48 protein-coding genes (1 of these 48 running past the window's edge) are annotated in these 57671 nt (G+C 40.6%); 37 read left to right on the top strand and 11 right to left on the bottom strand.

The window, feature by feature from the left end; translation table 11 throughout:
- Positions 1 to 844: deoxyribonuclease IV (gene nfo / locus M998_RS18475; RefSeq protein WP_068444721.1), on the bottom strand; the 844-nt coding region annotated here is incomplete at its 3' end.
- 98 nt (positions 845 to 942) lie between these two features.
- Positions 943 to 2022 (bottom strand): YeiH family protein, encoded by a 1080-nt coding sequence (locus M998_RS18480; protein ID WP_068444717.1) that lies wholly within the window; start codon positions 2020 to 2022, stop codon positions 943 to 945.
- A gap of 193 nt (positions 2023 to 2215) precedes the next feature.
- On the opposite strand from M998_RS18480, the gene yieE reads away from it, so the two are divergent.
- The 5 genes from yieE (at position 2216) to dld (ending at position 11212) form a co-directional block, all read left to right on the top strand.
- Positions 2216 to 3079, top strand: coding sequence for a DNA-binding transcriptional regulator YeiE (yieE, locus tag M998_RS18485; protein ID WP_068910219.1), 864 nt, complete (start codon positions 2216 to 2218; stop codon positions 3077 to 3079).
- A 342-nt stretch (positions 3080 to 3421) separates the two neighbouring features.
- Complete coding sequence (locus tag M998_RS18490; protein WP_068444711.1) at positions 3422 to 4912, top strand: amino acid permease; 1491 nt, start codon at positions 3422 to 3424, stop codon at positions 4910 to 4912.
- Between the two features lie 418 nt (positions 4913 to 5330).
- The gene (locus tag M998_RS18495; protein ID WP_068910221.1) at positions 5331 to 7310 is read left to right on the top strand and encodes a ligand-gated channel protein; all 1980 of its coding nucleotides are present in this window, start codon (positions 5331 to 5333) and stop codon (positions 7308 to 7310) included.
- Between the two features lie 593 nt (positions 7311 to 7903).
- A complete protein-coding gene (locus M998_RS18505) occupies positions 7904 to 9286 on the top strand; it encodes an APC family permease (protein WP_068910224.1) in 1383 nt (460 codons plus the stop codon).
- Between the two features lie 183 nt (positions 9287 to 9469).
- Positions 9470 to 11212, top strand: a complete 1743-nt coding sequence (gene dld / locus M998_RS18510) for a D-lactate dehydrogenase (RefSeq protein WP_068910225.1) — start codon at positions 9470 to 9472, stop codon at positions 11210 to 11212.
- Between the two features lie 72 nt (positions 11213 to 11284).
- Here dld and sbcB read toward each other — a convergent pair whose 3' ends face one another.
- The gene (sbcB, locus tag M998_RS18515) at positions 11285 to 12712 is read right to left on the bottom strand and encodes an exodeoxyribonuclease I (RefSeq protein WP_068444696.1); all 1428 of its coding nucleotides are present in this window, start codon (positions 12710 to 12712) and stop codon (positions 11285 to 11287) included.
- Between the two features lie 375 nt (positions 12713 to 13087).
- Here sbcB and M998_RS18520 point away from each other — a divergent pair, with 375 nt between their 5' ends.
- Both M998_RS18520 and tmaR read left to right on the top strand, forming a co-directional pair.
- Positions 13088 to 14344 carry an MFS transporter gene (locus M998_RS18520; protein ID WP_068444693.1) on the top strand — a complete coding sequence of 419 codons (1257 nt, stop codon included), beginning with the start codon at positions 13088 to 13090 and terminating at the stop codon, positions 14342 to 14344.
- 165 nt (positions 14345 to 14509) lie between these two features.
- Positions 14510 to 14842: a PTS system regulator TmaR gene (gene tmaR, locus M998_RS18525; RefSeq protein WP_068444690.1), complete on the top strand. Its 333-nt coding sequence runs from the start codon at positions 14510 to 14512 to the stop codon at positions 14840 to 14842.
- 62 nt (positions 14843 to 14904) lie between these two features.
- On the opposite strand, the gene M998_RS18530 is transcribed toward tmaR, so the two are convergent.
- Entirely contained in the window at positions 14905 to 15594 is a 690-nt protein-coding gene (locus tag M998_RS18530) for a helix-turn-helix domain-containing protein (RefSeq protein ID WP_068910227.1), read from the bottom strand.
- A 208-nt stretch (positions 15595 to 15802) separates the two neighbouring features.
- Between M998_RS18530 and M998_RS18535 the strand changes: the two genes are divergently transcribed.
- The 3 genes from M998_RS18535 to M998_RS18545 are packed head-to-tail and all read left to right on the top strand — an operon-like array spanning position 15803 to position 19506.
- Positions 15803 to 18133 (top strand): molybdopterin-containing oxidoreductase family protein, encoded by a 2331-nt coding sequence (locus M998_RS18535; protein WP_068444685.1) that lies wholly within the window; start codon positions 15803 to 15805, stop codon positions 18131 to 18133.
- Between the two features lie 3 nt (positions 18134 to 18136).
- Entirely contained in the window at positions 18137 to 18685 is a 549-nt protein-coding gene (locus M998_RS18540) for a 4Fe-4S dicluster domain-containing protein (protein ID WP_197713322.1), read from the top strand.
- A 2-nt stretch (positions 18686 to 18687) separates the two neighbouring features.
- Entirely contained in the window at positions 18688 to 19506 is an 819-nt protein-coding gene (locus M998_RS18545) for a dimethyl sulfoxide reductase anchor subunit family protein (protein ID WP_068910229.1), read from the top strand.
- Positions 19507 to 20277: 771 nt separating this feature from the next.
- On the opposite strand, the gene M998_RS18550 is transcribed toward M998_RS18545, so the two are convergent.
- Positions 20278 to 20571: a putative quinol monooxygenase gene (locus M998_RS18550; protein ID WP_068444677.1), complete on the bottom strand. Its 294-nt coding sequence runs from the start codon at positions 20569 to 20571 to the stop codon at positions 20278 to 20280.
- 202 nt (positions 20572 to 20773) lie between these two features.
- Complete coding sequence (gene rne / locus M998_RS18555) at positions 20774 to 24055, bottom strand: ribonuclease E (RefSeq protein WP_068910231.1); 3282 nt, start codon at positions 24053 to 24055, stop codon at positions 20774 to 20776.
- Between the two features lie 686 nt (positions 24056 to 24741).
- Between rne and rluC the strand changes: the two genes are divergently transcribed.
- Positions 24742 to 25701: a 23S rRNA pseudouridine(955/2504/2580) synthase RluC gene (rluC, locus tag M998_RS18560; protein ID WP_068444671.1), complete on the top strand. Its 960-nt coding sequence runs from the start codon at positions 24742 to 24744 to the stop codon at positions 25699 to 25701.
- Between the two features lie 39 nt (positions 25702 to 25740).
- Here rluC and M998_RS18565 read toward each other — a convergent pair whose 3' ends face one another.
- A complete protein-coding gene (locus M998_RS18565; RefSeq protein ID WP_068444669.1) occupies positions 25741 to 26325 on the bottom strand; it encodes a Maf family protein in 585 nt (194 codons plus the stop codon).
- A 142-nt stretch (positions 26326 to 26467) separates the two neighbouring features.
- Here M998_RS18565 and yceD point away from each other — a divergent pair, with 142 nt between their 5' ends.
- The 22 genes from yceD (at position 26468) to umoD (ending at position 47672) form a co-directional block, all read left to right on the top strand.
- Complete coding sequence (gene yceD / locus M998_RS18570; RefSeq protein WP_068444666.1) at positions 26468 to 26992, top strand: 23S rRNA accumulation protein YceD; 525 nt, start codon at positions 26468 to 26470, stop codon at positions 26990 to 26992.
- 12 nt (positions 26993 to 27004) lie between these two features.
- The gene (gene rpmF / locus M998_RS18575; protein ID WP_068444665.1) at positions 27005 to 27175 is read left to right on the top strand and encodes a 50S ribosomal protein L32; all 171 of its coding nucleotides are present in this window, start codon (positions 27005 to 27007) and stop codon (positions 27173 to 27175) included.
- A gap of 23 nt (positions 27176 to 27198) precedes the next feature.
- A complete protein-coding gene (gene plsX, locus M998_RS18580) occupies positions 27199 to 28239 on the top strand; it encodes a phosphate acyltransferase PlsX (RefSeq protein ID WP_073890219.1) in 1041 nt (346 codons plus the stop codon).
- A gap of 9 nt (positions 28240 to 28248) precedes the next feature.
- Positions 28249 to 29199 carry a beta-ketoacyl-ACP synthase III gene (locus M998_RS18585; RefSeq protein ID WP_068446525.1) on the top strand — a complete coding sequence of 317 codons (951 nt, stop codon included), beginning with the start codon at positions 28249 to 28251 and terminating at the stop codon, positions 29197 to 29199.
- 18 nt (positions 29200 to 29217) lie between these two features.
- Positions 29218 to 30150, top strand: coding sequence for an ACP S-malonyltransferase (fabD, locus tag M998_RS18590; protein WP_068910233.1), 933 nt, complete (start codon positions 29218 to 29220; stop codon positions 30148 to 30150).
- A 7-nt stretch (positions 30151 to 30157) separates the two neighbouring features.
- Positions 30158 to 30892 carry a 3-oxoacyl-ACP reductase FabG gene (gene fabG / locus M998_RS18595; RefSeq protein WP_068444661.1) on the top strand — a complete coding sequence of 245 codons (735 nt, stop codon included), beginning with the start codon at positions 30158 to 30160 and terminating at the stop codon, positions 30890 to 30892.
- Positions 30893 to 31047: 155 nt separating this feature from the next.
- Positions 31048 to 31284, top strand: coding sequence for an acyl carrier protein (acpP, locus tag M998_RS18600; protein WP_068444659.1), 237 nt, complete (start codon positions 31048 to 31050; stop codon positions 31282 to 31284).
- 77 nt (positions 31285 to 31361) lie between these two features.
- Entirely contained in the window at positions 31362 to 32612 is a 1251-nt protein-coding gene (fabF, locus tag M998_RS18605) for a beta-ketoacyl-ACP synthase II (protein WP_068444657.1), read from the top strand.
- 149 nt (positions 32613 to 32761) lie between these two features.
- Positions 32762 to 33592 (top strand): aminodeoxychorismate lyase, encoded by an 831-nt coding sequence (pabC, locus tag M998_RS18610; protein WP_068444656.1) that lies wholly within the window; start codon positions 32762 to 32764, stop codon positions 33590 to 33592.
- A gap of 34 nt (positions 33593 to 33626) precedes the next feature.
- Positions 33627 to 34649, top strand: coding sequence for an endolytic transglycosylase MltG (gene mltG, locus M998_RS18615; protein WP_068444653.1), 1023 nt, complete (start codon positions 33627 to 33629; stop codon positions 34647 to 34649).
- An 8-nt stretch (positions 34650 to 34657) separates the two neighbouring features.
- Positions 34658 to 35284 carry a dTMP kinase gene (gene tmk, locus M998_RS18620; RefSeq protein ID WP_068444651.1) on the top strand — a complete coding sequence of 209 codons (627 nt, stop codon included), beginning with the start codon at positions 34658 to 34660 and terminating at the stop codon, positions 35282 to 35284.
- Positions 35285 to 35296: 12 nt separating this feature from the next.
- Complete coding sequence (gene holB, locus M998_RS18625; protein ID WP_068910235.1) at positions 35297 to 36289, top strand: DNA polymerase III subunit delta'; 993 nt, start codon at positions 35297 to 35299, stop codon at positions 36287 to 36289.
- Positions 36290 to 36302: 13 nt separating this feature from the next.
- Positions 36303 to 37091 carry a metal-dependent hydrolase gene (locus M998_RS18630; RefSeq protein ID WP_068910237.1) on the top strand — a complete coding sequence of 263 codons (789 nt, stop codon included), beginning with the start codon at positions 36303 to 36305 and terminating at the stop codon, positions 37089 to 37091.
- A gap of 51 nt (positions 37092 to 37142) precedes the next feature.
- A complete protein-coding gene (gene hinT / locus M998_RS18635; protein WP_068910239.1) occupies positions 37143 to 37493 on the top strand; it encodes a purine nucleoside phosphoramidase in 351 nt (116 codons plus the stop codon).
- A 23-nt stretch (positions 37494 to 37516) separates the two neighbouring features.
- Positions 37517 to 37918, top strand: coding sequence for a YcfL family putative periplasmic lipoprotein (locus tag M998_RS18640; protein ID WP_231906730.1), 402 nt, complete (start codon positions 37517 to 37519; stop codon positions 37916 to 37918).
- A gap of 2 nt (positions 37919 to 37920) precedes the next feature.
- The gene (gene lpoB, locus M998_RS18645) at positions 37921 to 38499 is read left to right on the top strand and encodes a penicillin-binding protein activator LpoB (protein WP_068444638.1); all 579 of its coding nucleotides are present in this window, start codon (positions 37921 to 37923) and stop codon (positions 38497 to 38499) included.
- Positions 38492 to 39364, top strand: a complete 873-nt coding sequence (locus tag M998_RS18650; RefSeq protein WP_068910241.1) for a phosphotransferase — start codon at positions 38492 to 38494, stop codon at positions 39362 to 39364. Before lpoB ends, M998_RS18650 begins: the two co-directional genes overlap by 8 nt.
- A 63-nt stretch (positions 39365 to 39427) precedes the next feature.
- The gene (gene nagZ / locus M998_RS18655) at positions 39428 to 40450 is read left to right on the top strand and encodes a beta-N-acetylhexosaminidase (protein ID WP_068444631.1); all 1023 of its coding nucleotides are present in this window, start codon (positions 39428 to 39430) and stop codon (positions 40448 to 40450) included.
- A gap of 1288 nt (positions 40451 to 41738) precedes the next feature.
- Positions 41739 to 43091 carry an OprD family outer membrane porin gene (locus M998_RS18660; RefSeq protein WP_068444628.1) on the top strand — a complete coding sequence of 451 codons (1353 nt, stop codon included), beginning with the start codon at positions 41739 to 41741 and terminating at the stop codon, positions 43089 to 43091.
- Between the two features lie 112 nt (positions 43092 to 43203).
- The gene (locus tag M998_RS18665) at positions 43204 to 44823 is read left to right on the top strand and encodes a bifunctional metallophosphatase/5'-nucleotidase (RefSeq protein WP_068444624.1); all 1620 of its coding nucleotides are present in this window, start codon (positions 43204 to 43206) and stop codon (positions 44821 to 44823) included.
- Positions 44824 to 45220: 397 nt separating this feature from the next.
- A complete protein-coding gene (locus M998_RS18670; RefSeq protein WP_068444621.1) occupies positions 45221 to 46525 on the top strand; it encodes an NAD(P)/FAD-dependent oxidoreductase in 1305 nt (434 codons plus the stop codon).
- A 547-nt stretch (positions 46526 to 47072) separates the two neighbouring features.
- Positions 47073 to 47672 (top strand): UmoD family flagellar biogenesis regulator, encoded by a 600-nt coding sequence (umoD, locus tag M998_RS18675; RefSeq protein WP_068444619.1) that lies wholly within the window; start codon positions 47073 to 47075, stop codon positions 47670 to 47672.
- A 99-nt stretch (positions 47673 to 47771) separates the two neighbouring features.
- Here the strand turns inward: umoD and mfd are convergent, their stop codons facing one another.
- The gene (gene mfd / locus M998_RS18680) at positions 47772 to 51215 is read right to left on the bottom strand and encodes a transcription-repair coupling factor (RefSeq protein ID WP_068910252.1); all 3444 of its coding nucleotides are present in this window, start codon (positions 51213 to 51215) and stop codon (positions 47772 to 47774) included.
- A gap of 206 nt (positions 51216 to 51421) precedes the next feature.
- Between mfd and lolC the strand changes: the two genes are divergently transcribed.
- From lolC to lolE, 3 genes are read left to right on the top strand one after another with little or no spacing between them, the layout of a single operon-like run.
- A complete protein-coding gene (lolC, locus tag M998_RS18685) occupies positions 51422 to 52624 on the top strand; it encodes a lipoprotein-releasing ABC transporter permease subunit LolC (RefSeq protein ID WP_068910242.1) in 1203 nt (400 codons plus the stop codon).
- Positions 52617 to 53318 (top strand): lipoprotein-releasing ABC transporter ATP-binding protein LolD, encoded by a 702-nt coding sequence (gene lolD, locus M998_RS18690; protein ID WP_068444615.1) that lies wholly within the window; start codon positions 52617 to 52619, stop codon positions 53316 to 53318. The genes lolC and lolD overlap by 8 nt, the downstream gene beginning before the upstream one ends.
- A complete protein-coding gene (lolE, locus tag M998_RS18695) occupies positions 53318 to 54565 on the top strand; it encodes a lipoprotein-releasing ABC transporter permease subunit LolE (protein WP_068910243.1) in 1248 nt (415 codons plus the stop codon). Before lolD ends, lolE begins: the two co-directional genes overlap by 1 nt.
- A gap of 55 nt (positions 54566 to 54620) precedes the next feature.
- Here the strand turns inward: lolE and M998_RS18700 are convergent, their stop codons facing one another.
- The gene (locus tag M998_RS18700) at positions 54621 to 55184 is read right to left on the bottom strand and encodes a class IV adenylate cyclase (protein WP_068910245.1); all 564 of its coding nucleotides are present in this window, start codon (positions 55182 to 55184) and stop codon (positions 54621 to 54623) included.
- A gap of 87 nt (positions 55185 to 55271) precedes the next feature.
- Positions 55272 to 55769 (bottom strand): TIGR00645 family protein, encoded by a 498-nt coding sequence (locus M998_RS18705; protein ID WP_068910247.1) that lies wholly within the window; start codon positions 55767 to 55769, stop codon positions 55272 to 55274.
- A gap of 346 nt (positions 55770 to 56115) precedes the next feature.
- On the opposite strand from M998_RS18705, the gene cobB reads away from it, so the two are divergent.
- The gene (cobB, locus tag M998_RS18710) at positions 56116 to 56964 is read left to right on the top strand and encodes a Sir2 family NAD+-dependent deacetylase (RefSeq protein WP_068446519.1); all 849 of its coding nucleotides are present in this window, start codon (positions 56116 to 56118) and stop codon (positions 56962 to 56964) included.
- 44 nt (positions 56965 to 57008) lie between these two features.
- On the opposite strand, the gene M998_RS18715 is transcribed toward cobB, so the two are convergent.
- A protein-coding gene (locus tag M998_RS18715; RefSeq protein WP_068910248.1) for an SDR family NAD(P)-dependent oxidoreductase crosses the window boundary here: on the bottom strand, positions 57009 to 57671 show its 3' portion. Its footprint extends 48 nt past the window's final position; the window shows 663 of its 711 coding nt (coding positions 49-711); the start codon falls outside the window, past its right edge — the gene reads right to left on this strand; it ends in the stop codon at positions 57009 to 57011.

A 57671-nucleotide genomic window follows, 5' to 3' on the forward strand; every position in this document is an offset into this window, starting at 1 on the left:
AATCTGTTTGTTGAGATTTCAGCCATGCGATTTCTTGAGGCCAAATATCGGGATTGACTGTTTCTAAAATAAGCGGGATCCCATCAAAACGAGGGTCTTTCATAATATAGCTAAAGGGTGCATAACCAATATTACCTTCACCTAGGCTATGATGGCGGTCTACGCGGCTCGCAAATTCACTTTTTGCATCATTAAGATGCATGCCTTTGAGAAATTCAAAACCGACTATTTCCGAAAATTGTTTGAACGTGTTTTCGCAGGTTTCTTCTGTTCGTAGGTCATATCCCGCTGCAAATGCATGGCAAGTATCGATACAGACTCCAACACGACTTTGGTCTTTTACCCCTTCGATAATTTTGGCTAAATGGACAAAATCAAAGCCTAAATTAGTTCCTTGACCCGCGGTATTTTCAATAACCGCAATAACCCCTTCAGTTTCATCTAACGCGATATTGATGGATTCGGCAATACGTGCTAAGCAGTCATCAATGTCGATTTTTTTTAAATGACTTCCCGGATGGAAATTTAATAAATCGATGCCGAGTTGTTCGCAACGTTGCATTTCATCAATAAAAGCCACCCGAGATTTTTCTAATGCTTCCGTTTCAGGGTGACCTAAATTAATTAAGTAACTGTCATGAGGCAAAATTTGATGCTTGCCATAGCCATATTGGACACAGTTTTGCTTAAATTTTTTAATCACTTCTTCTGAAAGTGGGGCGGCTTTCCATTGACGCTGATTTTTGGTGAATAATGCAAAGGCCGTTGCATTAATTTCATGGGCGCGAATAACGGCTTGGTCAACGCCACCAGCGGCACTGACATGTGCTCCAACATATTTCATTATTGACTCCTTTTTTGTGGAGTATGACATTAATAAAGCAATAAATGAAATCAACAAAAAAGCCGCTTAGAAAAGCGGCTAAGAAGGGAAGTGTAAGCTTAAAAAATAGATTGAATAATAATGTTGATAAGTAAACCACCAACGATCAACCAAATAAATAAAATTAATGCCATTAATAGCGGTTTGATCCCCGCTTGACGTATTGCACTCACATGCGTTGTGAGACCAAGGGCAACCATTGCCATCGCCAATAAAATAGTATCTAGCGTAATGATTTGCTGAACTAATTCTTGTGGTAATAAATTAAATGAATTAAATGCAGCAACCAGAATAAAAATCACCGCAAACCATGGGATGGTTATTTTACTTTTTTGTGCTTGTGAACCGCTATTTTTAGCCGCTTTACGACTCAAAAAAGCGGACAGAATAATTAAGAAAGGAGCCAACATCATTACGCGAAGCATTTTAGCAATAACGGATGCGTTTTCAGCTTCTGGCCCAATGGTATGACCTGCGGCAACAACTTGAGCAACCTCATGTACCGTTGAGCCAATATAAATACCAAATGTTTCTTGGGTCATTGGGAACCAACCAAAGTGCATATTTAGTTGGTATAACCATGGGTAGACAAAGATACAGATTGTTCCAAATATCACTACGGTGGATACCGCGACAGCGACTTTACTGGCTGAAGCTTTAAGGACAGGCTCCGTCGCCATGACTGCAGCAGCACCGCAAATACTACTACCCGCACCAATTAAAAGGGTTGTTTCATCGTCTAATCCAAATACTTTTTTCCCTAACCAATAAGCCAGTAGAAAAGTCGAGGTTAGGGTTAGGGCATCAATCAATAATCCAGTTGCACCGACATCCGTGATTTGCTGAAAAGTAAGACGAAACCCATATAAAATGATACCGGCACGTAAAAAATAGTGTTTAGCAAATTTAATACCGGTATCACAGGACTGGCTAGCGACAGGATAGACCGTATTACCCACTAAAATACCTAATAAAATGGCTAGGGTTAATGCGCCAAGGCCAACATCCATAAACCAAGGCAGTTCTCCAAGGTAGATAGCAATTGCGGTTAATATACCCGCTAAAATTATACCCGGTACCAATTTTAATATTGGGGATAAGTTATGTTTTGTGGCTGACATAGTGTTTGTTTTATCCATGATAGTACTCTTCATTACAGCTTAGATGAATTTGGAATAAGCATATAACATAATGAGTAATAATTTAAATTGATTGTTTGCGTATAATCTATCTAAAAAACAGGTTAATAAGTTTCTACTGGTATATTGCTAATAAATCATTAATATTAACAATATTATTACAAATACTATAAGTCATGCTGGGGCTACTTTTATGCGAATAACACTTAGGCAACTTGAGGTTTTTACAGAAGTATTAAAAAGTGGCTCCACGACACAAGCATCACAACTACTCGCGCTTTCTCAATCAGCAGTCAGTGCCTCGTTAACGGATTTAGAGGGACAGTTGGGTGTTCAATTATTTGACAGAGTGGGTAAACGACTCGTTACCAATGAGCATGGTAGGCTTTTATACCCGAAAGCATTGGCTTTACTTGAGCAAGGTTTCGAAGTCGAACAACTTTTTAAGAAAGAGATGGGGGCAGTGCGTCTCGCCGCGAGTACCACGATAGGTAATTATATGTTACCTGAAATTTTGGCGGGCTATCGTAATGACCATCCCGATATTCCTCTTGAGCTCTTTATTGGAAACACCGAAGAAGTTATCAAAGCGGTTATGGAGTTTCGAGCCGATGTCGGTTTAATTGAAGGGGTGTGTCATAGCCCTGAATTAATCTCAAAACCGTGGCTAAAAGATGAATTAGTGATCTTTGCTGCACCAAGTAATCCTTTGGCAGAGAAAAATGTTTCATTAAAAGACTTGAGAGATGCGCCTTGGATTTTACGTGAAAGAGGATCAGGGACGCGAGATGTTTTAGATCAACTATTATTTGCACATCTTCCGGGTTTCCTCATTTTAATGGAATTAGGTAATTCAGAAGCGATTAAACATGCAGTCCGTTTTGGAATGGGAATTAGTTGCCTATCAAGACGCGTTATTGCCGAGCAACTCGATAATGGCTCGCTAGTTGAATTAAAAGTTAGTGAGCTTCAACTAGAAAGAACACTTTATTTGATTTATCACCGACAAAAGCATCTTTCAAATGCAATTACGAATTTGTTGGCCTATTGCAACTGATATCCGTCATATACTCATATCCGTCATACTTCGGGCTGTGGCGTTGTTGCCCACACTGCGCTACCCAAATCACATACTTTATGTATGCTCATCGGGATAGCTTCGTTTGGCGCCTAGCCACAACTCGAATTATTTAGAATATGTTTGAGGTGTAATTTATTCTGCCTAAAGCTCAATAGAATTTAAGTGGTAATGTGAAGCGTGAAGGCGATAACGTGTTTTACTTATAATAGTTGGTGGATTATGAAGGTATCTTATAACAGCAAAGAGTTGCTTAGTTCTAGCAGGATGTTTTGCTAGAATTCCGGCGATATTGGCTGGATAATAAAATACAGGGTACAGATGTCAGAACAACAATCCAATACTAGCACTCACGAGCGTCCTCAAAGACTACGCCGTGAATTAAAAGCCCGCCACCTTGCAATGATTGCTATCGGCGGCTCTATCGGGACAGGCCTATTCGTTGCATCAGGTGCAACGGTAGCGCAAGCAGGTCCCGGTGGTGCACTACTTTCTTATGCGATTATAGGCTTAATGGTCTACTTCTTAATGACCAGTTTGGGTGAACTTGCGGCGTATATGCCAGTGTCAGGTTCATTTGCTACCTATGGCGCTAAATACGTTGATGAAGGCTTCGGTTTTGCACTGGGTTGGAACTATTGGTACAACTGGGCAGTCACGATTGCCGTTGACCTCGTTGCGGCGCAACTCGTCATGACCTACTGGTTTCCGGATACACCAGGCTGGATTTGGAGCGCCATCTTCCTTGTTATCATCTTCTTACTTAACTTTATTTCAGTTAAAGGTTTTGGTGAGGCTGAATATTGGTTCTCCTTAATTAAAGTTGTCACTGTCGTGGTATTTATTGGCGTTGGTGTCCTAATGATCTTTGGCATCATGAATGGTGCGCCAAATGCAGGATGGCATAATTGGGAAATTGGTGACGCACCATTCGCCGGTGGTTTTGCCTCGATGATTGGGGTGGCAATGATTGTAGGATTCTCATTCCAAGGTACTGAGTTAATTGGTATTGCTGCGGGTGAATCACAAGATCCTGCTAAAAATATCCCAAAAGCAGTACGTAAAGTATTCTGGCGTATTCTTTTATTTTATATCTTTGCAATCTTAATCATTAGCTTGATTATTCCTTACACTGATCCCAGCCTACTGCGTAACGATGTCAAAGATATTAGTGTAAGTCCATTTACGCTAGTTTTTGAAAATGCAGGTCTATTATCTGCGGCCGCAGTGATGAACGCGGTTATCCTGACAGCGGTATTATCTGCGGGTAATTCCGGAATGTACGCATCAACACGCATGTTGTATACCCTTGCTCGTGAAGGTAAAGCGCCGCGTATTTTTGCACGATTATCGAAAGGCGGCGTACCGCGCTATGCGTTGGTCGCAACCACGGTGATTGCGGGGCTATGCTTCTTAAGTTCTATGTTTGGCAACCAAACGGTCTATTTATGGTTACTGAACACCTCGGGAATGACAGGTTTTATTGCTTGGTTAGGGATCGCGATTAGCCATTATCGTTTCCGTAAAGGTTATATGGCTCAAGGTAGAGATCTTAATGACTTGCCCTATCGCTCTGGTTTCTTCCCAATCGGCCCAATCTTTGCTTTTGTTTTATGTTTAATCATTACGCTTGGGCAAAACTATCAAGCATTCTTAGAAGATAAGATTGATTGGGTTGGGGTAACCGCAACCTATATCGGGATCCCTTTATTCTTAGCCATTTGGTTTGGTTATAAAATAGTTAGAAAAACTTCGATTATCCGATACAAAGAAATGGATTTTCCTTCTTACTCTGAGAGTCTGAATAAATAAAGGCTTTAATCGCTAAGTTTTATCAGAATTGAAAATTAATCGAATAATAATGAAAAACAGCGCTTTGCAATAAGGCGCTGTTTTTTTATGCAGAAAATAACCAAAAAAACCTCAATCTCCCTCCAAACATATGAATTTTGATGTGGCTCACATAATTACATTCCCTCAAGCCATTATTAAACCAATAATCGTATTGATAAGTATTCTTATTTGCTTTATTGTTATCGAATGTAAATGAGAGTCAGTTACCCATAGAAAATAGCATCTTTTTAATTGAATGGTTTTTTACCATGACTTTCTTTTGGGTATTTAACTACTTGAATAATAAAAATAATAGTTTTACTCGGCTCTTAGCGCCGAATGTCGAGCATAAATCAATTCATACATATAGAACAAAAAATCGTTTGGAGAGTTGGGAATGGTTGTTTTTAATAAAAGAAAAATCGCAGTTAGCATTATCGCCGCTATCGCTGCCGTACCTGCATTTGCTGATGACAGCAAAGATAAAATTTATGTAACAACGGCTTCGGGTTATCAGCAAAAAATTGAAGATGCGCCTGCTTCTATTTCGGTGGTGACGCGTGAACAACTTGAAACGAAAGCGTATCGTGATGTAACCGATGCATTGAAAGATGTCCCCGGCGTATTAGTCACTGGTGGAGGGAGTAGCTCAGATATCAGCATTCGTGGTATGGATGCGAAATACACCATGATCTTAATTGATGGTAAGCGTGTTGATACTCGCAGTACTCGACCAAACAGTGATGGCTCAGGTATCGAACAAGGATGGTTGCCACCATTACCCGCCATTGAACGTATTGAAGTGGTTCGTGGGCCAATGTCGTCATTATACGGCTCAGATGCAATGGGTGGCGTAATTAATATCATTACTCGCCGTGTGCAGCAAGAGTGGACAACGAGTTTACGTGCAGATACCACGATTACTGAGCGCAGAAACTCAGGCAATACAGGACAGGGCAGTTTCTATACATCAGGTCCACTAATTGATGGTTTGCTGGGTGTTAAATTACAAGGTCAGTATTCACACCGTGGTGAAGATAAAATTATTGATGGCTTTAACCGTCAAATTACAGCGAGTGGCGGTGGGACATTATCTTGGACACCTGATGAGAAAAATACTTTCGATTTAGATTTTAAAAAAGACAATCAGCATCGTGATTCACGTGAAGGGTATACTTCTGAACCCGCTGATGGTAGCGGCTTTAGTAAATATGATTTAACGCACACTGCATTGACACATACAGGTATTTATGACGTTGCTTCAACTGATACATATATTCAATATGATGAATCCAAAAATCCTGGGCGTAAGATGAAAGCGGAGGATTTAGTCTTCCGCAATCAAAGTGTTTTTCTATTAGGTGATCATAGTTTAAGTATTGGTGGGCAGTATCGTAAAGAAAAATTAGAAGCAGGTGATAATAAATTTGCATTAAGCAAGTTGGATCGTTATAGCTGGGCACTATTTGCGGAAGATGAGTGGTTAATGACAAGTGATTTTGCATTAACTGGCGGTTTGCGTATGGATAAAGATGAAAACTACGGTACTCATTGGACACCTCGTTTATACGGTGTTTGGCATGCAGATGAACAATGGACGATTAAAGGTGGAGTATCCACAGGATATAAAGCACCTGATTTACGCCAATCCTCAGCTGAATGGGGGCAATCAACCGGTGGCCGCGCGGGTAATGCCGTTATTTATGGTAATCCAGATCTAAAACCAGAAAAGAGTATTACTGAAGAAATTGGTGTAATTTGGAATAATCAAGACAATATAACTGCAGGAATAACTATTTATAACACTGATTTTAAAGATAAGATCACAGAAGTTAGACGTTGCGACAATAGTAATCCAAATATAAGAGACTGTACTGTACCTATAGATGGCGAAGGTGATAAGCCAAATAAACCATACAACTTTATTAGTGAGCGCGCTAATGTCGATAAAGCGAGTATGAGAGGTGTTGAGCTAACATTTAATTGGGGTATTTTAGACAATTTAGATTTTGCGGCTAACTATACCTATACCGATACAGAACAGAAAAGTGGTGTGAATAAAGGAAAGCCATTAAATAAACAGCCTAAACATATGGCAAATACGACATTAACTTGGGATACAACGGAGGATTTACAAACATGGACGCGTATGAATTTCCGTGGCAAAACTTCTGATTTCCAAGGACGTGGCGAAAAAATGAATAATGGTACGCCATCTTATGCATTATTTGATTTAGGTGCAAGTTATCGCTTAAATAAAAATGCTAACTTAATTGGTGGTGTTTACAACGTTCTCGACCGCCGTATTGATTCAGGAAATTACGGTGCAGAATTAGAAGGCCGTCGCTACAATATCGGTGTTAACTACAACTTTTAATTAAATCGATTGATTATTGTTGATATAAACCCTTTGGCTTAAATCCCAAAGGGTTTTTTATTGATTGAGTAAAAATATAAACAATTAAATTTTAGCAGGGAAAAAGAGAGAAAAAGTCAGGTTATTAGCACTAAGTGCAAAATCGTAAAAACGATCAAAACTTCTCATCAAAATGAGGGCAATTTAGTGACAATTTGACTTGCTATTTCCAGACTTGACGTGCAAAATGCGCGGACTAAAAAATGACTGATGCTCAATAAAAAATAGCATCGGTTTTTTTGCTTTTAGGGTGGTTTCATTCTTGTGGGGCCGGAAAATCGTCCGGATAGATAAATTTAATATTTACGTGTAGCTAAAATTTAATGCTACCGATTTGAGGAATGCTTTTATGGGTTACTTTTTCGCATTCGCGGCTGGGCCAACTGGTCGACGCTGCCGTATCGACGACTACGGGGCAATTACTGCTTTCGCTCGCTTACCATTTCACCTTTCTTCGTTTTTTTCTGCCTATAGGCAGATGCAAAGTCTTCCCAGTAACGGTCGGTTGAGTCGAATTAGTCAGACTCAGTCGATAGTTATGGGGAGGCTTAGACATGCCGAATAATTCAATTCCTTTATCCATCGGTCATAACCAAACTGGCGCGAATAACCGTGTGCAACTTGCTAAAACGCTGACGTTAATGCAAGTCGTGATGATTGGTATCGCCTATATCCAGCCAATGACCATATTTGATACCTTCGGAATGGTATCGGATAAAACCGGTGGACATGTCCCAACTTCATACATTATTGCACTGGCTGCGATACTGTTTACCGCACTGAGCTACGGCAAATTGGTGAAACGCTTCCCATCGGCTGGCTCTGCATATACTTATGCCCAAAAATCGATGAGCCCACATATTGGCTTCTTGGTGGGTTGGACATCACTGTTGTCCTATATTTTTATGCCGATGATCAATATCTTATTGGCGAAAATTTATTTACAAGACATCTTCCCAACAGTAGAACCTGCGATATTTGTCGTGGGGCTGGTCATTTTAATGACTGCGGCGAATCTACGAGGGATCAACGTCATTGCTAACCTAAGTACGGTTATCGCGATTATCCAAGTTGGGGTAATGGTGGTTTTTACAGGGCTAGTTATTCATGGCGTATCAAGTGGAGAAGGCTCAGGCGAAGTCTGGTCGTTTAATCCATTTGCGAATGAAAAAACAGAAGTGATCCCGCTGATTGCTGGCGCCACCATCCTCTGTTTTTCATTCTTAGGTTTTGATGGTTTAAGCTCATTGTCAGAAGAAACACCTAATGCAGGTAAGGTTATCCCACGTGCGATTTTCTTAACCGCATTAATTGGTGGCGTAATTTTTATTACAGTATCTTTCTTCTTACAACAATATTTCCCAGATGTTTCGCGTTTCAAGAATATTAATGAAACTCAGCCTGACATTATGAGATTTGTTGCGGGTGCTTTCTTCCAGTCCATTATTCTTGTTTTCTCATGCGTGACAGTACTGGCATCTGGCATGGCAGCGCATGCAGGAAGCGCCCGTTTAATGTATGTAATGGGTCGTGATGGCGTGTTCCCAGAGAAAGTATTTGGTTACGTGAGTCCAAAATGGCGCACACCTGCGTATAACGTCTTATTAGTCGGCGTGCTGGCGCTTGGCGCTATCTGGTTCGAGATGGATTTTGCTACAGCGTTAATTAACTTCGGTGCATTGATTGCCTTCACCTTCGTGAATATATCCGTGATTAGCCAGTTTTTTATCCGTGAAAGACGTACACAAGGGTTTAAAAACATCTTCAACTATTTGATTTTACCTGTAATAGGGACACTCACGGTGTGCGTGTTATGGCTCAATATTGAAGAAGACTCCATGGTATACGGGCTGATTTGGACGGCGGTAGGACTGGTTTATATGGCTATTCTGACGCGTATGTTTAGACGGCCTATGCCACAAATGAGCGATGTCTAACTCGAATAAAGTCAAAATTATGATTTATAAGATAGCGTCTTCGGGCGCTATTTTTTTATCTATTAAGAATTAGTTAAGATAAAACGTGTAGCCTATTAACATCATAATATTATGTGATATTGTTGTTACAACAAATAATGCACAACTCATAATAAACTTGAATTCGATTAAGAAGGCACACAAATGAATGATGTAAAAAAACCTGAGAACCAACGACTATTACTCACACTCAGGAACATCGTCGGCAAAAAAAACATCCTAACAGAACCGCATAAAACAGAACGTTACCGCAAAGGATTTCGTTCAGGTGTTGGCGATGCAATTGCGGTGGTTTTTCCAACCACATTACTAGAGCAATGGTATGTATTTAAGGCCTGCGTTGAAGCCGATAAAATTGTCTTGATGCAAGCGGCTAATACCGGTCTAACGGAAGGCTCAACGCCGAGCGGTTATGACTATGATCGCGATATTGTGATTATCAGTACGCTCAGATTAAACCAAATACAAGTCTTACCGGAATTAAACCAAGTGGTTGCAATGCCGGGTAGTACCTTGTATGACCTAGAAAAAATTCTAAAACCACTCGGACGTGAACCGCATTCATTGATTGGCTCATCTTGCATCGGCGCATCGGTCGTTGGTGGGATTTGCAATAGCTCCGGTGGGTCATTAGTGCGTCGTGGGCCTGCTTATACTGAGCTTGCACTCTATGGGCGAGTCAATGATGATGGCAAAGTTGAGTTAATTAACCATCTTGGCATTAACCTTGGTGATACCCCTGAAGAAATACTAACCAACTTAGAGAACCGAGGCTATAGCAGCGAAGATGTTGAAGTGAGTGAAAAACTGGCTTCTGACCATGAGTATGCTGAGCGTGTTAGAGATGTGGATGCTGATTCACCTTCACGTTTTAATGCGGATGAGCGCCGTTTATTTGAAGCCGCAGGTTGTGCGGGTAAATTAGCGGTTTTCGCGGTGCGATTAGATACCTTCCCGGCAGATAAGACAACACAAGTATTTTACATCGGTTCAAATAACCCGGATGTGTTGGAAGATATCCGTCGTCATATTTTAAGTGAATTTAAAAACTTACCGGTTGCTGGCGAATATATGCATCGTGGTTGTTTCGATATTGCTGAAATTTACGGGAAAGACACATTCTTGATGATTGATAAGTTTGGCACCGATAAAATGCCAATGTTTTTTACCATCAAAGGGCGTATGGACGCAATTTTAAATAAGATCCCATTCTTACCATCCAATATCGTTGACCGCTCAATGCAATTACTCAGTAAATTATGGCCTTCTCACTTACCGCCACGAATGAAGCAATTTCGTGATCGCTATGAACACCACTTAATGCTGAAAATGGCTGGTGACGGTATTGATGAAGCTAAAGTTTGGTTAAAATCTTTCTTTGCGAGTGCAGATGGTGGTTATTTTGAATGTACACCAGAAGAGGGTGCTAAAGCATTTTTACATCGCTTTGCGGCGGCGGGTTCTGCGGTACGTTACCATGCGGTACACAATAAAGATGTTGAAGATGTATTGCCTTTGGATATTGCCCTTCGTCGTAATGACCGAAACTGGTTTGAAAAGTTACCCCCTGAAATTGAAGATTTACTCGTGCATAAGCTCTACTGTGGTCATTTTATGTGTCATGTTATGCACCAAGACTATGTCTTGAAAAAAGGGGTAGACCCTAAAGAGCTAAAAGAAAAAATGCTCGCATTACTTGATGAACGTGGTGCTCAGTATCCTGCAGAGCATAATGTTGGGCACCTATATAAGGCGCAACCTCAATTAAAATCATTTTATAAAGAAGCCGATCCAACCAATACCATGAACCCGGGATTAGGCAAGACAACAAAACGGAAAAATTGGGAAGGGGATTGTGGTTGCAGTAATCATTCGGGAGAGCATTAATTATTTAGTTAATGATTTTTGAATGAAGAGAGTAAAAAGATGGACAGGCCTTCTGCCCATCTTTTTTCATTTTTAACTGGCGAGTTCTGTCGCGTAATTAACTAAGGCTTTTAATTGTTGGCAACGTTTTTCATCGTGTTGATGTTCCGCCAATAAATATTGAATTTCTTGCATATATTCTGTTAGGCGAGCTTCACTAAAGTAATTTCGACGGTGTTGCAGCCAACGCTGCTGCTCTTCGTACGATAAAATCGTTGGAAAATTACGTGCTTTATAGCGAAAAAATAGCTCTTTCATGCGCTTATCTTCAAAGCTTAAATCTAAAGCAGGTAAATTCTGCGGGGATGTTTCGCGAATAATATCCATCGTTGAACGGTCTGAAGTACTAAAGAAACCGCTGTAGATTTGTGCATCCACATCATCAGAATTTTCATATTCAGGCGCAACACTGAATAATTCAATTAATTTATTGCGAATTTCTGGGGTTTTACGCAGGATTTCTAAATTCTGCATGCAGAGGTCGCGATCTAGCCCTGTTCGTTGAGCATCACTATCACGCAGTGTTTTTTCTGGCGCTAAAATTGGACATTTATTGATATGGACAAGTTTTACAGGGACTGGCAATTCATCACCAAGTTCAGATTTTGGCGTGTAAAGGCGGGTGCGTAATTGTTGTGCATCTAACTCAATTAACGGAGACATATCAGCAGATAGATCGCACATAATAACGGCATTCCGATTGTCAGGGTGCCATGCGAGTGGGGCGACTAAACTGACATAAGAACGCAATGCACCAAACATACCTGAAACGTGGACAAGGGGAGTCATATCAACAATATCAATTAATTGACTAATTTTATTTTTATTTCTCAGCTGGTAAAAATAATCAAACATACGGGGTTGAGCTGCTTTGAGTAATTTTGCCATATTGATTGTTGCTAATACATCAGACATTGCATCATGGGCATTTTCATGGGCAACGCCGTTGGCTTTAGTTAAATGTTCTAGGCGCATACTCGGTAGACCATCGTCATTTTCAGGCCAAGTAATCCCTTCAGGGCGCAAAGCAAAACAAGCACGTAATGCATCGAGTAAATCCCAACGTGAGTTTCCTTGCTGCCAGCTATATGCGTAGGGGTCATAAAAATTGCGATAAAAAATATTACGGGTGACTTCATCATCAAAACGAATATTGTTATAACCCATAATACAAGTGTTCGGGACAGTGAATGCTTTATGAATACGTTTTGCAAACTCAGCTTCATTAACCCCTTGAGCAAGGGCTATTTGCGGTGTAATACCTGTTATCATCACCGCTTCAGGTTGCGGAAGATAGTCATCTGAAGGAGCACAATAGAAAACTTCAGGCTCATCGATGATATTAAAATCAAGGTCAGTCCGCACGCCTGCGAACTGGGCTGGCCTGTCAAGCGCGGGGCGTTTGCCGAAAGTCTCATAGTCATGAATAAAAAATGAGGGTTGTTTTTTATTGTCTTGCAACGTTATTCACCGTTTAATTTATGTTTTATCGCGAGAGAAGTGGATATTTTTGACAGCATATTCACTGTGTTACTTATCAATAATACCTTATCCGTAAGGAAAGCTAAACCTGACAAAATGAAGCTTGAGATGATTAAAAATTGAGATGTTAGCTATTTCTATTGTTAGAATGGATATAAATCTATTTTATAGGATGGTGGATATGATGATAATTATGATAACCGCTCAGATAACGAATTAGGTGATCTGCATCTCAAATAGAATTTGTTAACGTTAACATTTGTGAGTAACATCACAAGTATAAGTCAAATTTCTAGTTTAATAACCATGTTAACCTTAACATTTCATCATTATGAATACGCCAGCGGATGAAATATGAATAGTGAATCAAAAAAATATTATGCATCACTAAGTGCATTGCTGTTTTTTTTCTTTTTCACGTGGTCATCAACATTTTCAGTAGTTGCAATATGGCTACGTAAATATGTCGGCCTAGAGGGAACGGATACAGGGATTATTTTTTCTTTTATTTCTATTGTTGCCCTGTGTGCACAACCGGTTTATGGATTTTTACAAGACAAGTTAGGTCTGCGTAAGAATCTTTTACTCTATATTGCCATTTTACTGATTTGTTCTGGCCCTTTTTTTATGGTGTTCGGTAGCTTATTAAAATGGAATGTGGTGATTGGTAGCTTTATTGGCGGACTATTTATTGGGATGACATTCCATGCAGGAATTGGCGTTCTTGAGTCTTATACCGAAAGAGTCAGTCGTCTGCGCGATTTCGAGTATGGCAAAGCAAGAATGTGGGGCTCTTTAGGTTGGGCTGCCGCGACTTTTTTTGCTGGCCGTAATATAAATATTAACCCTAATTATAATTTTATTATGGCAACGATATCCGGTGTCATATTTTTAATTATCTTACTGCGACTAAAAACAGCTAAAACAGATGCTTATAATAGTCTTGAGCATGGTAATCCGTCAGGAATTACCATCTCAGATGCTTTGCAATTATTCTCATTACCGCGGTTTTGGGCTCTCATTTTATTTGTTCTCGGGGTTTGTATTTATAGTGTGTATGATCAGCAGTTTATGGTCTATTTTGCTCACCAGTTTACAGATGAAGCAATGGGCAATGAGATGTATGGTTATCTCAATTCATTGCAAGTATTCCTAGAAGCGGGTGGCATGTTTTTAGCGCCATTTATTGTTAATAAAATTGGGGCTAAAAATGGCTTACTTTTCGCCAGCAGTGTAATGGCAATCCGCATTATTGGTTCGGGATTAGTCGAAGGTCCAATCTTGATATCGGCAATGAAGTTATTGCATGCTGTCGAGTTACCAATACTGTTGATCGCTATTTTTAAATATAACAGTCGACATTTTGATAAGCGTTTATCATCAACATTATATTTAGTCGGTTTTAGTTGTATCACATCCGTTGTTGCGAGTATTTTATCGCCATTGGCTGGTTGGGGTTATGATAAAATTGGTTTTGCAAATACTTACTTAATTATGGGCTCGTTTGTGGTACTAACCACCTTTTTATCTGTGTTCTGTTTGCGTAGCGATAAAATAGAGAGTCTTGAAAACAGTCAAAATAATACAGATAATCTGATCACTAAAGCTTAACGAGAAGGTTCTAAGTTCAGTTTATTTACTACCAACAAGCCGATAAGTTAAAGTATGAAGTGTATAAATCAATAAATATACGAAACTGACTTGTAACATGATGCAGTTAGAAGGTATTGTGTTAATAGTTAATTTGTTTTGAATATTTAATAGAGGGTTTTAATCATGGACAACGCTAGCAAGCCGTCTTTCCAAAATGTCCTGGAATTTGTGCGTATGTTTCGCCGTAAAAACAAGATCCGCCGTGAAATTACGGATAATGAAAAGAAAATTCGTGATAACCAAAAGCGCGTTTTATTACTTGATAACCTGAGTGAATACATTAAGCCGGGTATGTCAATTGATGATATTCAGGCGATCATTGCAAATATGCGTAGTGACTATGATGACCGCGTTGATGATTACATTATTAAAAATGCGGAACTCTCTAAAGAGCGTCGTGATATCTCTAAAAAATTAAAAGAGATGGGCGAATTACCACGTATTGACGTTAAGTAATCTTTTAGAGATTAAACATTTTAAGCCGAGCTTGTCTCGGCTTTTTTGTTTCTGCTCTACCATCAAATAATAATCGTTTTGACCTGCTTGATTAAGGCGTTTGCTAACCTTTCCATATCCACTGCATCAATAAAACCCATCGTGACCGCCGCTGCAACGAGATCACCTTGCTGATTAAAAACAGGGCACGAAATGGACTGTGCTCCGGGTATTCCTTCTGTTGGCGTATAACGAATGGCATAACCCTGATTAATGATAGTATCAAGTTCTTGAGATGAAAAAGGGTGTTGTGTTAATTGCTTGTCAAAAGCGCAATAGATAAGTCCAGCGGCACTTTTTTCTAAAGGAAGAGGGGTGTTAGGTAAAAAATCGATATCTACATTTTTAAAACTACGGTTATATTTTACCAAAGATATTGTTTTTCCAAGCCTTGACGCAACACCCGTAGAGACATTTTGCTCATCACGAAAATTAATTAAGCTATTATTAATAACTTCAATATAAGATTTTTCAGGTTCAACAAAGCTGGATAAAAGTAGGATATTACGACCAAGCCCATAGCGGCTAGTTTGTGTATCTTGGTAGAGCATTTGTGTCCGGCAAAGAGAGACAAGATATTTATGCAAGCGGCTTTTTGATATTTCACAGCCTTTAGAGATATCCGCAGCGCGAGCAATCCCACCATTTTGAGCAATAAAATTCAGAATATTAATTGCAATATCAACAGAATTAACACCTTGCAGTGTAGACATAAATAAACCTCACATTAACAATGGTAATAATTTTACCACGAGTTACCTATTGCAGCTAACAACTGCCAAAACACTGCTGCTTAACCCTAAAGGAGTAGTGCAATTATACCCACTAATAGCGTGTTGCTTTGATATGCCTCAGGTTAACTATTTATGAATGGAGTATATGTATAGTGAACTTTTAAAGGCAATGTCGAGGTTTACTATAATGAAAATAACAAATGAGTTCCGCTTAAGGCGTCGAACTTTACTGAAAGGGCTTGGTGTTGTTGGGTTAGCAACAATTGCACCATGCTCTTTTGCCCAAGTGAATAATAATCAGCCGCTTCCAAGAGTGAGATTAAAGCTATCAGACTACAAAACATTTCGTTCAACCTGTGCAATGGAATGTTTGCATTGCAACCTCACGGCTTATACCTATCAAGGTAAATTAATGAAGATACAAGCCACAGAGGGTTTCAATGTTAAATGTTGTCTTAGAGGGATGAGTCGAACAAAATGGGTTTATCATGATCAACGGATCACCACGCCATTATTACGAGTCGGGGAAAAAGGTGACGCTAACTTTAAACCTATTAGTTGGGATGAAGCACTCGACTTAATCGAACAAAATATCAGAGAAACCATCACTAAATATGGTAACGAAGGGCTTTTTATTTCAACTCATGCTGGCAATATGGATTCAATCAAAAATGATATGGGTAAAGCCTTTTTTGATTATCTAGGTGGGTCGACAAAACAAGCCGGTTCATTGTGTTGCTCAGCAGTAACCGCTGCGATGATCCCCATGGTTGGGTTACGTTATGCCGACACGAGGGATACGATAGCCGATAGCCGCTATATCCTGTGTTGGGGAAACAACCCCGCCGTCACGATGCAAGCCTACTTTAAAAATTATAATCAAGCGCGTAAAAATGGCGCTCGACTTGTTGTTATCGACCCGCGGTTTAATGAGACAGCCGCAAAAGCAGATGAATGGATCCCTATCATTCCCGGTACAGATACCGCATTAGCATTAGGAATGATTAAAATTATTATTGAAGAAAACTATATTGATGAAGATTTTTTAAGGGCGCATACAGGAGCGGTTTATTTAGTTGATCAAAACCAGCAACAAATTAGACAAAATGAGGATGATAAAGAGAGTTATCTGGTATTCGATACGCTAACACAGAAACTAGTTCGTCATGATTCCACGGGGGTTAAAGCTGCACTTTTTCAACATGAATTGCCCCCAGAACTTGGTTATACAACGGTATTTGAACAAATCTATCGTCAAGCGAAGGCGTGGGATGTTAACCGTGTGAGTCAGGAAACGGATATCCCGGTTGAAACTATTGTTCGCTTAGCCCGTGATTACGCTTCAATTACGCCATCGATGATCGTGCAAAATATGTCTGGCGCACAGCGCACTGAGCACGGTACCTACGTTGCTGCAAGTCAATTTTATCTCGCCTTATTAACCGGAAATATAGGTAAACGCGGAGCGGGAATATGCGATGCAGGTGGGGCAAAGCAAATGGCTAAATTTAGCCCAATCGTACCTCCAGCGCCAAATGCAAAAAATATAACCCCGATTCCGGTTTCAAAAGTGGGTGACTATATTGTCAATGATAAGCCGCATCCGATTAATTTTTGGTGGATCATGACGATGGGGGTTATGACCCAGTTACCAAACACTAATAAAGTCCGTGAGGCTTTGAAGAAAGTCCCATTTGTGGTTGTTGCCGATAACCTAATGAGTTCAACCGCGTTATATGCAGATTTAGTCCTTCCTGTGACCACTATCTTTGAAGATACCAGCTTAATGGCAGGGGTACGCAGCCAGTACGTGCAATTAATGGAAAAAGCGGTTGAACCGGTGGGTGAAGCTAAGCCTGATTATTGGATTTTTGCCCGTCTTGCTGAGCGTTTCGGTTTTGGTGAGGTATTTAATCAACCAATTGAACATTATATTGATGCTTGTTTAGAAGGTTCTGGTATTACCCGCCAGATGTTAGAAAAAGGCCCAGTAAGGCCAGTTGAGGGGGATTGGATCCCATTTAAAGATGGCATATTTAGAACCCCAACTAAAAAAGCACACTTCTTTATTGAGGAATGGCAAAAGAAAAACTTTTCCCCAGTTGTTGCTTATTATCAAGTGACTGAATCGATAAAAGGCTCGCCTGAACTGGCGCAGAAATATCCATTAATGGCAGTACAGCGCAAGCTAGCACGCAGTATTCACTCCAGCCATGGTATGAATGAGTGGATACTCGAAGTGCAGCGTAACCAGCCGAATGTACTTATTCATCCTGAAGATGCTAAACAACGAGGCATCAATGATGGTGAATGGGCAATTGCATTTAATGATCGTGGTGAACATCGTGCAATAGCCGTTGTCACTACGCACATAAAGAAAGGGGTTGTCTCTTTAGATAATGGCTGGTGGGAGCAACAAGGTGGTAGCAGTAGTCATGTCACTAATGACCAAGTCGAGCATCTAGGGACAGGCCATTGCTGTAATAGCACCTTGGTTGATGTGAGAAGGGAGGTATAAGCCATGGTTAAGCAATATGGATTTTTAATCAACACCAAAGATTGTTACGGATGCCGTACTTGTTCAATGGCTTGTAAATCGGAAAATGTTACTCCACCGGGAGTGCTGTGGCGTAGAGTCCGCGAATTTAACCATGATTCACCCAATACACAGGCTTTTATTACGATGTCTTGTAATCATTGTGATGACCCTCAATGCTTAAAAGTTTGTCCTGCAGATACTTACACAAAACGTGCCGACGGTATTGTGGTACAAGATCATGAAAAATGTATTGGTTGCCAAATGTGTATTATGGCATGTCCTTATCATGCTCCTGTTTTTGACCCAGCAGAAGGGAAAACCAGTAAGTGCAATATGTGTGCAGAGCGTTTAGATGAAGAATTATTACCCCGCTGTGTTGAATCTTGCCCAACGGGAGCGATTGAATTCGGTGAAATATCCGAATTACGCAAAAAACACACGACCAATTGGGAAGTGCTTGAAAAAAGATACAAGATGCCCGATCACACGATTAGTAACCCTAACATTGTTATTATTGGGATGGAGGACTAACCATGGATATTAAACATATGGAACTCCCATTAGTATTCTTCACAGTAATGAGCCAATGGGGGATCGGTGCTATCTTGGCTCTGACAATTTATCAATTTAGTGCCACTAAAGATCACCTTTTATCCGGTAAGTCACTGCGAAATGCAGTTGTTATCATTTGGCTGATTGAAGTTATCGGTTCTTCTATGTCGATGGGGCATTTAGGTGTTCCCCTAGAGGCATACCGTTCCGTTCTTGGTCTAAGCCATTCATGGCTAAGCAGAGAAGCAGTGACGTTTATTTTATTAAATGGTATCACGACATTATGGGCGCTAGCCTGTTGGTTACAACCAACGGCGAATGTACGTAATCAATTCTTAGGCAGCATAAGTGCGATTGGTGGTCTTGCAGCGATATTAGTCACAGCGCAAGTGTATTATCAAATGCTTGCTCATCCACTTTGGCATTCACCTGCAACACAAATTGCGTTTATCGGCAGTGCAATTGTGCTTGGGTTTAGTTTTGTTGCATTATTTGTCACAGGACAAAAAAAACCATTACCAAAGGCGATAAAAATCGGTGTGTTAATCGGCGTTGCATTGGTACTCGTTGCTCAAATTATTCGCACACAAATACCGGGAAGCCAAGTAGGTAGCTATCTACTGTGGTGGCAAGTGGTCATGAGTATGATACTGCCTAGTATGATCGCCAATAGATCCACTACGAAAACAGCGCCGAATAAAATATTGTTAATATTGATGATAGTGCTGATATTTAGTGGTGAATTAGCCGCCAGGGCATTGTTTTATGGAGGGGTTATGGTACAGGCTCCCTGGTTCTAACAATCCTCGTCATATTTCGCGTTGTCTCTGCGTTGGCATCGCACACTCGCCCGAGTCACATACTCGTGTATGCTCCTCGGGTCTCACTTAGCTTGCCGCCTTGTTACAACACGAACTATTTAGAGGATTGCCTTTAGGTATTTCGTGTTGTCCCAGCGTTGGCGTTGCACTCTCGCCCGAGTCACATACTCGTGTATGCTCCTCGGGTCTCACTTAGCGTGCCGCCTTGTTACAACGCGAACGTTTTAGAGGATCACCTCGTCATACTTCGCGTTGCCCCAGCATTGGCGTCGCACACTCGCCCGAGTCACATACTCGTGTATGCTCCTCGGGTCTCATTTAGCGTGCCGACTTGTTACAACACGAACGTTTTAGAGGATTGCCTTTAGGTATTTCGTGTTGCCCCAGCATTGGCGTCGGGCACCCGCCCGAGTTGCATATTTGAGTCTGTTCCTCGGGTCTCACTTAGCTTGCCGCCTTGTTACAACACGAACGTTTTAGAGGATCACCTCGTCATATTTCGTGTTGCCCCAGCATTGGCGTCGCACACTCGCCCGAGTTACATATTTGAGTCTGTTCCTCGGGTCTCATTTAGCTTGCCGCCTTGTTACAACACGAACTATTTAGAGGATTGCCTTTAGGTATTTCGTGTTGTCCCTGCATTGGCGTTGCACACTCGGCCGAGTCACATACTTGTATCTGCTCCTCGTGTCTCATTTAGCTTGCCGCCTTGTTACAACACGAACTCTTTAGTTAGTCCTTTATAATAATTTATAGAGGGAATGCATTACCCATCAACATAAGCTTAGATTCTGCTTTGCTGAACTCTTTGATTAAAGGGATAAGTCGTTGAAAATGCTCGGTGGCACAATGAATGTCTAAAGCTTCACGGTTTGGCCATTCTTCGACAAAAATAAAATGGCTTGGATCATTGTGATCAAGGTATAAATCGTAACTGATACACAAAGGTTCACGTTTTGTTGCTTCAATTAATTCACGATATAAGGGGAGTACACTTTCAATTGCATCTTCGCGAATAAAATTCTCTGCAATAACTTTTAACATAGCTCTTTCCTTTTATAATCCAAAATACTGTATATACATACATATAAACATACGGCTAGCATTAGCACAATAGTCTTAAGTTAAATTTATGATGATAATTTTTAATTGTAAATCTAAATATGAGGTTATTTTGAGATATAGCAGGTAATAAAAAAGCCTCAGTAGTTTCCTACCAAGGCTTCCTTGTTTCTAGTGTGGAAGACTAGAAACTTGCTGGTTTTGCCATTTCAGACGTCGCAACATTAGATGCAACATGACCACCGGCACCACCTTTACCTTCAAAAGTAGAGGCTTCACGTTGATACTCTTTAATCTCAAACGTTGATGCTACAGCATCAGGCGCAGGCGCTTTCGTCATTGGAGAATAAGCATAATGCTTGTGTAAACTAACCGTTTCGCGGGTAGTGACTACCGGAGCGGGTACTTCAACTACTGGCGCAATTACTTGAGTTTCTTCGATTGTTGGCTCAATAGCGGTTTCAATCACAGTATCGATACTTTCAGCTTGTGCTGGCAATTCGATTACCTGTTCTTCAGCCGTTTCTTGAATACTTTCAACTTCTTCATTCGCAACAGTAGCAGGTTCAATATGCGTCTCAGTAGCCAATTCTTCTGTTGAAGTAGAGGCTTCAATAGAAGGTGATAGCACTTCAGCAACCGCTTCAGTTTTTTCGATTACAGGCTCAACAATTTGAGTTGCAACATCTTGTTCAACTGGCGTAGTTACTGACTCTTCAACCGCAATAATTTCCATTTCCGGAGCAATAACAGCAATTTGTGACACCGTCACTTCAGCGGATTGATTTGCAATCGCACCTTGCTGTTCAAGCATTTCTTCATTCGTAATAATTGGGTAGCTCTCTTGCTGAGGCTGAACAATTGGGTAACGAATAAAGACTTTACCGGATGCGAGTTCAGGTGAAGCAACCGCTGCAACTAATGGCATTGGTGATTTATTCAAATGACGTTCATCGCGGAAACGACGGCGGCGTTGACCGCTAACACGTAAATGACGTGGTGAACGACGTGAGCGACGAGGAATGATCGTGTCTTGCTTTTCATCATCAGTCTCTTGGTCGTTAACATCTTGCAAGTCTTCGTCATTAATATTAGTCACTGAATAATCTTGGTTTGTGACTTTATTCTGCACAGCAACAACTGGCGCTGGTAATGCAGCAATAGGACTTGTTGTTACCGATACTGATTCAGTCACGATTGCGACTGGTTCAACAGCGGCGACAACTTGGTCGTTATCCGTGATACGAATTTTTTGAGTCAGTTGGCGGCGTTGACGGCGAGGAGCGGCAGGGCGTTGCTCTTCTTCATCTTTAACCGCAGGTGCTTCAACATTATTCTGAGTTTCTTGCTGTGTCTTAACCGTTTGTTGCTGGCGCTTTTCATCTTGACGGCGGCGGCGCTCAGTACGTTGCTGGTCACGACGCTGCTGTTGGTTCTCATTATTGCTAGTCTCTGCAACGGGCTCATCTTGTTGGCTGGTACTTCTATTGTTTCTGCCTTTATTCCGATTTGTTGCATCGTCAGACGGAGCATTACGATTATTGCGGTTATCTCTATTATCACGATTGTCGCGATTGTCTTTATTTTCACGATTGTCGTTATTGTCATCGCGGTCACGGCGGTTATTATTGCGACGATTGTTATTACGACGATCATTATTACGGCGACGATCATTATTATAGTTTGGACGGCTCTTAGGCGCTGGCTGTTCAACGACTTTTTCTTCTTCGCCAAATAGGCCCTTAAAGAAGGCTGCAATTTTGCTAAATAGACCAGGTGTAGCGGGTTTATCAGACTTAGCGATAACCGGTGCTTTAGCGGGAATTTCTTTAGGTTGAATTGCAGGGGCTTCGACAGGCTCTTGCAATGCAAAAGCAGAGATAGCCGGTTGTTCAGGTGCTTTACGCTCAGATGTTGGTTCTTCGATTTGATTCAGGGTTTCAGCTTCGTGGTATTGAGCTAAGTTATAGCTCAGGGTACTGACTTCTTCACCTTTACGAATACGGAGCACATGGAAGTGAGGCGTTTGCATCTGGTCATTTGGGACGATAATCACGCGAACATTACGTTGACGCTGTTCAATCTCGGTAACGGCGTTACGTTTTTCGTTCAGTAAGTAAGATGCGATTTGAACAGGAACAATCGCATGAACTTCATGAGTGTTTTCTTTTAATGCTTCTTCTTCAATTAAGCGAAGGACAGAAAGAGACAGTGACTCATTGTCACGGATAGTGCCTGTACCAGTACAACGCGGACACACGTGATGGCTTGATTCACCTAACGATGGGCTCAAACGTTGACGGGACATCTCTAGCAGGCCAAAACGAGAAATACGGGCGATTTGAATTCGCGCACGGTCTTGGCGCACCGCTTCACGTAAACGGTTTTCAACTTCACGTTGATGCCTAACTGGCGTCATATCGATAAAGTCGATAACAATTAAACCACCAAGGTCACGAAGACGTAATTGGCGTGCAATTTCATCAGCCGCTTCAAGGTTAGTACTAAATGCGGTTTCTTCGATATCACCACCACGAGTCGATCGTGAGGAGTTAATATCGATAGCGGTTAAAGCTTCAGTAGTATCGATAACCAGCGCGCCACCGGAAGGCAAACGCACTTCACGTTGGAACGCAGATTCGATTTGTGATTCGATTTGATAGTGGCTAAACAGCGGTACATCGCCGCTATAGTGTTTGATTTTGCTTGCAAAATCACCACGGCCAATTGCTTCAATATGGTTACGTGCCATTTCAACAACTTTAGGGTTGTCGATAAGTATCTCACCAATATCAGGGCGCAGATAATCACGGAATGCGCGCACGATAACGTTACTTTCCTGATGAATAAGGAAAGGTGCAGGGCGATTTTCAGCAGCCTTTTGAATAGCATCCCAGTGACGTAGGCGATAAAGTAAATCTTGCTGCAGGGATTCTGCTGATTTACCAACGCCGGCAGTACGAACAATTAACCCCATACCTTCTGGGATTTCTAAACAAGACAATGCTTCTTTAAGTTCGGTACGGTCTTCACCTTCGATACGACGAGAAATCCCGCCTGCACGTGGGTTGTTTGGCATCAGGACAAGATAACTACCGGCTAAACTAATAAAGGTTGTTAACGCTGCACCTTTATTACCACGTTCTTCTTTATCAACTTGAACAATAACTTCTTGGCCTTCCTTTAGAACATCTTTGATGTTAGGACGACCTTGAGAGTGATAGTTGCTAGGGAAGTATTCACGAGAGATTTCTTTGATCGGAAGGAAACCATGTCTTTCAGCACCATAGTCTACGAAAGCAGCTTCAAGACTCGGTTCGATACGTGTAATTTTACCTTTGTAAATATTTGCCTTTTTTTGCTCATGACCTGGGCTTTCAATATCCAAATCATAAAGACGTTGCCCGTCAACAAGGGCAACACGCAGCTCTTCCTGTTGAGTTGCGTTGATTAACATTCTTTTCATGTTGTTACTTACTCATTATTTTTTACTTTTAAATAAAGAGCAGCGAAAAAAAGAGCTACTGTAAACCGATGGCCTCATGATTTTTACAAAACCGCCTGCCTCCCGGCAGTCGTTCGTATAGAGACGCGCAATATTCGGTGAACCTGATTTTTAGATTAAAAATTCAGCGTTCTTAATCAGGATGCCGTAAATGTTTATACAAACGGAAGTTCCTAACCCAATAAGCTAAAATTCGTTGCTCGCTAATTTATTTGATGTTGTTAAATGTCTTACGCCATTGCAGCATCGTTACGCCATCAAATAACAAATTCTATACCCTTAGTCCTTCAAGCTACCTAGGTGTTATCTTTGTCTAACTCCCGAACTACATATTCATCTATGCCCATTGGGGCAGTTCTACGCGATGCCTACATGTAACCCGACCTATTAGGGGTATCATTACATAAAACGACTACATAAAAGCCAATTCTTGTTTTTAAGCATCTTGGCCACTACATATTATTCCATTGTCATGTACATTATAGCAAGTTGCGACGTAACTTATATGGAAATTTTATTTAGAAATAGGATTATTCAGGCAGAAAATAACCAATTTGAAAAAAAAGATAAAAAAAATTGCGGAGTCGGTATGATAGAGATAGCGAATAAGTGCATATTTTAATCAATTAGAGTTAACGCAATCCTTAATGAAAACACAAAACCAAGTACAATTTATTGATATTAGCGATGACGAAGCTGGCCAACGCATCGATAACTTTTTGTTAGCAAAGCTTAAAGGTGTCCCTAAGAGCCTGATTTATCGCATCATTCGTAAGGGTGAAGTCCGAGTAAATAAAGGGCGTATTAAGCCTGAATATAAGCTTTTGGCGGGCGATCAGGTCAGAGTTCCTCCTGTTAGAGTCGCAGAACGTGATACAGCACCCGTTTCAGCAAAATTAGATAAAGTTGCTGCGCTAGCCGATTGCATTTTGTATGAAGATGAATCGATATTGGTGATAAATAAACCATCAGGTACTGCTGTACACGGTGGTAGTGGTTTAAGCTTTGGTGTGATTGAAGGGCTGCGAGCTTTACGTCCTGAAGCGCGTTTTCTTGAACTAGTGCATCGTTTAGATAGAGATACCTCAGGTATTTTGCTGGTGGCAAAAAAACGTTCAGCATTGAGATCGTTACATGAGCAACTGCGCCTTAAGCAAATGCAAAAAGACTATTTAGCATTAGTGCGTGGAAATTGGCAGTCACACATGAAAGTCGTTCAAGCACCGCTACTGAAAAACATTTTACAAAGTGGCGAGCGTATTGTGCGGGTTAACAGTGAAGGGAAAGCCTCTGAAACGCGATTTAAAGTTGAAGAGCGTTTCGATAATGCCACATTGGTAAAAGCAAGTCCTGTAACGGGTAGAACCCACCAGATCCGTGTTCATACCTTGCATGCCGGCCATCCTATTGCTTTTGATGATCGTTATGGTGATAAGCAATTTGACAGCCAATTAGCAGGCACGGGGCTAAAACGTTTATTTCTTCACGCCAGTTCATTGAAGTTTACTCACCCTAAAACCGGTGAAGAGATGTGTATCCAAGCACCATTGAATGCAGAATTAAATCAATGTCTGAAAGTGATGCGTTCGCGTAAAACAAACGCATAATCCTCTACTGGCAGGTTCAACCTGCCAGTGATATTTAATTTAGTCTACGAGTGGGTTCACTCCATGCTGTCGTAACATATTGAGCAATAATATAATCGGTAACCCGATCAACGTATTTGGGTCCCGCCCATCCAATCGCTCAAATAAAGCGATACCAAGTCCTTCAGATTTAAAACTTCCTGCACATTGATAGGGTTCTTCTTTATGAAGGTAATGGGTGATTTCTACATCACTTAGTTGTCTAAAATACACATCAAATAACTCGCACTGAACATTGAATTGGCCTGTTTCAGTATCTAGCAAGCATAAGCCGGTATAAAAAGTCACCTTGTTACCGGAAGCCGCTTTAAGTTGTTTGAATGCATTATCAAATGAATGGGGTTTGCCCACAATTTTTTCATTAATCACGCAGACTTGGTCAGAACCAATGATTAAATGTTGTGGGTACTGCAATGCCAAAGCATTCGCTTTACCTTGAGAGAGTCGAGTGACTAAAGCTTGTGCGGATTCATTCAGTATAGGGGATTCATCAATATTGGGCGCAGCCGCTAAAAAAGGTAATCCTAATTTTTTTAACAGGGCTTGCCGATACTCAGAAGTTGATGCCAAAATAATCGATTTCATGATTTTTCTCAAAACTCATAGCCAAAAGGGATAACTCATTTTAAACTATATACCGCAAAACCTGCGATTTTTGGTGAAAAGGCGAGTTTACCCCGCCTTTTTCTTTGACTATATCTCATTAGAAAGTTAATATGCGCGCCTTATGCAAAAGGTAAAATTACCCCTGACTATTGATGCAAAGCGTACTGCTCAGAAAAACCTCGATTATGTCGGGACTTATACCCCTGAGCAAGTGACGAGAATTGCGGAATCGGTAGTCAGTGTAGACAGCGATGTTGATAGCGAATTATCATTTAAAATTGATAACCAACGCTTGACAGTAATAGAGGGTCGTTCCGTTACGGATGTCACTTTAGAATGTCAACGCTGCGGAAAAGATATTAAGCATCATGTCGACTTAACGTATTGTTTTAGTCCTGTCGTCAATGACGAAAAGGCCGAAGCATTACCGGAGAACTATGAACCTGTTCATGTAAATGAATTTGGTGAAATAGATTTGCTGGGAATGATAGAAGATGAAATAATTCTTTCCTTACCAGTTGTTCCGGTTCATGATTCTGAACACTGTGAAGTGTCCGAAGCGGACATGGTCTTTGGTGAACTGCCTCCTGAGGTAGAAAAACCAAACCCATTTGCCGTATTAGCCAGTTTAAAGAAAAGTACTTAAGGAGTAAGGTCAATGGCCGTACAACAGAATAAACCAACTCGTTCAAAACGCGGTATGCGTCGTTCACATGATGCACTGACTGCAACCCTAGTATCAGTAGACAAAACTTCCGGTGAAACTCACCTGCGTCACAATGTGACTGCAGATGGCTATTACCGTGGCCGTAAGGTTATCAACAAGTAGTTTTTAACTTACAAGTTGATACCTTGGCTAATCTAACCATCGCGTTAGATGCTATGGGCGGGGATGTTGGTCCCCGCATCACGGTGCCTGCTGCTTTGCAGGCACTAGCATCTAATCCAGCGCTAAAATTACTGCTTGTCGGTCAACCCGAAGCCATTCAACCTTTGCTTGCACAATATAGTGCCGAGCAAATTTCGCGCGTCGAAATTATTCCAGCACAAGGCGTTATCGCAAATGATGCAAAACCATCAAATGCAATAAGGCAAAGTAAAGGAACATCAATGCGTGTGGCTTTAGAGTTAGTGAAGACAGGGCAGGCACAGGCGTGCGTGAGTGCAGGGAATACCGGTGCGTTAATGGGACTCGCTAAATTGATGTTAAAATCAATTGAAGGTATAGAGCGTCCAGCATTGATGACGATATTGCCAAACCAGCGAAAAGGTCAAACCGTTGTGTTGGATCTCGGTGCAAACGTCAACTGTAGTAGTGAAATGTTAGTGCAATTTGCCGTGATGGGTTCGGTAATGGCAGAAGAAATTGCTCATACCGTTAAGCCCAAAGTTGCTTTACTTAATATTGGTGAAGAAGAGAGTAAAGGACTGGATAATATCCGCGAAGCCGCCGCAATCTTAAAAGAAACGGCATCAATTAATTACATTGGTTATGTTGAAGGCAATGAATTGCTGACAGGTAAAACAGATGTAGTAGTGTGTGACGGCTTCGCAGGTAACGTCTCACTTAAAACGATGGAAGGCGTAATTCGCGTTATTCTATCTTTATTAAAGTCGGCAGGCGAAGAAAATAAAAAGCGTAGCTGGTTTGTTCAACTGGCTAAGAAATGGCTAAAAAAACGTTTAATGAAACGTTTTGGGGATATGAACCCCGACCAGTATAATGGTGCGACTCTGTTAGGATTAAAAGGGATTGTCATCAAAAGCCATGGTGCAGCGAATGAAAGAGCGTTTCAAGCCGCTATCGATCGTGCAGTTCAAGCTGTGGAAAGACAAGTTCCAGATAGAATAGCAGCTCGACTAAATACTGTTTTACCCAGGAGTGATCAATAACCTATGTCTATGTACAGTAAAATTTTAGGAACGGGCAGCTATTTGCCATCGCAAATTCGCACCAATGCTGACCTGGAAAAAATGGTTGATACTTCTGATGAATGGATTGTCACTCGCACAGGCATAAATGAAAGAAGAATTGCGGGTGAAGACGAAAGTGTTTCCGTTATGGGGTTTCGCGCTGCGCAAAACGCATTAGAAATGGCGGGTGTTGATAGTAGCGAAATTGGCTTAATCATTGTTGCAACAACGTCGGCAACACATGCATTCCCAAGTGCGGCATGCCAAATCCAGCAAATGCTGGGAATTAATGACTGTGCCGCATTTGATGTTGCAGCGGCTTGCGCCGGTTTTACCTATGCAATCAGTATCGCGGATCAATTTGTTAAAACAGGTATGACCAAAAAAGCACTGGTGATTGGTGCGGATGCATTATCGAAAACATTAGACCCGAGTGATCGCGGTACCATTATTTTATTTGGTGATGCGGCGGGTGCGGCGGTTATTGGTGAATCCAATGAGCCCGGAATTATTTCGACGCACCTACATGCAGATGGCCGTTATGGTGATCTATTAACATTACCAAATCGTAGCCGTTGTTCTGAAGATCCGGCTTATTTGACGATGACAGGTAATGAAGTATTTAAAGTTGCAGTGCGTGAATTAGCGCATATTGTTGATGAAACATTAGCGCAAAGCGGTATTGCAAAAGAAGAACTTGATTGGTTAGTACCACATCAAGCTAATTTAAGAATTATTTCTGCGACGGCTAAAAAGCTTAATATGACAATGGATAAAGTTGTTATTACGCTAGATCGTCATGGGAATACTTCTGCGGCGTCAGTTCCAACAGCACTCGATGAGGCTGTACGTGATGGTCGCATTCAGCGAGGCCAGCTTGTGCTATTAGAAGCATTTGGCGGTGGGTTCACTTGGGGTTCGGCGCTGGTTCGTTTTTAATTTACTGAGAAAACAAACATGACACAATTTGCTATGGTATTTCCCGGACAGGGTTCTCAGTCTCTTGGAATGTTAGCATCACTAGCTGAAGAAAATCAGTTGGTTGAACAAACATTTGCTGAGGCATCTGAAGCATTGGGTTACGATCTTTGGGCATTAGTACAAAATGGACCAGAAGAAGAATTAAACAAAACATGGCAGACACAGCCTGCATTATTAGCAGCATCTGTGGCAATCTTTCGTGTTTGGCAAGACAAAAATGGCAAAATGCCAGTGATTATGGCAGGCCATAGTCTCGGTGAATACTCTGCATTGGTATGTGCAGGTGTGATCGATTTCAAAGAAGCAATAAAACTAGTTGAGCTGCGCGGTAAATTGATGCAAGAAGCTGTTCCTGTTGGCACGGGAGCGATGTATGCGATTATTGGCTTAGACAACGAATCGATTGAAAAAGCATGTAAAGAATCGGCTCAAGGGCAAGTAGTTTCCCCTGTTAACTTCAATTCACCGGGACAAGTGGTTATTGCGGGTGAAAAAGATGCGGTTGAACGAGCCGGAACGGCATGTAAAGAAGCGGGTGCTAAACGCGCACTTCCTTTATCCGTAAGCGTGCCATCACACTGTGCATTAATGAAGCCTGCGGCTGAAAAATTAGCCATAGCGTTAGAAAAAATTGAATTTTGTGAGCCAGATTATCCAGTTATCAACAATGTTGATGTTAGAATTGAGCCATCGGCGAAAAATATTCGTGATGCATTAGTTCGTCAATTGTATAATCCAGTACGTTGGACAGAAACGGTAGAGTTAATGGCAGAACAAGGTGTCGAGCATCTTGTTGAGATGGGGCCAGGCAAGGTATTGACTGGTCTTACCAAGCGAATTGTCTCTAATTTAACTGCCGTAGCAGTTAATGATCCTGTATCATTAAACACTGCTTTAGAAAATATCTGAGGACGACATGAGCTTTGATGGAAAAATTGCACTGGTAACTGGTGCGAGTCGTGGGATTGGTAAAGCCATTGCTTTAACGTTAATTGCACGTGGCGCGACGGTTATTGGTACTGCAACAAGCGAAAAAGGTGCTGAAGCAATTACTGCTTATCTTGATGGTAAGGGTAAAGGTTTAGCGCTAAACGTGACTGACCCTGCATCAATCGAAGAAACTTTGACCAAAATTCGTGAAGAATTTGGCGAAATTGATATTTTGGTTAACAATGCAGGTATAACACGTGATAACCTATTGATGCGAATGAAAGAAGAAGAGTGGCAAGATATTATTGACACCAATCTTTCATCCGTTTACCGTTTGTCAAAAGCTGTTTTGCGTGCCATGATGAAAAAACGTTGTGGGCGTATTATTTCCATCGCATCTGTTGTGGGCGTTATGGGAAATGCAGGGCAAACAAACTACGCAGCAGCGAAAGCTGGGCTGATTGGTTTTAGTAAATCATTAGCTCGTGAAGTCGCTTCTCGTGGTATTACTGTTAACGTTGTTGCTCCAGGTTTTATTGAAACTGATATGACTCGGGCATTGACAGAAGAACAGCGTGCGGGCATTTTATCTCAGGTTCCTGCGGGTAAATTGGGTGATGCACAAGAAATTGCCAGTGCTGTAGCATTCTTAGCTTCTGATGAAGCGGCTTACATCACAGGTGAAACATTGCATGTCAATGGTGGCATGTACATGATCTAAAGAAATGAGGGAACCATTTGCATTATTAGTTTTATCTGTATCAAAAATAATGCAAAATAATGGTTTCCACAGTCGGGATTGGGTTGTATCTTTTCCTGTATTCATAAACTACGAAAACCATCGCGAAAGCGAGTTTTGATAGGAATTTTAATAGTATGAGCACTATCGAAGAACGCGTTAAGAAAATCATCGTTGAACAACTGGGTGTTAAAGAGGACGAAGTTGTAAACACAGCTTCATTTGTTGATGACTTGGGCGCTGATTCTCTTGACACAGTTGAGCTAGTTATGGCTCTGGAAGAAGAGTTCGATTGCGAAATCCCTGACGAAGAAGCTGAAAAGATCACGACAGTACAGGCTGCAATTGACTACGTCGAGAACGCATCTAAGTAATTGTGATAAATCATGTCTAGGCGATCACTCGATCGCCTATGTTTCTTTTGTAATATTTCCCTCCTAGGAGGATATGCGTGTCTAAGCGTCGTGTAGTCGTAACTGGACTCGGCATGTTATCTCCTGTCGGCAACACAGTTGAATCATCATGGAAAGCTGTTTGTGGCGGACAGAGTGGTATCAGCCTTATAACTCATTTTGATACTACTAACCACGCAACTAAATTTGCTGGCTTAGTAAAAGATTTCAATTACGAAGAATTTGGCATTTCATCTAAAGATGAAAAAAAGATGGACCTATTTATCCAGTACGGTATTGCTGCGGGCAACCAAGCCTTTAATGATGCTGGATTGGAAGTAACAGAAGCCAATGCTACGCGTATCGGTGCAGCGATTGGTTCTGGTATTGGGGGGTTAGGGTTAATTCAAACTAACTGTGAGACACTCCTTAATAAAAGCCCTAAAAAAGTAAGCCCATTCTTTGTTCCATCGACAATTATCAATATGGTTGCTGGCCATTTGAGCATTATGTACGATCTGCGTGGTCCTAGTATTTCTATTGCTACCGCATGTACATCGGGTGTTCATAATATTGGACATGCAGCTCGAATGATAGCTTACGGCGATGCAGATGTTATGCTTGCAGGTGGTGCAGAAAAAGCATCAACACCACTGGGTGTTGCAGGTTTTGGTGCAGCGCGTGCATTATCGACTCGCAATGATGACCCTCAAGCCGCTAGCCGCCCTTGGGATAAAGACCGTGACGGTTTTGTTTTAGGCGACGGTGCCGGCATCATTGTTCTTGAAGAATATGAGCATGCGAAAGCACGCGGTGCGAAAATATATGCTGAAATAGCAGGCTTTGGTATGAGCAGCGATGCCTACCATATGACGTCACCACCAGAAAATGGTGAAGGTGCCGCTCGTGCTATGGAAAACGCATTGAAAGATGCGGGTATTGATGCAAGCCAGATTGGGTATATTAATGCTCATGGTACATCAACACCAGCAGGTGACTTAGCTGAGGCTCAAGCCGTTGTCTCTGTATTTGGTGAAGATACTGATGTTTTAGTCAGTTCAACGAAATCAATGACAGGGCATTTACTCGGTGCTGCGGGTGCAGTTGAATCTATCTTCACAATTTTATCATTGTGTGATCAGGTCGTCCCGCCAACCATTAATTTGGAAAATCAAGATGAAGCTTGCAAACTTGATCTTGTTCCTGGTAAAGCGCGCAAAGTTGAGAACATGGAATACGCTCTATGTAATTCATTTGGCTTTGGTGGCACAAACGGCTCATTGATTTTCCGCCGTTACCACGCTGAATAACCGTTTTACCTATTTAAATAAAAGCTTCAGCTACCATTTGGTACTGGGGCTTTTATTTTACCCATCCTTTGCAGTGTTTCCTGCTTTAGTTTATGATAACTCCACTCTGTTAATGTCTGATTTATCAGCTTTTATTATAAGTAAAATCAATGTCATATTGGATTAATGGTATTGCCAACAATCAAATAGAGGTCACTGATCGTGCTGTATCCTTTGGGGATGGCTGCTTTACGACGATACATGGTGTAAATCGGCAAGCACAAATGCTCGATAATCACATCGCTCGATTAATGCGTGATAGCCAAAGATTGAAACTCCCTCAACCGGATTGGGCTGCACTTACAGGGCATATTGAATCCATCTGTCGTGATCAAACCGATGATGAATTTGTGATTAAAGTGCTAATTAGCCGAGGATCTGGGGGACGAGGTTATAGTTCCATCGGTTTTAATAAGCCGACAGTGATAGTGAGTGTTTCTGCATTTCCACATAACTACTGTCAGCTTCAGTGCTCAGGAGCTCAACTTATTGTAAGCCAAATACCATTGAGCCGAAATTCAGTATTGGCGGGTATGAAACACCTTAATCGACTGGAGCAGGTGTTGATCCGTCAAGAGATAGATCAAGAAAAAAGCGATGAAGCCGTTGTGCTGGATACTAACGGTTTTATCGTTGAATGTTGTAGCGCCAATATTTTTTGGCGTATCGGTAATCAAGTATTTACACCTAGATTATCGTATTCAGGCGTAAATGGGTTAATGAGACAAAAGATAATAGCGCTTCTTGCTAACAGCCATTACTCTTTGGAAGAAGTTGAACGCTTTCCTGCGATATTGGCGCAGTGTGACGAGGTTTTAATGTGTAATACATTGATGCCAATAATACCTGTTGCAGAAATTAAAGTGAGCGAGCCTAAATCACGACTGAAGTACCCATCAAGAGAGCTATTTGAATACCTCTTTTTACGTTGTCGAATATAGTTTTGGTCAATATCGTTGTTTAAGTGGACAATAAATGAAACTAGCGAAAAAAATCACCCTTGTTGTCTTTGCTGTTGCCCTCATTGCGGCAATAGCAATTTATTTGCAATACCGTCAAGTGATTAATTATGCACAGGCGCCTATTAATTTAGCGCAAGAAAAAATACTCACGGTTCCTTCAGGCACGGGACGTGTTGCGTTAGAAGCTTTGCTAGTTAAAGAAAATATTATTGATGAAAACAATCAATTTCAGTGGCTGTTAAAACTCCGCCCAGAGCTCGCTAAAATGAAGGCCGGGACTTATCGTTTACAGCCTGCTATGAATGTAGAGCAACTATTAAGTTTGATAGCCAGTGGAAAAGAGGCTCAATTTTCTATTCGCTTTATCGAAGGAAACCGGTTATCTGATTGGAGCGCCATATTACGTGACGCGCCTTATTTGGAACATAAATCACAAGATACAACTCAAGCTGAGCTGTATGCGATGATTGGTTTTGATGGAGACGGTATTTTAGAAGGGTGGCTATACCCTGATACTTATTTATATACAGCAGGAACAGCGGATACCGATATACTAAAACGCGCGCATACACGAATGAAAGCGAGTCTTGATGAAGAGTGGCGTGGACGTGACAAAGATTTACCGTATAAAAACGCGTATGAAATGCTGATAATGGCTTCTATCATTGAAAAAGAAACAGGTATTGATAGCGAAAGGTCGCAAGTGGCTTCTGTATTCGTTAATCGATTAAAGAAAAATATGCGTTTGCAAACAGATCCAACCGTGATTTATGGGCTAGGTGATAAGTACCGTGGTAAAATTTTTCGCAGCGACTTAGATAACTATACTGCTTACAATACCTATCGTATAGAGGGTTTACCGCCAACACCAATTGCAATGCCGGGATTAGCATCCATTAAAGCTGCGGCGCATCCAGCTAAAACAGATTATTTATATTTTGTCGCAGATGGCACAGGTGGACACACATTTAGTCATAACCTTAACGACCATAATCGTGCGGTCAAAGTTTATCGAAAAATCGAACAGCAAAACTGATAAGTAAAATGAAAAATCAATTTATTGTTATTGAAGGATTAGAAGGTGCGGGAAAAACAACGGCAATTAATACGGTTGTTGAAACGCTCAATCAAGCAGGAATTAGCGACATTGTTTTTACCCGAGAACCCGGTGGGACACCTCTCGCAGAGCGGTTGCGTGAGCTGATTAAACAAGGTATCGAAGGGGATAAAGTCACTGATAAAGCCGAACTGCTGATGCTGTATGCTGCTCGAGTTCAATTAGTCGATACGGTTATCAAGCCTGCTTTAGCCAGTGGTAAATGGGTCGTTGGCGATCGCCACGACCTTTCGTCACAAGCTTATCAAGGTGGTGGACGTAACTTAGACCGGCAGCTTATGCAGTCGTTACGCGATTTAGTTTTAGGGGATTTTAAACCCGCATTAACGTTATATCTTGATTTACCGCCTGATTTGGGCTTGCAGCGCGCTCGTTCTCGTGGTGAGCTCGATAGAATTGAAAAAGAGTCTGTTGCTTTTTTTGAGCGTACCCGAGCACGCTATATTGAGCTTGTCGCAAAAGATGACAGTATTCTGACTATCGATGCAAGTCAAAATATTGAACAGGTACAAGAAGATATTCGCACGACTCTTCAGCAATGGCTCGCAAAATAAGGTTGTTATGTCATGAATTGGTACCCTTGGCTAAATGAGACATATCGCCAATTAATCGCGGCATATCAAGGTGGTCGTGGGCATCATGCATTGCTATTGCACTCTTTACCGGGTAATGGTGCTCAAGCACTTTGTTATGGGATCAGCCGTTGGTTAATCTGTCAAAATAAAGAGGGCTTGAAAAGCTGCGGTGAATGTCATAGCTGCCGTCTAATGCTCGCAGGTACACATCCGGACTACCATGTTTTGGAAACTGAAAAGGGTAAGCAGACGGTTAGCGTTGATGCGGTTAGAAAACTAACCGAAACGTTGAGTAGCCATTCGCAGCAAAGTGGTGCAAAAGTTGTTTATATACCCAATACTGAAGCATTAACGGATGCGGCGGCAAATGCACTGCTTAAAACGTTAGAAGAACCCTCAAAAGAGACCTATTTTCTCCTCGGGTGTGAAAAGCAAGAAAACCTATTAGCGACTTTACGCAGCCGTTGTTTAACGCATTATTTACCAGCGCCAGACCAACAAATCGCGCTATACTGGCTACAAAAAAACGTTCCTAACGTAAACTTAGATAATGCCGTTACTGCGTTGATGCTGTGTCAAGGTGCGCCTATTGCTGCGGCAACATTGCTCGAACCGGGTAATTGGCATAAACGAGGTACACTGTGTAATGAACTTGAAATTGCACTGCAATGCGCAGATATGCTGAAGTTACTACCCGCTTTAAATACGGATAATTGCCCTGAATTAATAGGGTGGTTATTAGGGTTATTTGCGGATGCAATAAAATTACAGCAAAATGCAGGGCAATTTTGTGTTAATCATGATCAAGTACCACGTGTCACCTTGTTAGCGACGACGATGACCAGCTCACAGTTAATTAAAGCCTATGAGCAATGGCAAAATTGCCGTTATCAATTGTTAACTGTACCAGCACTTAATCAGGAATTGATCCTGACAAATCAGTTATTACAATGGGAAGCATTAATTGCTTCACCTTCATTATAGAAAAGAGTGAAATATGTTTGTTGTTGATTCGCACTGTCATCTCGATTGTTTAGATTATGAAAAGCTCCACACGAATATCGATGATGTCATCACCAAAGCATCACAACGTGATGTCCGTTTTATGTTAGCCGTTGCCACGACACTGCACGGGTTTGACAACATGAAGCAACTTATTGGTAAGCGCGATAATATTGCGTTTTCTTGTGGTATTCATCCCTTGAATTTAGACGAGGGATATGACTTTGAACGTTTAGCACAACTTGCCGCGGGAAATGAAGTCGTTGCCTTGGGTGAAACTGGGCTTGATTATTACTATCAACAAGAAAATGCCGCATTACAGCAAGAATCTTTTCGTCAGCATATTCGCATTGGCCGCCAAGTTAACAAGCCGGTGATTGTGCATACTCGTGCAGCTCGTGAAGATACAGTTTCAATTTTACGAGAAGAAAAAGTCACGGATTGTGGCGGTGTTTTACATTGTTTCACAGAAGATAAAGATACGGCTACAGAATTACTCGACTTAGGGATGTATATTTCATTTTCCGGTATTGTTACTTTCCGTAATGCGGAGCAAATACGTGAAGCTGCACGCATTGTTCCTTTGGATAGAATTTTAGTCGAAACAGATTCACCGTATTTAGCGCCGGTACCGCATCGTGGTAAAGAAAATCAACCTGCATATGTACGTGATGTTGCTGAATATATGGCCGTGCTAAAAGGTATTAGCGTGGAAGAAATGGCGAAAATTACGACGGAAAATTTTAATCGTTTATTCCATTTGAATGTAGGCGAAAAAGCATAACACATTAATTTATAATAAATTAGTCAACATTGAATTATTGAGGAAGTTGAAATGGCAGAAGAAACAATTTTCAGTAAAATTATTCGACGTGAAATTCCTGCGGATGTGGTTTATCAGGATGAGCTGGTGACTGCATTTCGTGATATTTCTCCGCAGGCTCCATCTCATATTTTAATCATTCCTAATAAACTTATTCCTACAGTAAATGATGTAACGACAGAAGATGAGCAAGTATTGGGACGCTTATTTATTGTTGCTGCTAAGATTGCGAAAGAAGAAGGCATTGCAGAAGACGGCTATCGTTTAATTATGAACTGTAATGCGCATTCTGGACAAGAAGTGTTTCATATCCACATGCACCTTGTCGGTGGACGTCATTTAGGTCCATTGCTTGCAAAATAATGAATAAGCCAATGAGGTGCGCTGTGATAAATATTAACCGATTGTTTGTACTCTGTATTATGACTTTTGTGTTGAGCGGTTGTATCTGGGGTAAAAATAATGGGCTTATTTTTAATGAACAACAGCGCATCGTTATGGAGCCTTCTGTTCTTGCTGAAGGCATCATTGTTGAAAATCCAATAATTCGAGTGGAAAATTACCAAACTGTAGCCACAATTAATATGAGTAATATACAGGCATATCCTGTGGCTGTGCTATATCGCATCTATTGGTATGATGAAAAGGGCTTAAAAATAGAGACAACGGCGAGCCTAGAGAAAAAAATACCGGCGAATTCTTCGGTGAGTGTGAAGGCGATTAATCCCTCACCGCTTGCGCGTAATGTACGCATTTATATCTTCTTACCACCAACGGCTGGAGAATAGTAATGAAACGGATCTTATGGGTTGCAGTGGCAACGTTAGTATTGGCTGGGTGTCCTTCCTATCCTCCACAAGAACCAGTTAAACAACCTCCTATAGTTCCGGTGGAGCCTGATCAACCACCGCAAGTGACACCACCGCCAACAGATACTGTACCTACACCTCCAAAGCAACAAACAACGGATTGGTCTGCATCGATAAGTCCTTTAGTTGGCCAAATGGCGTCAGCGGAAGGGGTTGAAAGTGGCAAGGTATTATTGGTCGATTCAGTAAAAAACAATACTAACGGCACATTGCCCGTACAAGTTGTCACCTCTACCATGACGAAAGCAGTGGAAAATACCAACCGCTTTAAAGTCGTTCCACAAGGGGTAGTGAGCGCGGCGCGTAAAACGTTAGGACTGTCACAAGAGGATAGTTTAGTAACTCGTAGCAAAGCAATTGGTTTAGGGCGTTATGTGCAGGCTGATTATGTGATTTATAGTGTCATTTCTGGTTCAAACAAAGATCGCAGTATTGAAATGCAGCTTATGGAAGTGCAAAACGGTGAAATTGTTTGGACTGGAAAACATAATATTGAGTAATGTCAGGGCGTTATATTCTCTGCTTGCGTGTTATTATCCTCGTATTTTACAACAAAATTGGGAAATAACGTCATTAACAGGGTTGTCTGGTGGGAGTTATTTAGTACAAGCCAAACACGAGATTAACCCTGTTATTTTAATTGCTCGAGCGGATGGAAAAGCGCAATCCTGTTTGTATGTGAACCGCTCTAAAGAAGCGAAAATTTTAAAGCAGCTTCAACAATTTCCCTATTCACCAAAGTTTATTGGTCGGAATAAGCATTGGTTGCTGCTAAATTGGTGTGAGGGCGAAAACCCAACGAGTAGTGCTTTCCTTTCAACGCATTTTCAAAGCCAGCTTGCCAATATCATCGGGCAACTTCATTGCTGTCCATTATTTAATTATCAATTACAACTGCGCCATGAAATTGCTCATTACGGTTATTTAATCGATAAAAAAAGGCAATCTCCTCGTTGGAGCAAACTCCATCATCAGTTTCTATCTATTCCTATGCCTAAAATATTGAAACTTGCGCCTGCCCATATGGATATCCATCACGGGAATGTTGTCGTTGATGATCGCGGAAAAATGACTTTATTAGATTGGGAATATGCCGCTAATACTGATATCGCTTTTTCGTTAGAAACCTATTTTCAGTTCAATGGTCTTAGTGAAGAACAGCAGGATTTTTTCCTGAGTCAATATTGTATTACTCAGGGCGCTTACAAGGATAAACAACGTTTATCTCATCACTGTAAACTGTGGGCACCTTGGGTCAAATATATGACGTTAATGTGGTATGAAGTGCAGTGGAATGAAAGTCATCAACCCCAGTTTTTGTTACAATCATCTTCATTAAGGCAGTATTTTAACTTGTTGGGTTAATGACTGAAGAACATTACCGAGCAAATAATAATTTGTGAAATCGTTAAATAAGTGAGGCATGTTATGGGTCCGATAATGCTGGATGTTCAGGGTTACGAACTGGATAATGAAGAACGCGAAATATTAGCACATCCGCTGGTTGGCGGTTTGATCTTATTTACCCGTAACTTTCATGATGCAGAACAGTTAAGAGAATTAGTGCGTCAAATTCGTGATGCATCAAAACACCGTTTATTAATTGCGGTGGATCAAGAAGGTGGCCGCGTACAACGTTTTCGAGATGGTTTTACGGCATTACCATCAGCACAGGCTTTTGCTGCATTGAATAACTCGATGGATGGCGGTAGGCTAGCACAGGAAGCAGGGTGGCTAATGGCATCTGAAATGATCGCGATGGATATTGACATCAGCTTTGCACCTGTACTCGACCTTGGACACCAAAGTATTGCTATCGGTGAGCGTTCCTTCCATGAAGATCCTGAAATTGCGATGGTAATGGCAGAACGCTTTATCAAGGGAATGCACAGTGCGGGTATGAGAACCACAGGAAAACATTTCCCAGGGCATGGTGCGGTAAAAGCAGACTCTCATAAAGAAACCCCTAGAGACGATCGCCCGTTAGAAACTATTCGTGGCAAAGATATGTCAATTTTCAAAGATTTCATTCAGCGAGAATTACTTGATGCTATCATGCCAGCACATGTTATTTATAGCCAAGCAGATGAAAGACCCGCGAGTGGTTCCCCATTTTGGTTAAAATCAGTACTTCGCGAACAGCTTGGTTTTAATGGTGTGATTTTCTCGGATGATTTATCGATGGAAGGCGCTGCCATAATGGGGAGCTATCCAGAAAGAGCGGAAGCCTCATTAAATGCAGGTTGTGACATGATCCTAGTCTGTAATAATCGTGAAGGTGCGGTGAGTGTACTTGACCATTTGCCTAAACAGCAGGCTAGCCAAGCATCTAAACTCTACCATAGTGGTCGCCAATATAGCTTAAAAGAGTTACAACAAGTTGAGCGTTGGAAAGAGAGCCATCGTCAATTAGTCGATTTACACCAAAAATGGCAATCGCATCGTCAGTAGTTAAATGACATTAATTTCGTTACACCAGCCAATTAACGTTTTGGCTGGTGTAAAAATATTCATAATCATTCTTAATGTACTTTCCGTCATTAATACCTGTCTATAAAAAGTTACCCGTAACGTCGGGGCTTTCCCCATAGTAAATTTATAATATACATTAAAAATAATTATCATTTTGGTTTGGGCTTGACTATTTTATCGCCTTAGCCAGAAGAGGTTAAGTAACATACTGATTAAATATATTCGGTTATTGCGTTAAATGTGGAATGTCTGTTTTACTTTTTTTAAACTAATTACGAAAGAAAAACCAAATTTGACAAGTGATTTTAGTCTCTTGTTGTTGGGGGTATTGTCTGTATATATTGATTAATTTAAAATAAAATACTAATGATAATTGTTGAATATTAGCTTAAAGCTGGGATAAATCTAAATAATTCATAAAATACAGAATTATAAATAGTGGTGTAAATAATATTAATGTAGCAATGTTTAACATAGAGCTATTAATATTTAACGTATATTTTCACTAATTCAGATATAGAGTGATAAAAATAACAGAATGCGATAATTAAAATAAATAATCTAGAAATTGATAAGCAAAGTTAATTTTTGATCAACGTTTAATTCAATTTTTATTTTATCTTAAATGTAATTCAAATAGTTTTTAGGTATTTAACCTGAAAAGTGATAATCATGTTTAAATAACATTCAATTGTGACTTTTATCACACAAAGAAGATAATAAAATGCAAGTGATGTAACAGGTTGTGACAGTGATCGTTTTAATCGACAGAAAATTCCTATAGCATTCACTTTATGATGGCTTCCTAACGATTTGGATAATTAAAGGCTAACGAGTCAAAGTATGAAAATCGATAAAAAAACAGCCAAAAATTTCAAGCAGAAATGATATGCAGCTCAAGGGGGAAACACCTCAAGGCTATATTTTACTGCTATTTAATATAAATAAAAAATAGTGAGTTTGAAGATATCTATTTGAAAATTTACTAAATAATCGACAATTGATTGGATTTTATACAAGTGTTAAGTCGTATTCTTAATACTGAGCCTTATATTGTCAAAAATTAAGTAAACACAGGTGCTGTTTAATATAAGCATTGAATTTTTCGCGAAGAAAAAAAAGACTTTTGTGTTTGAAATGGATGTTTATTTTTTGTAAGTCAGTGAAGTTATTTTTTAAGCTAAATATAAAGATGGTGTTTTATTGCCAATGGAAACATTGGCAAACATAAAATTAATTCAAATAATCATTAACTAGGTTTATTTCAATGAAAGTTAAAAATATTGTTTTATTAATGCTTTCTCCTTGCTACTTAGCCGTAGCTGCAGCCACTGCAAGCAATTGGGAAAATACAATCAAAGAAAACTCATTTATTGCGGATTCTGAGTTAGAGTTATCAACGCGCAATATGTGGAAGTATTTAAAAACAGAAAACCGTTTCGATAAAGAAGAGCAGCGTTACAGAAAACAAGTGGCTAACGCTTGGGGCCAAAACTTTCAGGCGGATTTTAAATCGGGTTATTTCGCGGACATTATCGGGTTTGATGCCTCTTATTATGGTGGTATTAAACTGGGGGCGAGTAAAGATTTCGCCTCTCGTGCCATTTTATGGAACGATGATGGACATGCGAAAGGTTATAACAAAATTGGTCAACGTTACGCAAAAGTTAAATTCGACCTTGATCCTGTTTTGATAAATGGTAAAGCAGGTTGGTTTACACTGAAAAATACCGGTATTTTTAGTAACTCACAACGCCTTTCTTTAAACAGCTATAGTGGTTATTACACCAATACCGCAATGGGCGATTGGAGCTTAGATTTACTGTATCTCGATAGCAAAGTTATGCGCCGTGATAGCCCAAATATTGACAGAATGTATTTCTCTGATGGGAATGGTGTTAGACAAAATGTAGACCACGTGATCACTGGTGGAATTAACTACAATTCAAAACCACTAAAAGTCTTCTATTTTTATGGACAGGCAGATGATCTATTCCGCCAACAAGGTCTTGAAGCGAAATATAAACTGACATCCGATGTCACATTAGGTACGCAAATTTACGGTCATGAGTATGGTAGCGATGGCAAACGTACTCTAGCAGATGGCGCAAAGGGTAAACGCAATTTCGATAAAAGAGCATGGCACTATGCTGGAACTGTTGAATGGAGAATTCCAGAGTCACCATGGACACTTAGCTCAGGTTTAACCCACACAACAGCCAAAAAAGAAAATGGAGTAGGGCAATTTGCACGTAACCCTATCGGAAATACGCGTGGTCGCTTTAATTCACCAGCATATGCGGATATCGACTATGTTCGTGATGGTGAGACCATGTTAGCAATGGCTGCCGAATATAAAGTGAGTAAAGAACTTTCTGTTGGTGCACGAACTAACTACAGTGAATTTTCTTATTCAGGCGAAAGATTAAAACAAGGTCAATTGGGTCTATTTAGTTACTGGAAACCAACGGAAAACCTATCTGTTTCTTTAAGTGGTGGTATTGGTTGGCATCACCAGCAAGAAAACGATTACACAACACCAAAATTATATGATGGCCACTCACAACGTGCGCACTCATTATCTGGTTCAATGACAACGACATATCGTTTCAAAATGTAATCTAGCTATACGCAAGCTATATCAAATGGTAGATGGGAGGGTTAGGTTTAACTCTCATCTGCAATAAGAATTTTTTGTGTATATATTAGTGATATATAAGAAGGTAAAAAGAATGAAACATAAAATTGGGCTGCTTACACTGGTTATATCAGCTGCTTTATTAGCAGGCTGTGCGCCAAAAACGACAGATACGGTAAAGGTTCAAGTTATTGGTATCAATGACTTCCATGGAGCGTTACAAGCGCCGGGAGATGGCAAGTTAGGTGGTATTGAATCTATTGCAACGCTAATTAATCAATTAAGAGCGGAAAATAATAAGACTATCGTTGTGGGAGCCGGTGACCTTGTTGGTGCGAGCCCATTGCTGTCATCTATGTTTTATGATGAACCCACTATCGAAGCATTAAGTGCTATTGGCATGGAAACGAGTGCTGTAGGTAACCACGAATTTGATAAAGGCAAAGAAGAGTTACTCAGAAAGCAAAATGGTGGATGTCATCCAACAGCGGGTTGTGTTGGGAAAGATTCATTCGCAGGGGCTGACTTTAACTATTTGGCCGCTAACGTGATAGTAACAGAAACAGGTGAAACCCTGTTCCCATCATACTTTATTAAAGAGTTTGATGGCGTTCCTATGGCATTTATTGGTTTAACGCTTGAAGGGACACCGGCGATCGTAACGCCAAGTGGTACAGCGGGTCTTGAATTTAAAAACGAAGTTGAAACTATTAATAACCAAGTGAAACTATTAAAAGCACAAGGTATTAATAGTATCGGTGTTTTGATCCATGAAGGTGCAACGCAACAAGTTGATACTAAAGTTAAAGATATTAACCGTTGTGATAATATCAAAGGCCCAATTGTTGATATCGTGAATCAATTAGACGGTGCTGTAGATTTCGTGGTGAGTGGTCATACACACCAAGCGTATAATTGTGAAATTAATGGTAAAACAGTTATATCAGCACAATCTAACGGTACATTAATTTCGCAATTAAATATTGAAATTGATAAGAAAACCAAAGATATTGTTAGCATTAAAGCAAAAAATATTCCAGTTGAAACAAAACGTTATGAAAAAAATCCTGAGCTGACTTCTTTTGTTCAGAAATATGAGCGCATTTCTTTGCCTATCGCTCAGCAAGTAATGGGAACATTGAATGCGTCTGCAGATAAAAAATTAACGCCAGCAGGTGATTCGTCTCTGGGTAAAATTATTGCAGATGGACAGCTCTACGCTGCGTCTTCAAAAGAAGCTGGTGGGGCACAAATCGCATTTATGAATAGCGGTGGTATCCGTGCAGACCTGAAAGCGGGTGAATTAACGTATGGTGATATCTTTACGGTACAGCCTTTCTCTAACGTTGTGGTAACGCAGTCACTGACAGGTGCACAAATTAAACAAGCGCTTGAACAACAATGGGATCGTGCTCGCCCACAAATCATGCCAGTATCTAAAGGCTTCTATTATGAGTGGGATGATAATCGTGCTGTAGGTGATAAAGTTATCCCAGGTTCGATGAAGTTTAATGGTAAACCCGTTGATATGAATAAAAGCTATCGCGTCGCAGCGAATGAATTTTTAGCAACAGGTGGTAGCCGTTTCTCTGCATTTAAACAAGGTAAAGATAGAGTTTATAGCTTACCTGACAACGAAGCACTGATGGAATACTTTAAAGATAACTCGCCAGTTTCAGTACCGACTGATGTGCGCATCAAAAAAGTTAATTAAGGTAAACGTCACCTTAGCGATTTAAAAAGCATCGCATTCAATAACTGCTAAAGCCTGAAAATAGTGATTATTTTCGGGCTTTTCTCGTTTTATTTCCTTACTGCAAATTAAAGTAATAATTCTCATTATCAAATGATGTAGACGATGAGCTGTTATTTGATTAGTATCAAATAGTCCATGGCTGACTCGTTTCATTTTTTTCGTAAAATGATTTGACGATTGTGATTGTTGTCATAATAATCAATCAAATTGATATGAATCAATATTTGGTATGACCAAATGACCAAGCGTGATATTCTTTAGTTAAATAGTGTAAGTGTTGGTTAATTAATGTTATTTAAGACTTTTGTGATGAAAAATCTTAAATAACATTAATATATTTTATATCGAGGGGCATATGACCTTTTCTCAACCTAAAATTGTCGTCATCGGTGGTGGTGCTGGTGGATTAGAACTTGCCACTCGCTTAGGCCGTAAACTTGGCCGTAAAAAACGCGCTGAAATTACGCTGGTTGACCGTAATCCAAGTCATTTATGGAAACCGTTATTACATGAAGTCGCGACCGGTTCTTTAGATGATGGTGTTGATGCCATCAGCTATTTGGCTCACGCTCGTCATAACGCATTTAATTTCCAATTAGGTTCTCTAACAGGTATTGATCGCGACACTAAGAAAGTCATCTTAGGTGAATTACGCGATAAAAATGGTGAACTGTTAGTGCCTTTGCGTGAATTGGATTACGATATTTTAGTCATAGCACTTGGCAGTACCTCTAATGATTTTGGTACTCCTGGGGTGAAAGAAAATTGTATTTTCTTAGATAGTCCTCATCAAGCACATCGTTTTCATGATGAAATGCTGAATCTCTTTTTACGTTATTCAGTACGTGATAACGCGGAAGAAAAAGTAAATATCGCGATCGTTGGCGCGGGTGCTACAGGGGTTGAGTTATCTGCTGAGTTGTATAATGCCGTTGAACAATTAACGAGTTATGGCTTTAAAGGATTAGATACGGATGCTCTTAATGTGACATTGGTTGAGGCTGGTGAGCGGATCTTACCTGCGTTACCTTCACGTATTTCGGGGGCGGCCCATCAAGAACTGAATAAATTGGGAGTCAACGTACTAACCAAAACAATGGTGACTAGTGCGGATGAAGATGGCCTTAATACCAAAGATGATGGCAAAATACGTGCAGATTTGATGGTTTGGGCGGCAGGTATTAAAGCTCCTGACTTTATGAAAGATATCGCAGGGTTAGAAACAAACCGTATCAATCAGCTCATCGTTAAACCAACGCTGCAAACAACATTAGATGACACCATTTTTGCGATTGGTGATTGTGCTTCATGTGCTAAACCTGAAGGCGGGTTTGTTCCACCAAGAGCGCAGTCGGCTCATCAAATGGCAAGTCGTTGTTATGATAATATTATTGCCATGATGAAAGATAAGCCATTGAAAGATTATATCTATAAAGACCATGGTTCATTAGTGTCACTGTCTCGCTTTAGTACGGTTGGTAGTCTGATGGGTAACTTGATGCGTGGTGATATGATGGTAGAAGGTCGCATTGCACGATTTGTTTATATCTCACTCTATCGTATGCACCAAATTGCATTACATGGTTATGTAAAAACGGGATTAATGATGCTAGTCGGGAGTATCAATCGTATTATCCGTCCTAAATTAAAATTACATTAATTAACCTATCTCGCGTTAGGCCTTCTTGATAAAAAGCACCTTAATTATTTAAAATAATAAGGTGCTTTTTATCTTTATTAATGATTTACCTGCTTGTACTCCTTTAAGTTGTCGATGAGACTACTGCAATTTGAATTACTCTGGATATAACTAAAAACTATCGATGCTAAATAAGTTAAAAGTAAACTAGATATGATATTTAAATAAATTTTCAACCAAATAATTGGATGATAAGGCGATTTTTTTTCTGAATACTAGAATGATTTATTTTGTTATTAGTTAAATTAACATGGCGTTAAAAATTTTAATTTATACATTAAAATCATGTGGATAAATGGTTGTTAGTTTTTTTTGACTTTAATTGTTAATTAAATGGGCGTTATTTGTTTTGTGATATTAGATATATTGATGAATTAAATAACAAATTTAATGAATAAATCGCTCGATTTTAAGATTATTCCAAAAAAACACACTTACTGTATGTAATCATCGAATTATCCTGATGAAAGGCTACAATAGGGTTATTCTATTTTTACTGGGGCGCACAATGAAGCTAAAGTTTAAGTTGCTATTAGCAGCATTAGTGGTTTGCCTTATCGTATTTTCGCTTATTTTTTTCGTTCGTTCTCCAGATGCTAAATTCGCAACGGTATTATCGACAGAGCCGATTAAATCAAATCGGCTTGTTGAATATGAAAATTGTTCAGTAACCGGTGTACTGGGCTCATTTAGCCAAGAGTCACTTTCTCGTTTTCATCCAGCGCAAAGTGAATGCAAAATGGTTTTTATGATAGAGGCGCTACAAGGCAAATTGTTTTTTCCATTTTCTAATGATGAAGAGAGAACTTGTGTGAAGACACAAAGAATGGAGCAGGTTATTGTTGGTTATGATGTGGTTTACCGTATAGGTAATAGCATTGGTAAGGTGAGGGCAGGATACGATCCAGGTATGTTTATTCCTCTCAATGACGATGGTCGATTAAATTTAACGCTTTCTAATGCAACCGTCTGTGAAACTTTGCGTAGTGATGTTAAAGATGTCGTTCCGTTTTACTGTATCAAGCAGAGTGAGTTAGCCCTAAATAAAGATGCATCTCAAGTATTGGAATTACAGCCAAGCAAAAATACTTATGGTTTTTTTGAGTAAAGAATAAACGGTTGAAGCACTGAAATATTAAGGCTATCAATATATTGCGTATAGCAATGTTGTATTGATAGCCTTTTTTGTTGTTATGGTAATAAATTGTTATGGCAATAAATTTTCTTCGAAATCAGTGAGAAGTTGCTTAATAAAATCAAGTCGCACAACTCTATCTGCCAAATCATGGAAAAACTTCAATCGTACAGGGCCATCGAGGCGATAAGTCTTGGATTGTTCCTGTAATAAACGGATCAAGAAGCTCGGATTGACTTTATTTTTCTCACCGAACTCGATGAATCCACCTTTTTCATGCGCTTCGATACGTTTCACGCCAAGTGCTTGTGCTTGTAAACGTATTGCCGCAGATGCAAGTAAGAACTTAGCGGCGTCAGGTAACTTACCAAAGCGATCGATTAATTCAGTCCGTAGATCATCAAGTTCTGATTTTTCTTTGGCGCTAGCAATGCGCTTATAGAAAGAAAGCCGGATATTAACATCATGAATATAATCATCGGGTAGCAAGACTGGCATACGTAATTCAACTTCAGTCTGCTGACTGGTGAGATCTTCAAGGGAAGGCTCGCGTCCTTCTTTTAATGCATCGACGGCGCTTTCCAATAATTCCATATATAAGGTAAAGCCAATTGTCGTCATTTGGCCACTTTGGTCTTCACCGAGTAACTCACCTGCGCCACGAATTTCAAGGTCATGAGTTGCGAGTGCAAATCCAGCACCCAAATCTTCTAAGGATGATATTGCCTCGAGCCGTTTATGGGCATCGGTTGTCATCGCTTTTGGATGAGGCGTTAGCAAGTAAGCATAAGCCTGATGATGAGAGCGTCCCACACGACCACGTAATTGGTGCAATTGAGCAAGGCCGAAATGATCAGCTCGTTCGATAATAATGGTATTTGCGGTTGGAATATCTATCCCAGTTTCGATAATGGTTGTGCAGATAAGCACATTGAAACGTTGGTGGTGAAAGTCATTCATAACTCGTTCCAATTCACGTTCCCGCATTTGACCATGACCAACAACAAAGCGTGCTTCAGGAACCAATTCTTCCAAGCGTGCTTTTGCTTTTTCAATGTTCTCTACATCGTTATACAGGTAGTAAACTTGGCCGCCACGTAAAGTTTCTCGGAGTATTGCTTCGCGTACGACTAATTCATCATATTGACGTACAAAGGTTTTAACCGCCAAACGACGTGCTGGTGGTGTGGCAATAATCGATAAGTCACGCATTCCACTCATTGCCATATTTAATGTTCGTGGAATAGGGGTTGCCGTTAGGGTAAGGATATCGACATCGGCGCGCATCGCTTTAATACGTTCTTTATGGCGAACACCAAATCGATGTTCTTCATCAACCACGAGTAAACCTAAATCTTTCCACACGATATCGCTTTGCAGTAATTTATGGGTACCAATGAGGATGTCAACTTTACCTTCAGTGGTTTCAGCAATAATGTGTTGTTGCTCTTTTGCTGTTTTAAAACGCGAGAGCATTTCAATACGAACCGGCCAGTTAGCAAATCGATCTTTAAAATTATCAAAGTGCTGCTGAGCAAGTAGGGTTGTAGGAACTAAAACAGCAACTTGTTTGTTATTATTAACGGCAAGGAAGGCGGCACGCATAGCAACTTCTGTTTTTCCAAACCCAACATCACCACAAACAAGCCTGTCCATCGCTAATGGTTGGCACATATCACTTAAAACAGCATTGATTGCCATTTCTTGATCAGGCGTGGTTTCATAAGGAAAACCTTGGCAAAATTCTTGATATTGTTGTTTATCGTGCTTGAAAGCAAAGCCTGCTTTTGCCGCACGTTGGGCGTATACGTCGAGTAATTCTGCAGCGACATCACGGACTTTTTCGGCTGCTTTTTGGCGAGCACGACCCCAGCTATCACTGCCGAGTTTATGCAATGGCGCATTATCGTCCGCCCCGCCAGCATAGCGGCTAATGAGATGTAATGATGAAACGGGAACATATAGCTTGTCGGAACCCGCATAGGTGAGTATCAGATACTCTGCTTTGATCCCACCGGCTTCCAGAGTGGTTAACCCTTGGTAGCGACCGACACCGTGTTCAATATGGACAACCGGTTGTCCAGGCCGTAGTTCGGCAAGATTTCGAATCAGAGTATCGGTGTTAATGGTGCGGCGGTTATCTGCACGCCGGCGCACAACACGCTCGCCTAATAAATCACTTTCGCAAATCAACGCCTTGTTTAAGGAAGACTGAATAAAACCGTGTTCAGCTGTACCAATGGTGATGGCGAAGCGATTATGGGTTGGGCTAGCATAACTATCAATTATTTCAGGTCGAATTTTTAACCGAGCTAATAGCTCATTCACGGTTTCACGGCGGCCTTCACTCTCCACTGAAAAAACAATCGTGCCATCAAAGTGTTCGGTAAATTGACGCAATTTTTCGAGCGGTGTTTTACTTTGGCCTTGAGTGCCAATATCCGGCAGTGGTAAATAATCTAAATTAGTATTTGCTGCTTTATCGGCGAGTTGCTCCGTGGAGAGTTGAACGCGAGGCCATTTTTTTAATGATTGATTAAGTTGTTCAACTGTCAGCCACAATTCACTCGGAGGCAGCAAAGGACGCATCGGGTCGACGCCACGACTTTCAAAACGTTGTTGTGTATCAGTTTGAAAACGCTCAGCAGCTTCTTGCAGACTTTGTGAGACGAGCAAGGTATTGTTCGGTAAATAGTCAAACAAAGACGGTAGCGGTTCAGGGAAAAATAGCGGTTGCCAATATTCAATCCCGGTTGGTAATGTATTTTTGCTCACCTGTTGATAAATATGTTCAGGATCACGACGAACCTCGAAGCGTTCGCGCCACTGGCTACGAAAACGTTCAATTGCCTCTTTATCGGTTGGGAACTCATGAGCCGGTAGCAAATTAATGCGACTAACTTCTTCTAATGTCCGCTGAGAATCCACATCAAAGGTGCGTAAACTGTCAATTTCATCATCAAAAAAATCGATACGAAAGGGTAATGAACTGCCCATCGGAAACAAGTCAAGCAATGCGCCACGAGTTGCATATTCCCCATGTTCTAATACTTGTTCCACATGGCGATAACCTGCTTTATCGAGTTCATCTCTGAGATTATCACGGGATAGTTTATCTCCTTTTGCCATCACTAAGGCATGGCCCGTTAGAAAGTCAGAAGGACACACTTTTTGCATTAGGGTATTAACCGGTAAGATTAATGCGCCTTTTTGCAAGTTTGGTAAACGATAAAGCGTCGATAAACGCTGAGATATAATCTCTTGATGAGGCGAGAAATTATCGTAAGGTAGGGTTTCCCAATCGGAGAGTGTCTCGATAGGATAATGAGTAAACTGTTGAATTTCATCTCTTAATCTCAGCGCATTTTGCATATCGCGAGTAATAATGACAACAGGCCCCTGATGACGTTCTATCATCTCTCCACATTCAAGCGCACCAGCAGCCCCGATCAGGCATCCTAAATGGCGGACATCACCACTACGACTAGGGAGTTCATAACGAGTTTTTGACGACATAAAAATATTCGGCTTCTCACAGCAATGAGTTAAATAATTATGAGTAAAGCAACCTGCTTTACCCCGTAATTTGTCTGAAAGTAACGCAAACAGGCAGTCAATAATAAAAAAAACCACAAAACCGAGGCTGGGTGGTTCCATTCATCAATCGTACCCTTTATTATCGCTGAACACTTCGCTTTGGCAACAGGGGCATCAAAGATTTCATGCAGCAATCTGTCTCATTATTTATAGGCCTGCGCTATATGCGCGGACGAGCTGCCGATAAATTTGGCCGTTTTGTATCTAGCTTATCGGCAATTGGTATCACACTAGGGGTTGCGGCGTTAATCACAGTCACCTCAGTCATGAACGGTTTCGAGCGATCGCTACAAGATAGCATACTTGCCTACATGCCGCAGGCTATATTGACGTCGCCAACAGGAAATATTGATCCAAACGCATATCCTATTTCGGGCTTACAGCACTTGCAGGGTGTTAATCACATTTCACCCATTGTGCAATCAGATGTAGTACTGCAAAGTCGCGCCAATGTAGGTGTTGGCATGATGGCGGGTATTGACACGAAAGAACGTTCTCTTTTATTAGATAATTTGATTAGCGGTGACCGTAACGATTTGCAAGCCGGCAGCTATAACGTTTTTTTAGGTAATAAACTGGCTGAAAACTTAGGTCTTAAGCGTGGAGATGAAGTCCGTTTAATTATACCGGGTGTGAGTCAATTAACCCCAATGGGGCGCATTCCAAGCCAACGTCTTTTCACGGTCGCGGGTATTTTTCAAACAAATGGCGAAGCGGATACGAGCGAACTTGTTGTTGCACAGCAGGACGCTGCGCGTATGTTGCGTTATCCCGCTGGCCGCGTGACAGGTTGGCGTCTTTATTTGGATGAGCCACTTAAAGTGGATGTTTTGAGTAAACAAACATTACCTGAAGGGTTGGTTTGGACTGACTGGCGAGAGCGGAAAGGTGAATTTTTCCAAGCAGTTAGAATGGAAAAAAACATGATGGGGTTACTGCTTAGCTTAATTATTGCTGTGGCGGCATTCAACATTATTACTTCACTTTCGTTGCTCGTTATGGAGAAGCAAGGTGAAGTCGCTATTCTGAAAACCTTGGGATTAAAACGCAGCCGTATATTAGCGATATTTATGATCCAAGGGGCAGGCGCCGGTATCATAGGTAGTGTGATTGGTACCTTGTTAGGGATATTGCTCTCTAGCCAATTAAATGTCTTGATGCCGTTAATTGGATTGCTTCCAAAAGGTGTTGCACTACCGATAGTGCTCGATTATTCGGGAATTTTAATTATTGCAGTTTCTGCAATGCTGATTTCATTGCTTGCTACGCTTTATCCTTCTTGGCGAGCGGCTGCGGTACAACCTGCTGAGGCTTTACGTTATGAATAAACAACCACTTCTTGTCTGCGAAAATTTAAGCAAGGTCTATCAAGAAGGCGCATTATCGACAGAAGTGTTGAAAAATGTCAGTTTTTCGATAAGTGAAGGCGAAATGATGGCGATTGTCGGCAGCTCAGGATCGGGAAAAAGTACTCTATTACATCTATTGGGTGGGTTAGACACGCCATCAGAAGGTAATGTTATTTTTCGTGGGCAGCATATTAATCAGCTTTCTTCAGATGCGAGAGCTGCTATTCGTAATAAAGACCTTGGGTTTATCTATCAATTCCATCATTTGTTACCTGATTTTAGTGCACTAGAAAATGTCGCAATGCCATTGCTAATTGGTGGAACGTCAAAAGAACAAGCCTTTGCTAAGGCAACCGAAATGCTTGATGCGGTTGGACTTGCTCACCGAGCTGGGCATAGGCCTTCTGAGCTTTCAGGAGGGGAGCGCCAGCGTGTCGCGATTGCGCGTGCTTTAGTTAATGACCCTGCGTTGGTGCTGGCGGACGAACCGACAGGTAACTTGGATTTACGCAATGCGGATGCTATTTTTGAATTATTGGGCGAACTTAACCGTAAGCAACGCACCGCATTTTTAGTCGTCACGCATGATATGAAACTTGCACATCGTTTATCGCGACAATTAGAGATGCGTGATGGGCATTTGCAGCAGGAAGTTACTTTGGGGGCGATGTAATGTCAAAAATGCCTCTTACGTTACTAACGGCATTGCGTTTTAGCCGAGGACGCCGTCGAACCGGTATGGTGTCGTTGGTTTCTATTGTTTCAACGCTCGGTATTGTATTGGGTGTTGCGGTGCTGATCATTGGATTAAGTGCCATGAATGGTTTTGAGCGAGAACTAAACAATCGTGTACTTTCGGTTGTTTCTCATGGGCAAATCTACGCCGTTAAACCGCCGTATAAAGATTGGAGTTTTGCTGAAGAAGCGATCCGTAAAACACCGGGAGTGCAAGGAGTTAGCCCTTATATTAATTTTACGGGGTTATTAGAGCGGGGGGCTAACCTAAAAGCGATTCAAGTCATGGGGGTTTCCCGTGAAACTCAAACGCAAGTCAGTGCATTGCCAGAATTTATTCTTAATGATGCGTGGCAACATTTTGAAGCGGGTAAGCAATCCATTATTCTTGGGCAAGGTGTTGCTAACTCACTGAATGTTAAAGTGGGTGATTGGGTGACTATTATGATCCCTAACACAGATGCTAGCTTAAAAATCCAGCAGCCTAAGCGTATTCGAGTACAAGTTTCAGGTATTTTTCGTTTAAGTGGTTTACTTGATCACCAACTCGCACTCATTCCGCTTGCGGATGCACAAGCGTATTTAGGCTATGGGGATGGGATTACGGGCTTTGAAATCAAAGCAACGAACCCATTTGAAGCCGATAAAATTGTCTATGATGCGGGTTTGAAAACGATGCACCATGTGATCGTTAAGAGCTGGATTGGCGATTATGGTTATATGTACAATGATATCCAAATGGTTCGCAGTATTATGTACTTAGCCATGATCCTAGTCATTGGCGTGGCGTGTTTTAATATTGTCTCAACCTTAGTGATGGCAGTAAAAGATAAAAGCAGTGACATTGCAGTGCTACGTACTTTAGGCGCTAAAGACCGACAAATTCGCGCCATTTTCTTATGGTATGGCTTACTCAGTGGCTTAATTGGTTCTATTATTGGCGTTGTACTGGGTGTGGTGATTTCGCTTAATTTAACCACGTTAATTAAAGGGTTAGAAAGTATTATTGGGCACTCGATCCTTTCGGGCGATGTCTATTTTATTGATTTTTTACCGTCAGAATTACACCTAATGGATGTTGTGTATGTACTACTGACAACCGTGATACTGAGTTTAATTGCAAGTTGGTATCCAGCGCGACGAGCAAGCAAATTAGACCCTGCACGTATTTTAAGCGGGCAATAATTTATTGTTAATAGAGCCGGACACGGAGTATTTAATTGTCCGGCTCAATGTATTTTCAATTAACGGTCTCTTTATTTTTCTTTTCTAAAAACATATGCTTATAGCTACGTTTTTCAATTAATTCGTCATCAAACCCATAATTCTTAGCCACAGACAGCAGTTTTTGGTTAAGTGTATCTAACAACGTTTCATCGTCCGTCATTATGGCAAATTCAGCAAACCAACCAATATCAGCAAGATGGTCGAGGGTGATGTGAACATCTTTTAAAAAATAAATACTACGGGTCTTCGACGCTGTTAAATTGCATTGGTAACCTAGAGTTATCAACATATTTTTGACGTGATTGCAGTCATCTATATTAATGGCCTTACACTCTGAGGAACTCGGCCCTTTAACTATCCATAATTTAATACCTGAAGGTGTCATTTCTCTAACACACATGCTGATATTTTGCTCAGCAAGGGTCGCTGTTTGGCTATCAAAAAAATAATCAGTTTCTATATTATTTTCAGTAAAGGGTTCAGCACCGTCTTGCATAAGCTGATGTAAAAAAATTTGTGGGTCTGCTAGTCTAAATTTAATCTCAGCTTCGTACTTGCCAACAAAATGGTTACTCATTTTTTTGTTCACTTAGTAATGGGTTATTATCTCAATAGATAATGTGATGTAACCACTCAGAGTGGGGAAGTCAATTAAATTAGCCAGTTAATAAGCTTCTTTTTTCGTCATCTTATCGAGATAGCCCATGACAAAGGCGGAAAGAACAAAGGTTAGGTGGATCACGACATACCACATTAATTTGGTATTCTCGACATTTTGTAGATTCATGAAAATTTTCAATAGATGAATCGATGAGATAGCGACGATAGAGGCTGCGACTTTATTTTTTAGGGAAGTTGCATCCATCGTACCAATCCAACCTAATTTATCACTATTCTCAGGGATACTAAGCTGAGAGACAAAATTCTCATAGCCTGAAAACATCACCATGACTAATAATCCGCCAACCAGTGCCATATCTATCAATGATAATAGCGTGAGGATTAGGTCAGCCTCTGGAATGGCTAAAATATTAGGTAGAATATGAAAAAGTTCTTGAAAGAATTTAATCGTTAATGCAAGCAATGTAAGGGACAGCCCAAAATAGATTGGAGCAAGTACCCAGCGCGAAGCATACATTGTTTTTTCGAAGAACTTTTCCATGTAAACCCTTTTATGTAATGAAAGATGATAATAAGTAAAACTGTATGTCACATTTTAACGTTTTGAGGGCATGTGGATAAAGTTTTTTTTTGTTAATATTAGTTTGTTATAAATAAAATTAGATTAACCACAGATCTAACGTAAATTTTCGTATCGAGTTGAAATTGATTTACTCGGGCAATAGCTAAATGCATCTTGAATTATTTCGCGTATAGTATGTTAGCATCTAAGATTATAAGTGATGACATAATGTATGGTGTGATTTATTGTTTGGAATAATTTTGAGCAAAGCATATTTCACTAAAAATTGTCGTTAAATGCATGGATGAAAGGAAGTTTTTTGATGTTGCGATATCGTTATAGATTAAAAAAGACCAAAAAGAACAAGAGTGTACGCCGTCAGCGACTTCGCAATCGTGCTTTCTATATAGATAGTAGACTAACGAATATGAAAAAAGTGAACATCGTTGTATTAACAGGGGCAGGTATTTCTGCTGAGTCTGGTATTCAAACATTTCGTTCAGCTGATGGATTATGGGAAGAGCACTGTGTTGAAGATGTGGCGACACCCGAGGGGTTTGCTCGAGATCCTCAATTAGTCCAACGCTTTTATAACGAGCGACGCAGACAACTGCAACAAGAAAATATTAAGCCTAACGCAGCGCACTTTGCGTTAGCACAGCTAGAAGAATTATTAGGTGATCGGTTTTTATTGATTACGCAAAACATTGATAATTTGCATGAAAGAGCGGGAAGCAAACGTATCGTTCATATGCACGGTGAATTGCTCAAAGTACGTTGCAATTGGTCAAATCAGGTATTGGAATGGAAAGGCGATTTGGATATGGATGAACGCTGCCATTGCTGCCAATTCCCACAACCATTGCGCCCCCATATTGTTTGGTTTGGTGAAATGCCATTAGATATGGATCGTATTTACCAAGCGATTGAACAGGCAACGATTTTTATTTCTATCGGTACGTCTGGACATGTTTATCCCGCAGCAGGTTTTGTCCATGAGGCTAAATTACATGGCGCACATACCGTTGAGCTTAACTTAGAACCGAGTCAAGTGGAAAGTGAGTTTGAAGAAAAATACTATGGCTTAGCAAGTAAAGTGGTTGTTGAATACATCAATAATTTAATTACTGAACTCAATGTGGTCAGCGAAGCTAAATTAAATAAAAGTAAATAACATCTAATTAAAGGGAGTGTCATACTCCCTTTGTGTTTCATGCTTTAAACGTTCATGTCCATCATTGCTGGCATTGTTATTTCTTTTACACAGGTTGAATTGCTTGTACTAAGAATAAATTGAACTGCACTAACAACATCTTGCAATGGAATTAAATTGCCTTCACTTTTTTCTATTACTTCATCAAGGGGTAACGATAATGGGTATTCAGTCGCTAAGTAACCTAAATTAAGTACAGATATTCCGATTCTATCTTGGCGTAATGTTTCTCTAAGTGATTGCACAATGCCTCGAAGCGCGTATTTTGTTGCAGAAAAGGCAACTTCTCTACCATTGTGATTATCTAATCCCCATGTCGAACCAATTAATATCACCTTACTATTATCTGCTAACCTTAAGTTTGATAACATCGCTTTTAGGTTTAATAGGCAAGCGCTGATGTTAGTTTGGATTATATTGAGTAATTCGACATCATCAGTTTCCTCAAAAGAATATTCATCCATAAAGGCGAGTTTCTCCCAAATTCCCACATTATAGATAAGCGTATTAATGGGTTGATTTTCAATCACATTCTTAATTGATTGAGCGCAATTAAGTGTATTAAGGTCAGCTTGGATCCAATGAAAATTATCTTGTTTGAAAGGAGGTGCTGAGCGTGAAACGCCATAAATAAGGTCATTGCTGGACGGAATGCCTTCAACTAACGC

Source organism: Providencia heimbachae ATCC 35613 (assembly GCF_001655055.1).
GTDB lineage: Bacteria > Pseudomonadota > Gammaproteobacteria > Enterobacterales > Enterobacteriaceae > Providencia > Providencia heimbachae.

Bases quoted from the DNA above. Each gene is read 5' to 3' on its own strand.
- M998_RS18480 (WP_068444717.1), bottom strand. From the start codon at position 2,022: ATGGATAAAACAAACACTATGTCAGCCACAAAACATAACTTATCCCCA.
- yieE (WP_068910219.1), top strand. From the start codon at position 2,216: ATGCGAATAACACTTAGGCAACTTGAGGTTTTTACAGAAGTATTAAAA.
- M998_RS18490 (WP_068444711.1), top strand. From the start codon at position 3,422: ATGTCAGAACAACAATCCAATACTAGCACTCACGAGCGTCCTCAAAGA.
- M998_RS18495 (WP_068910221.1), top strand. From the start codon at position 5,331: ATGGTTGTTTTTAATAAAAGAAAAATCGCAGTTAGCATTATCGCCGCT.
- M998_RS18505 (WP_068910224.1), top strand. From the start codon at position 7,904: ATGCCGAATAATTCAATTCCTTTATCCATCGGTCATAACCAAACTGGC.
- dld (WP_068910225.1), top strand. From the start codon at position 9,470: ATGAATGATGTAAAAAAACCTGAGAACCAACGACTATTACTCACACTC.
- M998_RS18520 (WP_068444693.1), top strand. From the start codon at position 13,088: ATGAATAGTGAATCAAAAAAATATTATGCATCACTAAGTGCATTGCTG.
- tmaR (WP_068444690.1), top strand. From the start codon at position 14,510: ATGGACAACGCTAGCAAGCCGTCTTTCCAAAATGTCCTGGAATTTGTG.
- M998_RS18530 (WP_068910227.1), bottom strand. From the start codon at position 15,594: ATGTCTACACTGCAAGGTGTTAATTCTGTTGATATTGCAATTAATATT.
- M998_RS18535 (WP_068444685.1), top strand. From the start codon at position 15,803: ATGAAAATAACAAATGAGTTCCGCTTAAGGCGTCGAACTTTACTGAAA.
- M998_RS18540 (WP_197713322.1), top strand. From the start codon at position 18,137: ATGGTTAAGCAATATGGATTTTTAATCAACACCAAAGATTGTTACGGA.
- M998_RS18545 (WP_068910229.1), top strand. From the start codon at position 18,688: ATGGATATTAAACATATGGAACTCCCATTAGTATTCTTCACAGTAATG.
- M998_RS18550 (WP_068444677.1), bottom strand. From the start codon at position 20,571: ATGTTAAAAGTTATTGCAGAGAATTTTATTCGCGAAGATGCAATTGAA.
- rne (WP_068910231.1), bottom strand. From the start codon at position 24,055: ATGAAAAGAATGTTAATCAACGCAACTCAACAGGAAGAGCTGCGTGTT.
- rluC (WP_068444671.1), top strand. From the start codon at position 24,742: ATGAAAACACAAAACCAAGTACAATTTATTGATATTAGCGATGACGAA.
- M998_RS18565 (WP_068444669.1), bottom strand. From the start codon at position 26,325: ATGAAATCGATTATTTTGGCATCAACTTCTGAGTATCGGCAAGCCCTG.
- yceD (WP_068444666.1), top strand. From the start codon at position 26,468: ATGCAAAAGGTAAAATTACCCCTGACTATTGATGCAAAGCGTACTGCT.
- rpmF (WP_068444665.1), top strand. From the start codon at position 27,005: ATGGCCGTACAACAGAATAAACCAACTCGTTCAAAACGCGGTATGCGT.
- M998_RS18585 (WP_068446525.1), top strand. From the start codon at position 28,249: ATGTACAGTAAAATTTTAGGAACGGGCAGCTATTTGCCATCGCAAATT.
- fabD (WP_068910233.1), top strand. From the start codon at position 29,218: ATGACACAATTTGCTATGGTATTTCCCGGACAGGGTTCTCAGTCTCTT.
- fabG (WP_068444661.1), top strand. From the start codon at position 30,158: ATGAGCTTTGATGGAAAAATTGCACTGGTAACTGGTGCGAGTCGTGGG.
- acpP (WP_068444659.1), top strand. From the start codon at position 31,048: ATGAGCACTATCGAAGAACGCGTTAAGAAAATCATCGTTGAACAACTG.
- pabC (WP_068444656.1), top strand. From the start codon at position 32,762: ATGTCATATTGGATTAATGGTATTGCCAACAATCAAATAGAGGTCACT.
- mltG (WP_068444653.1), top strand. From the start codon at position 33,627: ATGAAACTAGCGAAAAAAATCACCCTTGTTGTCTTTGCTGTTGCCCTC.
- tmk (WP_068444651.1), top strand. From the start codon at position 34,658: ATGAAAAATCAATTTATTGTTATTGAAGGATTAGAAGGTGCGGGAAAA.
- holB (WP_068910235.1), top strand. From the start codon at position 35,297: ATGAATTGGTACCCTTGGCTAAATGAGACATATCGCCAATTAATCGCG.
- M998_RS18630 (WP_068910237.1), top strand. From the start codon at position 36,303: ATGTTTGTTGTTGATTCGCACTGTCATCTCGATTGTTTAGATTATGAA.
- hinT (WP_068910239.1), top strand. From the start codon at position 37,143: ATGGCAGAAGAAACAATTTTCAGTAAAATTATTCGACGTGAAATTCCT.
- lpoB (WP_068444638.1), top strand. From the start codon at position 37,921: ATGAAACGGATCTTATGGGTTGCAGTGGCAACGTTAGTATTGGCTGGG.
- nagZ (WP_068444631.1), top strand. From the start codon at position 39,428: ATGGGTCCGATAATGCTGGATGTTCAGGGTTACGAACTGGATAATGAA.
- M998_RS18660 (WP_068444628.1), top strand. From the start codon at position 41,739: ATGAAAGTTAAAAATATTGTTTTATTAATGCTTTCTCCTTGCTACTTA.
- M998_RS18665 (WP_068444624.1), top strand. From the start codon at position 43,204: ATGAAACATAAAATTGGGCTGCTTACACTGGTTATATCAGCTGCTTTA.
- M998_RS18670 (WP_068444621.1), top strand. From the start codon at position 45,221: ATGACCTTTTCTCAACCTAAAATTGTCGTCATCGGTGGTGGTGCTGGT.
- umoD (WP_068444619.1), top strand. From the start codon at position 47,073: ATGAAGCTAAAGTTTAAGTTGCTATTAGCAGCATTAGTGGTTTGCCTT.
- mfd (WP_068910252.1), bottom strand. From the start codon at position 51,215: ATGTCGTCAAAAACTCGTTATGAACTCCCTAGTCGTAGTGGTGATGTC.
- lolC (WP_068910242.1), top strand. From the start codon at position 51,422: ATGCAGCAATCTGTCTCATTATTTATAGGCCTGCGCTATATGCGCGGA.
- lolD (WP_068444615.1), top strand. From the start codon at position 52,617: ATGAATAAACAACCACTTCTTGTCTGCGAAAATTTAAGCAAGGTCTAT.
- lolE (WP_068910243.1), top strand. From the start codon at position 53,318: ATGTCAAAAATGCCTCTTACGTTACTAACGGCATTGCGTTTTAGCCGA.
- M998_RS18700 (WP_068910245.1), bottom strand. From the start codon at position 55,184: ATGAGTAACCATTTTGTTGGCAAGTACGAAGCTGAGATTAAATTTAGA.
- M998_RS18705 (WP_068910247.1), bottom strand. From the start codon at position 55,769: ATGGAAAAGTTCTTCGAAAAAACAATGTATGCTTCGCGCTGGGTACTT.